The 54,155-nt window shown below is 66.5% G+C and carries 54 protein-coding genes and 12 tRNA genes (1 of these 66 running past the window's edge); 47 read left to right on the forward strand and 19 right to left on the reverse strand.

Annotated features, from left to right (window positions below; genetic code table 11):
- Positions 1-178 precede the first annotated feature (178 nt).
- The 5 genes from eno to truD all read left to right on the forward strand — a co-directional run bounded on the left by eno (position 179) and on the right by truD (position 4,191).
- Positions 179-1,492: a phosphopyruvate hydratase gene (eno, locus tag IHE47_RS11750; protein WP_192106096.1), complete on the forward strand. Its 1,314-nt coding sequence runs from the start codon at positions 179-181 to the stop codon at positions 1,490-1,492.
- An 18-nt stretch (positions 1,493-1,510) separates the two neighbouring features.
- A complete protein-coding gene (gene ftsB / locus IHE47_RS11755) occupies positions 1,511-1,864 on the forward strand; it encodes a cell division protein FtsB (RefSeq protein ID WP_192106097.1) in 354 nt (117 codons plus the stop codon).
- Positions 1,861-2,553: a 2-C-methyl-D-erythritol 4-phosphate cytidylyltransferase gene (gene ispD / locus IHE47_RS11760; RefSeq protein WP_192106098.1), complete on the forward strand. Its 693-nt coding sequence runs from the start codon at positions 1,861-1,863 to the stop codon at positions 2,551-2,553. Before ftsB ends, ispD begins: the two co-directional genes overlap by 4 nt.
- A 2-nt stretch (positions 2,554-2,555) precedes the next feature.
- Positions 2,556-3,029, forward strand: coding sequence for a 2-C-methyl-D-erythritol 2,4-cyclodiphosphate synthase (gene ispF, locus IHE47_RS11765; RefSeq protein WP_192107142.1), 474 nt, complete (start codon positions 2,556-2,558; stop codon positions 3,027-3,029).
- 142 nt (positions 3,030-3,171) lie between these two features.
- Positions 3,172-4,191, forward strand: a complete 1,020-nt coding sequence (gene truD / locus IHE47_RS11770) for a tRNA pseudouridine(13) synthase TruD (protein ID WP_192106099.1) — start codon at positions 3,172-3,174, stop codon at positions 4,189-4,191.
- Positions 4,192-4,256: 65 nt separating this feature from the next.
- Here truD and IHE47_RS11775 read toward each other — a convergent pair whose 3' ends face one another.
- A complete protein-coding gene (locus IHE47_RS11775; RefSeq protein WP_192106100.1) occupies positions 4,257-4,799 on the reverse strand; it encodes a Smr/MutS family protein in 543 nt (180 codons plus the stop codon).
- Between the two features lie 145 nt (positions 4,800-4,944).
- Here IHE47_RS11775 and surE point away from each other — a divergent pair, with 145 nt between their 5' ends.
- The 4 genes from surE to IHE47_RS11795 are packed head-to-tail and all read left to right on the forward strand — an operon-like array spanning position 4,945 to position 8,114.
- Positions 4,945-5,733: a 5'/3'-nucleotidase SurE gene (surE, locus tag IHE47_RS11780; RefSeq protein ID WP_192106101.1), complete on the forward strand. Its 789-nt coding sequence runs from the start codon at positions 4,945-4,947 to the stop codon at positions 5,731-5,733.
- Between the two features lie 3 nt (positions 5,734-5,736).
- Complete coding sequence (locus tag IHE47_RS11785) at positions 5,737-6,432, forward strand: protein-L-isoaspartate(D-aspartate) O-methyltransferase (protein WP_192106102.1); 696 nt, start codon at positions 5,737-5,739, stop codon at positions 6,430-6,432.
- Positions 6,432-7,040, forward strand: coding sequence for a DedA family protein (locus IHE47_RS11790; protein ID WP_192106103.1), 609 nt, complete (start codon positions 6,432-6,434; stop codon positions 7,038-7,040). The genes IHE47_RS11785 and IHE47_RS11790 overlap by 1 nt, the downstream gene beginning before the upstream one ends.
- A 54-nt stretch (positions 7,041-7,094) precedes the next feature.
- Positions 7,095-8,114 carry a peptidoglycan DD-metalloendopeptidase family protein gene (locus IHE47_RS11795; RefSeq protein WP_225561839.1) on the forward strand — a complete coding sequence of 340 codons (1,020 nt, stop codon included), beginning with the start codon at positions 7,095-7,097 and terminating at the stop codon, positions 8,112-8,114.
- A gap of 58 nt (positions 8,115-8,172) precedes the next feature.
- Here IHE47_RS11795 and IHE47_RS11800 read toward each other — a convergent pair whose 3' ends face one another.
- Both IHE47_RS11800 and yhbY read right to left on the reverse strand, forming a co-directional pair.
- Positions 8,173-8,553 (reverse strand): Mth938-like domain-containing protein, encoded by a 381-nt coding sequence (locus IHE47_RS11800; RefSeq protein WP_192106104.1) that lies wholly within the window; start codon positions 8,551-8,553, stop codon positions 8,173-8,175.
- Positions 8,553-8,849: a ribosome assembly RNA-binding protein YhbY gene (yhbY, locus tag IHE47_RS11805; protein ID WP_192106105.1), complete on the reverse strand. Its 297-nt coding sequence runs from the start codon at positions 8,847-8,849 to the stop codon at positions 8,553-8,555. Before yhbY ends, IHE47_RS11800 begins: the two co-directional genes overlap by 1 nt.
- Before the next feature lie 78 nt (positions 8,850-8,927).
- Here yhbY and rlmE point away from each other — a divergent pair, with 78 nt between their 5' ends.
- The 16 genes from rlmE to IHE47_RS11885 all read left to right on the forward strand — a co-directional run bounded on the left by rlmE (position 8,928) and on the right by IHE47_RS11885 (position 21,838).
- Positions 8,928-9,578, forward strand: a complete 651-nt coding sequence (gene rlmE / locus IHE47_RS11810; RefSeq protein ID WP_192106106.1) for a 23S rRNA (uridine(2552)-2'-O)-methyltransferase RlmE — start codon at positions 8,928-8,930, stop codon at positions 9,576-9,578.
- Positions 9,575-11,530, forward strand: coding sequence for an ATP-dependent zinc metalloprotease FtsH (gene ftsH, locus IHE47_RS11815; RefSeq protein WP_192106107.1), 1,956 nt, complete (start codon positions 9,575-9,577; stop codon positions 11,528-11,530). The genes rlmE and ftsH overlap by 4 nt, the downstream gene beginning before the upstream one ends.
- Before the next feature lie 266 nt (positions 11,531-11,796).
- A tRNA-Arg gene (locus IHE47_RS11820) sits at positions 11,797-11,873 on the forward strand.
- Positions 11,874-12,048: 175 nt separating this feature from the next.
- Positions 12,049-12,125 (forward strand) — tRNA-Pro (locus tag IHE47_RS11825).
- Positions 12,126-12,149: 24 nt separating this feature from the next.
- Positions 12,150-12,226: transfer RNA gene (locus tag IHE47_RS11830), tRNA-Arg, on the forward strand.
- A 15-nt stretch (positions 12,227-12,241) separates the two neighbouring features.
- Positions 12,242-12,317, forward strand: a tRNA-His gene (locus IHE47_RS11835).
- A gap of 14 nt (positions 12,318-12,331) precedes the next feature.
- Positions 12,332-12,407 (forward strand) — tRNA-Lys (locus IHE47_RS11840).
- 184 nt (positions 12,408-12,591) lie between these two features.
- Positions 12,592-12,677 (forward strand) — tRNA-Leu (locus tag IHE47_RS11845).
- Between the two features lie 84 nt (positions 12,678-12,761).
- Positions 12,762-14,054: a trigger factor gene (tig, locus tag IHE47_RS11850; RefSeq protein ID WP_192106108.1), complete on the forward strand. Its 1,293-nt coding sequence runs from the start codon at positions 12,762-12,764 to the stop codon at positions 14,052-14,054.
- An 82-nt stretch (positions 14,055-14,136) separates the two neighbouring features.
- Positions 14,137-14,760 carry an ATP-dependent Clp endopeptidase proteolytic subunit ClpP gene (gene clpP / locus IHE47_RS11855; RefSeq protein WP_192106109.1) on the forward strand — a complete coding sequence of 208 codons (624 nt, stop codon included), beginning with the start codon at positions 14,137-14,139 and terminating at the stop codon, positions 14,758-14,760.
- 177 nt (positions 14,761-14,937) lie between these two features.
- Positions 14,938-16,230, forward strand: coding sequence for an ATP-dependent Clp protease ATP-binding subunit ClpX (gene clpX, locus IHE47_RS11860; RefSeq protein WP_192106110.1), 1,293 nt, complete (start codon positions 14,938-14,940; stop codon positions 16,228-16,230).
- Positions 16,231-16,520: 290 nt separating this feature from the next.
- A complete protein-coding gene (gene lon, locus IHE47_RS11865) occupies positions 16,521-19,022 on the forward strand; it encodes an endopeptidase La (protein WP_192106111.1) in 2,502 nt (833 codons plus the stop codon).
- 333 nt (positions 19,023-19,355) lie between these two features.
- The gene (locus IHE47_RS11870; protein ID WP_192106112.1) at positions 19,356-19,628 is read left to right on the forward strand and encodes an HU family DNA-binding protein; all 273 of its coding nucleotides are present in this window, start codon (positions 19,356-19,358) and stop codon (positions 19,626-19,628) included.
- A 19-nt stretch (positions 19,629-19,647) separates the two neighbouring features.
- Positions 19,648-19,722 (forward strand) — tRNA-Val (locus IHE47_RS11875).
- Between the two features lie 9 nt (positions 19,723-19,731).
- Positions 19,732-19,808, forward strand: a tRNA-Asp gene (locus IHE47_RS11880).
- Positions 19,809-19,933: 125 nt separating this feature from the next.
- The gene (locus tag IHE47_RS11885) at positions 19,934-21,838 is read left to right on the forward strand and encodes a SurA N-terminal domain-containing protein (RefSeq protein WP_192106113.1); all 1,905 of its coding nucleotides are present in this window, start codon (positions 19,934-19,936) and stop codon (positions 21,836-21,838) included.
- A 72-nt stretch (positions 21,839-21,910) separates the two neighbouring features.
- On the opposite strand, the gene IHE47_RS11890 is transcribed toward IHE47_RS11885, so the two are convergent.
- Both IHE47_RS11890 and gloB read right to left on the reverse strand, forming a co-directional pair.
- Entirely contained in the window at positions 21,911-23,155 is a 1,245-nt protein-coding gene (locus IHE47_RS11890; RefSeq protein ID WP_343227474.1) for a LysM peptidoglycan-binding domain-containing protein, read from the reverse strand.
- Entirely contained in the window at positions 23,152-23,919 is a 768-nt protein-coding gene (gene gloB, locus IHE47_RS11895) for a hydroxyacylglutathione hydrolase (protein ID WP_192106114.1), read from the reverse strand. The genes IHE47_RS11890 and gloB overlap by 4 nt, the downstream gene beginning before the upstream one ends.
- A 228-nt stretch (positions 23,920-24,147) precedes the next feature.
- Between gloB and IHE47_RS11900 the strand changes: the two genes are divergently transcribed.
- From IHE47_RS11900 to dnaQ, 3 genes are read left to right on the forward strand one after another with little or no spacing between them, the layout of a single operon-like run.
- Positions 24,148-24,825 carry a methyltransferase domain-containing protein gene (locus tag IHE47_RS11900; RefSeq protein WP_192106115.1) on the forward strand — a complete coding sequence of 226 codons (678 nt, stop codon included), beginning with the start codon at positions 24,148-24,150 and terminating at the stop codon, positions 24,823-24,825.
- Between the two features lie 12 nt (positions 24,826-24,837).
- Positions 24,838-25,287: a ribonuclease HI gene (gene rnhA, locus IHE47_RS11905; protein ID WP_192106116.1), complete on the forward strand. Its 450-nt coding sequence runs from the start codon at positions 24,838-24,840 to the stop codon at positions 25,285-25,287.
- Complete coding sequence (dnaQ, locus tag IHE47_RS11910; RefSeq protein ID WP_192106117.1) at positions 25,284-26,018, forward strand: DNA polymerase III subunit epsilon; 735 nt, start codon at positions 25,284-25,286, stop codon at positions 26,016-26,018. Before rnhA ends, dnaQ begins: the two co-directional genes overlap by 4 nt.
- Here the strand turns inward: dnaQ and IHE47_RS11915 are convergent.
- Positions 26,010-26,711 carry a protein phosphatase 2C domain-containing protein gene (locus IHE47_RS11915; RefSeq protein WP_192106118.1) on the reverse strand — a complete coding sequence of 234 codons (702 nt, stop codon included), beginning with the start codon at positions 26,709-26,711 and terminating at the stop codon, positions 26,010-26,012. The genes dnaQ and IHE47_RS11915 overlap by 9 nt on opposite strands.
- A 750-nt stretch (positions 26,712-27,461) precedes the next feature.
- Positions 27,462-27,803, reverse strand: a complete 342-nt coding sequence (locus IHE47_RS11920; RefSeq protein ID WP_192106119.1) for a DUF4372 domain-containing protein — start codon at positions 27,801-27,803, stop codon at positions 27,462-27,464.
- Positions 27,804-28,070: 267 nt separating this feature from the next.
- Between IHE47_RS11920 and IHE47_RS11925 the strand changes: the two genes are divergently transcribed.
- The 3 genes from IHE47_RS11925 to IHE47_RS17765 are packed head-to-tail and all read left to right on the forward strand — an operon-like array spanning position 28,071 to position 29,461.
- Complete coding sequence (locus tag IHE47_RS11925) at positions 28,071-28,742, forward strand: methyltransferase domain-containing protein (RefSeq protein ID WP_192106120.1); 672 nt, start codon at positions 28,071-28,073, stop codon at positions 28,740-28,742.
- A complete protein-coding gene (locus tag IHE47_RS11930) occupies positions 28,727-29,035 on the forward strand; it encodes a YkgJ family cysteine cluster protein (RefSeq protein ID WP_192106121.1) in 309 nt (102 codons plus the stop codon). Before IHE47_RS11925 ends, IHE47_RS11930 begins: the two co-directional genes overlap by 16 nt.
- A 24-nt stretch (positions 29,036-29,059) precedes the next feature.
- Positions 29,060-29,461, forward strand: a complete 402-nt coding sequence (locus IHE47_RS17765; protein WP_225561841.1) for a hypothetical protein — start codon at positions 29,060-29,062, stop codon at positions 29,459-29,461.
- A 131-nt stretch (positions 29,462-29,592) separates the two neighbouring features.
- Here the strand turns inward: IHE47_RS17765 and IHE47_RS11940 are convergent, their stop codons facing one another.
- The 5 genes from IHE47_RS11940 to IHE47_RS11960 form a co-directional block, all read right to left on the reverse strand.
- Entirely contained in the window at positions 29,593-29,913 is a 321-nt protein-coding gene (locus IHE47_RS11940) for a fatty acid desaturase (protein ID WP_225561843.1), read from the reverse strand.
- A 163-nt stretch (positions 29,914-30,076) separates the two neighbouring features.
- Complete coding sequence (locus tag IHE47_RS11945) at positions 30,077-30,256, reverse strand: hypothetical protein (RefSeq protein ID WP_192106122.1); 180 nt, start codon at positions 30,254-30,256, stop codon at positions 30,077-30,079.
- Between the two features lie 258 nt (positions 30,257-30,514).
- Positions 30,515-30,745, reverse strand: coding sequence for a hypothetical protein (locus IHE47_RS11950; RefSeq protein WP_192106123.1), 231 nt, complete (start codon positions 30,743-30,745; stop codon positions 30,515-30,517).
- Positions 30,746-30,888: 143 nt separating this feature from the next.
- The gene (locus IHE47_RS11955) at positions 30,889-31,197 is read right to left on the reverse strand and encodes a helix-turn-helix transcriptional regulator (RefSeq protein WP_192106124.1); all 309 of its coding nucleotides are present in this window, start codon (positions 31,195-31,197) and stop codon (positions 30,889-30,891) included.
- 94 nt (positions 31,198-31,291) lie between these two features.
- The gene (locus IHE47_RS11960) at positions 31,292-32,464 is read right to left on the reverse strand and encodes a helix-turn-helix transcriptional regulator (RefSeq protein WP_192106125.1); all 1,173 of its coding nucleotides are present in this window, start codon (positions 32,462-32,464) and stop codon (positions 31,292-31,294) included.
- A gap of 234 nt (positions 32,465-32,698) precedes the next feature.
- On the opposite strand from IHE47_RS11960, the gene IHE47_RS11965 reads away from it, so the two are divergent.
- The 3 genes from IHE47_RS11965 (at position 32,699) to IHE47_RS11975 (ending at position 34,204) form a co-directional block, all read left to right on the forward strand.
- On the forward strand, positions 32,699-33,046 hold the full coding sequence (locus IHE47_RS11965) for a hypothetical protein (protein WP_192106126.1): 348 nt from the start codon (positions 32,699-32,701) through the stop codon (positions 33,044-33,046).
- A gap of 12 nt (positions 33,047-33,058) precedes the next feature.
- The gene (locus IHE47_RS11970; protein WP_192106127.1) at positions 33,059-33,754 is read left to right on the forward strand and encodes a hypothetical protein; all 696 of its coding nucleotides are present in this window, start codon (positions 33,059-33,061) and stop codon (positions 33,752-33,754) included.
- A gap of 69 nt (positions 33,755-33,823) precedes the next feature.
- A complete protein-coding gene (locus IHE47_RS11975) occupies positions 33,824-34,204 on the forward strand; it encodes a hypothetical protein (protein ID WP_192106128.1) in 381 nt (126 codons plus the stop codon).
- A gap of 129 nt (positions 34,205-34,333) precedes the next feature.
- On the opposite strand, the gene radC is transcribed toward IHE47_RS11975, so the two are convergent.
- From radC to ppsA, 3 genes are all read right to left on the reverse strand, one after another.
- Entirely contained in the window at positions 34,334-34,819 is a 486-nt protein-coding gene (gene radC, locus IHE47_RS11980) for a DNA repair protein RadC (RefSeq protein ID WP_192106129.1), read from the reverse strand.
- Between the two features lie 390 nt (positions 34,820-35,209).
- Positions 35,210-35,299: transfer RNA gene (locus tag IHE47_RS11985), tRNA-Ser, on the reverse strand.
- 97 nt (positions 35,300-35,396) lie between these two features.
- Positions 35,397-37,769 carry a phosphoenolpyruvate synthase gene (gene ppsA, locus IHE47_RS11990; RefSeq protein ID WP_192106130.1) on the reverse strand — a complete coding sequence of 791 codons (2,373 nt, stop codon included), beginning with the start codon at positions 37,767-37,769 and terminating at the stop codon, positions 35,397-35,399.
- A gap of 231 nt (positions 37,770-38,000) precedes the next feature.
- Here ppsA and IHE47_RS11995 point away from each other — a divergent pair, with 231 nt between their 5' ends.
- Positions 38,001-38,816 (forward strand): pyruvate, water dikinase regulatory protein, encoded by an 816-nt coding sequence (locus IHE47_RS11995; RefSeq protein ID WP_192106131.1) that lies wholly within the window; start codon positions 38,001-38,003, stop codon positions 38,814-38,816.
- A 26-nt stretch (positions 38,817-38,842) separates the two neighbouring features.
- Positions 38,843-39,316: a DUF1249 domain-containing protein gene (locus IHE47_RS12000; protein WP_192106132.1), complete on the forward strand. Its 474-nt coding sequence runs from the start codon at positions 38,843-38,845 to the stop codon at positions 39,314-39,316.
- 130 nt (positions 39,317-39,446) lie between these two features.
- Here IHE47_RS12000 and IHE47_RS12005 read toward each other — a convergent pair.
- The 3 genes from IHE47_RS12005 to IHE47_RS12015 form a co-directional block, all read right to left on the reverse strand.
- Positions 39,447-39,523 (reverse strand) — tRNA-Asp (locus IHE47_RS12005).
- Between the two features lie 30 nt (positions 39,524-39,553).
- Positions 39,554-39,629, reverse strand: a tRNA-Glu gene (locus tag IHE47_RS12010).
- 10 nt (positions 39,630-39,639) lie between these two features.
- Positions 39,640-39,715: transfer RNA gene (locus IHE47_RS12015), tRNA-Ala, on the reverse strand.
- Between the two features lie 172 nt (positions 39,716-39,887).
- Here IHE47_RS12015 and IHE47_RS12020 point away from each other — a divergent pair.
- The 5 genes from IHE47_RS12020 (at position 39,888) to IHE47_RS12040 (ending at position 44,999) form a co-directional block, all read left to right on the forward strand.
- Positions 39,888-41,657, forward strand: coding sequence for a cation:proton antiporter (locus IHE47_RS12020; RefSeq protein ID WP_192106133.1), 1,770 nt, complete (start codon positions 39,888-39,890; stop codon positions 41,655-41,657).
- Between the two features lie 168 nt (positions 41,658-41,825).
- Positions 41,826-42,632 (forward strand): FKBP-type peptidyl-prolyl cis-trans isomerase, encoded by an 807-nt coding sequence (locus tag IHE47_RS12025; RefSeq protein ID WP_192106134.1) that lies wholly within the window; start codon positions 41,826-41,828, stop codon positions 42,630-42,632.
- 120 nt (positions 42,633-42,752) lie between these two features.
- Positions 42,753-44,096 carry a UDP-glucose/GDP-mannose dehydrogenase family protein gene (locus tag IHE47_RS12030; RefSeq protein ID WP_192106135.1) on the forward strand — a complete coding sequence of 448 codons (1,344 nt, stop codon included), beginning with the start codon at positions 42,753-42,755 and terminating at the stop codon, positions 44,094-44,096.
- Positions 44,096-44,308 (forward strand): SlyX family protein, encoded by a 213-nt coding sequence (locus tag IHE47_RS12035; protein ID WP_192106136.1) that lies wholly within the window; start codon positions 44,096-44,098, stop codon positions 44,306-44,308. Before IHE47_RS12030 ends, IHE47_RS12035 begins: the two co-directional genes overlap by 1 nt.
- Positions 44,309-44,447: 139 nt before the next feature.
- The gene (locus IHE47_RS12040; protein WP_192106137.1) at positions 44,448-44,999 is read left to right on the forward strand and encodes a DUF2058 family protein; all 552 of its coding nucleotides are present in this window, start codon (positions 44,448-44,450) and stop codon (positions 44,997-44,999) included.
- Positions 45,000-45,063: 64 nt separating this feature from the next.
- Here IHE47_RS12040 and IHE47_RS12045 read toward each other — a convergent pair whose 3' ends face one another.
- Positions 45,064-47,127: a 3-hydroxyacyl-CoA dehydrogenase NAD-binding domain-containing protein gene (locus tag IHE47_RS12045; RefSeq protein WP_192106138.1), complete on the reverse strand. Its 2,064-nt coding sequence runs from the start codon at positions 47,125-47,127 to the stop codon at positions 45,064-45,066.
- A gap of 183 nt (positions 47,128-47,310) precedes the next feature.
- Between IHE47_RS12045 and IHE47_RS12050 the strand changes: the two genes are divergently transcribed.
- From IHE47_RS12050 to lepA, 6 genes are all read left to right on the forward strand, one after another.
- Positions 47,311-47,814 (forward strand): hypothetical protein, encoded by a 504-nt coding sequence (locus IHE47_RS12050; RefSeq protein ID WP_192106139.1) that lies wholly within the window; start codon positions 47,311-47,313, stop codon positions 47,812-47,814.
- Positions 47,811-50,024, forward strand: a complete 2,214-nt coding sequence (locus IHE47_RS12055) for a bifunctional diguanylate cyclase/phosphodiesterase (RefSeq protein WP_192106140.1) — start codon at positions 47,811-47,813, stop codon at positions 50,022-50,024. The genes IHE47_RS12050 and IHE47_RS12055 overlap by 4 nt, the downstream gene beginning before the upstream one ends.
- Before the next feature lie 132 nt (positions 50,025-50,156).
- On the forward strand, positions 50,157-50,777 hold the full coding sequence (rpoE, locus tag IHE47_RS12060) for an RNA polymerase sigma factor RpoE (RefSeq protein ID WP_192106141.1): 621 nt from the start codon (positions 50,157-50,159) through the stop codon (positions 50,775-50,777).
- Positions 50,774-51,448, forward strand: coding sequence for a sigma-E factor negative regulatory protein (locus IHE47_RS12065; protein WP_192106142.1), 675 nt, complete (start codon positions 50,774-50,776; stop codon positions 51,446-51,448). The genes rpoE and IHE47_RS12065 overlap by 4 nt, the downstream gene beginning before the upstream one ends.
- 117 nt (positions 51,449-51,565) lie before the next feature.
- Positions 51,566-53,047: a Do family serine endopeptidase gene (locus tag IHE47_RS12070; protein WP_192106143.1), complete on the forward strand. Its 1,482-nt coding sequence runs from the start codon at positions 51,566-51,568 to the stop codon at positions 53,045-53,047.
- Positions 53,048-53,172: 125 nt separating this feature from the next.
- Positions 53,173-54,155, forward strand: partial view of a translation elongation factor 4 gene (gene lepA / locus IHE47_RS12075; protein ID WP_192106144.1) — the 5' portion only. Its footprint extends 808 nt past the window's final position; the window shows 983 of its 1,791 coding nt (coding positions 1-983); the start codon lies at positions 53,173-53,175; the stop codon falls past the right edge of the window.

Genomic DNA, 54,155 nt, shown 5'->3' on the forward strand with positions numbered 1-54,155 from the left:
CGCGGCAAGTGCGCCAAGGTCGCCATCACCGCCTGTATGCGCGTCCTCCTCACCCGCCTCAACGCCATGGCGCGTGACCGCGCTGAATGGAGAACGCCGATGGCGGAGTGAAGACAGTTGCTCCTACAATGAAGCGGCAACACGAATTCATTGAACATTTCCCCGCACTGGAACCGACATGACGACACAGATCACCCGCATCCACGCCCGTGAAATCCTGGACTCGCGTGGCAATCCCACGCTGGAGGCCGAAGTCACCCTGGCGGGCGGCGGATTCGGTCGCGCCGCGGTGCCCAGCGGCGCCAGCACCGGCACGCGCGAGGCGGTGGAACTGCGCGACGGCGACAAGGCGCGTTACGGCGGCAAGGGCGTGAAGAACGCGGTGGCCAACGTCAACAACTCCATCGCCAGCGAGCTGAAGGGGTTCGACGCGGCCAACCAGGGCGGCCTGGACGCCAGGCTGATCAACCTCGACGGCACGCCGAACAAGGGCAAGCTCGGCGCCAATGCGCTGCTCGGCGTGTCGATGGCCGCCGCGCATGCGGTGGCGGCGCAGCGCAGGCAGCCGCTGTGGCAGTACCTCGCGGAAATCAACGGCACCACCGGCAAGCCCGGCGCGCTGCCGGTGCCGATGATGAACATCATCAACGGCGGCGCACATGCCGACAACAACGTCGACGTGCAGGAGTTCATGGTGCTGCCGGTGGGCGTGTCCAGCTTCGCCGAGGCGCTGCGCGCCGGCGCGGAAATCTTCCACGCATTGAAGTCGGTGCTGAAGGGCAAGGGCCTGAACACCGCGGTGGGCGACGAAGGCGGCTTCGCGCCGGACCTGCGTTCCAACATCGAGGCGCTGGACACCATTCTCGAAGCCGTGAACAAGACCGGTTACAAGGTCGGCAGCGAGATCCTGCTCGGCCTCGACGCGGCCAGCTCCGAGTTCTTCAAGGACGGCAAGTACGACCTGGAAGGCGAGGGCAAGGTGTACGCCCCCGAGCAGTGGGTGGACGTGCTGGCCAGTTGGGCCAGGCAGTACCCGATCGTCACCATCGAGGACGGCATGGCCGAGGGCGACTGGGCCGGCTGGAAGCTGCTCACCGATGCCATCGGCAAGAACGTCCAGGTGGTGGGCGACGACCTGTTCGTCACCAACCCGGCGATCTTCAAGGAAGGCATCGACAAGGGCATCGCCAACGCCATCCTGATCAAGGTCAACCAGATCGGCACGCTGTCCGAGACGCTGGAAGCCATCGCCATGGCGGATGCCGCCAAATACGCGGCGATCGTGTCGCACCGCTCGGGCGAGACAGAGGACACCACGATCTCCGACATCGCCGTGGCGACCACCGCGACCCAGATCAAGACCGGCTCGCTGTGCCGCACCGACCGCGTGGCCAAGTACAACCAGCTGCTGCGCATCGAGGAAGCGCTGGGCGCGGCGGCGGTCTATGCCGGCCGCAACGCCTTCCCGAACCTGGCCCACCTGCCGGGCTGACGGAAGCGCGCATCGTCCATGCTGCGTTGGGTCGCCCTCGTCCTGGTTCTGCTGCTGATCGGACTGCAGATGAAGCTGTGGTCCGCGCATGGCGGCGTGCACGAGGTGGATGCGCTGCGCGTGGCCATCAAGAAGCAGGCCGACGAGAACGGCCGCCTGCAGCAGCGCAACCAGGCGCTGGCTGCCGACGTGGCCGACCTGAAGAACGGCAACCAGGCCATCGAGGCGCGTGCGCGCACCGGGCTGGGCCTGATCAAGCCCGGCGAGGTGTTCTACCAGGTGGACAACCAGCCGGCGGGCGCGAGCACCACCTTGCCCTTGCCGCCGCCGGCGCGGCCCGCCGGTGCCGTCGTGGGCGGCGTTGTCAAATGAGCAGGGCGCTGTGGTGCGTGGTGCCGGCCGCCGGTCGCGGCACGCGCATGGGGAAGGATCGTCCCAAGCAATACCTGCCGCTGGCCGGCAAGCCGCTGATCGCGCATACGCTGGAGCGGCTGGCGGCGCACCCGCGCATCGCCGGCCTGCTGGTGGTGCTCGGCGCGGGGGACGAATTCTGGCCCGGCATCGGGACACTGCAAGGCAAGCCGGTGCACGTCGCCGTCGGTGGCGCCGAGCGCAGCGATTCGGTGCTGGCGGGCCTCGATGCCTTGCCTTCCGCAGTGGACGCTGCCGACTTCGTGCTGGTGCATGACGCCGCACGTCCCTGCGTGCGCGCGAACGACATCACGCAGCTGATCGAGCGTGCTTCCGATGCAGGTGGCGGCCTGCTCGGTGCACCGTTGCGCGACACGCTCAAGCGTGCCGGCGAAGGCGGCCGCAGCCTTGCCACCGAACCGCGCGACCAGCGCTGGCGCGCGTTCACGCCGCAGATGTTCCGCCGCGGCGAACTCGCCGCCGCGCTGCGCGCCGTATCGAAGGACGGCCGTGCGGTCAGCGACGAGGCGATGGCGATGGAACTGGCCGGCTTCCGGCCGCTGCTGGTCGAAGGTGCCGAGGACAACATCAAGGTCACCACGGCGGCGGACCTCGCGCTCGCCGAATTCCTGCTGGCGAGGACGGCATGAGCATGCGCATCGGCAACGGCTTCGACGTGCACGCCTTCGGCGAGGGCGACCACGTCACCCTGGGTGGCGTGCGCATCCCTCACGCGCGCGGCCTGGTCGCGCACTCCGACGGCGACGTGGTGATCCATGCGCTGTGCGACGCAATCTTCGGCGCATTGGCGCTGGGCGACATCGGCAAGCACTTCCCGCCCTCCGACGAACGCTGGCGCGACGCCGACAGCCGCCAGTTCCTGCGCCATGCCGCGGCGTTGATCGCGCAACACGGCTACGCCCTCGGCAACGCCGACGTCACCGTGATCTGCGAATCGCCCAAGGTCGGCCCGCACGCGCAGGCCATGCGCGAGAACCTTGCCGCCGACCTCGGCTGCAGGCTCGACCAGGTCAGCGTCAAGGCCACCACCACCGAAAAACTCGGCTTCACCGGCCGCGGCGAAGGCATCGCCGCACAAGCCAGCGTGCTGCTTGAAAGGCATTGAAGCCCAGGCACTCGAACCCGGGTTCCAGACCAGATCCGCAATTCCCTGACGTGGCGTGGCGCGGAAGCGTAAGGTCGCCGCTGGCGCCCACTTCTCACCCCAACCCTTTCCCCACGGGGAGAGGGAATGAATCCCCAGGCACATGACAGCCCAAGAACTTCCTTTCGCCCACGGCCCAATGCCTCCACTGACGGCCCGCCTGCGCAGCAGCCCCGAGGACTTCGTCGTCGAGGAAATCCTGGGCTACGACGCCGACGGCAGCGGCGAACACGCCCTGTTGTGGGTCGAGAAGCGCGGCGCCAACACCGACTGGCTGGCGAAGGAACTGGCGAGATTCGCCGGCGTGCCGCCGCTGGCCGTCGGCTTCGCGGGCCTGAAGGACCGCCACGCGGTCACCCGCCAGGCCTTCACCGTGCAACTTGCCGGCAAGCCCGATCCCGACTGGTCGGCCTTCCCGCACGAGAACGTGAAGGTGCTGGCCGCCACCCGCCACGGCCGCAAGCTCAAGCGCGGCGCGCTGCGCGGCAACCGCTTCGTGCTGGTGCTGCGCGAGGCGCAAGGCGATCGCGAACGCGCCGGACAGGTGCTGGCGGCCATCGCGGCGCGCGGCGTGCCCAACTATTTCGGCGAGCAGCGCTTCGGCCGCGAGGGCGGCAACCTGGAGCAGGCGCGGGCGATGTTCGCCGGGCGCCGGGTGGATCGCGACAAGCGCGGCTTCCTGCTCTCCGCCGCCCGTTCGCAGATCTTCAACAGCGTGCTCGCGACCCGCGTCGAGCGCGGCGCGTGGGATACGCCGCTGGAAGGCGAGATCTGGTCGCTGGCCGGCTCGCGCTCGTGGTTCGGGCCGGAGCCGTACGATGACGTGCTGGCCGAACGCCTGGCACGCGGCGACATCCATCCCTCCGGTCCGCTGTGGGGTCAGGGCGAACCGCCAGCTGCGGGCGCGGCTGGCGAATTGGAGCGCGGAGTCGCTGCAGCGCACGAGGACCTCGCGCAAGGCATTGCCGCCGCGCGCATGGATCAGGAGCGCCGCCCGCTGCGCCTGCTGCCGAAGGACTTGCGCTGGCGCTGGCTCGCGGACGATGCCCTGGAGTTGTCCTTCGAGTTGCCGGCAGGCGCGTACGCGACAGTGGTGGCACGCGAAATAGCGGCGACCCTGTAGGAGCACCCTGTGCGCGATGGCTCTGATGCCTGATCGGAGCAAGAGCCATCGCGCACAGGATGCGCCTACCTCAGCAGCACGACCACCGCCCCGGTGCCGCCCTGCGCCGGCCGGGCCGAGGCAAACGCGACCACGTCGTCGCGCCGTCGCAGCAGGCGGTCGGTGAGCGTCTTCAGCACCGGCCCGGCGGCTTTCGAGCGCAGTCCCTTGCCGTGGATGATGCGCACGCAATGCAGGCCTTGCAGCTTCGCCTCGGCGAGGAAGGCGGCGATGGCGGCTTGCGCGGCGGCGGCGTTCATCTGGTGCAGGTCGATCTCGTCCTGCACGCTGTACTGGCCGCGCTTCAACTGGCGCAGCAGTTTCGGCGGATAGCCGTCGCGCAGGTAGCCCAGCTCCTCGCCCACCTCGAGCACGGCCGGGTCGAAGGCCATCTCCAGCAACTCCCCCGGCACGGCGGCCTCGTCGGCTTCGAACATGCGCGGCTGCGGCGCGGGCCTGGGCGCCGATGGCGGTGCGGCTGGCGCATCGACAGGGCGAACCGCGCCGATGGCCTCGCGGAACAGGCGGGCATCGTCTTCGCTGATCGCGGTTGGCGGGCGGCGTTTCATGTCCCGATGCTAGCAAGCGCCCATTGGCGTGCAAGGCGTGCCCGTCGATCCGTGAAACCCCGGGTTCGCTCCGGTAAACTCGGGCGATTGCAGGGTGCGCACCTCGTTTCGGCGGTGCGCTGCGGTGGACACGACACGGGTCAGCATGCGAGTTCTTGTCAGCAACGACGATGGCGTGGATGCGCAGGGCATCCACGTGCTTGCCGCGCGTTTGCGCGAAGTGGGCGAGGTGACGGTGGTGGCACCCGACCGCGACCGTTCCGGCGCCAGCAATTCGCTGACCCTGGACGCGCCGCTGCGCGTGCTGCGCATGGAGGATGGCCGCTACCGCGTGGCGGGGACGCCCACCGATTGCGTGCACCTGGCGCTGTCCGGCCTGCTCGATCACGAGCCCGACATCGTGGTGTCGGGCATCAACAACTCGGCCAACCTCGGCGATGACGTGATCTATTCCGGCACCGTGTCGGCGGCGATGGAAGGGCGCTTCCTCGGCCTGCCGGCCATCGCGGTGTCGCTGGTCAGCCGCGACCATGACGGCGTGAATTACGACGCGGCCGCGAACGCGGTGCTGCTGCTGATGCGCCGCCTGCTGGTCGATCCGCTGCCGGCCGACACCATCCTCAACGTCAACGTGCCGGACCGGCCGTGGCCGGAGATCCACGGCTTCGAGGTCACCCGGCTGGGACGCCGCCACCGCGCGGCGCCGTGCATCGCGCAGACCGATCCACGCGGCCGTCCGATCTGGTGGATCGGTCCGGCGGGCGAGGTGGACGACGCCGGCCCTGGCACGGACTTCGATGCGGTGCGCCGCGGCTATGTCTCGGTCACGCCCATCCACGTCGACCTCACCCGCTACCAGGCGCTGGAGAAGGTGAGCAGTTGGGTGCAGTCGCTGGGCAACGACATGGCCGCACCCGGCCACAAGGCGGCCTGAGCGATGAACATGCACACGCTGCCGCCAGGGGCACTGAAAGGCGAGGGCATGACCTCGCAGCGCGCGCGCGACCGGCTGGCCGCGCAACTCAAGGAGAGCGGCGTCCGCGATGCGCGGGTGATCGACGTGATCCGCAACCTGCCGCGCCACCATTTCATCGACCAGGCGCTGCATTCGCGCGCCTACGAGAACACCGCCCTGCCGATCGGCCACGGCCAGACCATCTCGCAACCCTGGGTGGTGGCGCGGATGACCGAAGCGCTGCTCGAGCATTTCGACGAGCGCAAGGAAAAACCCCGCCGCGTGCTGGAGATCGGCACCGGATCCGGCTACCAGGCGGTGGTGCTGGCGGCGCTGGTGGAGCAGGTCTACACGGTGGAGCGCATCGAGGAGCTGCTGCGCCAGGCGCGTCGTCGCTTCCGCCAGCTCGGCCTCACCAACATCCGCTCGCGCCACGACGACGGCAAGCTGGGCTGGGCCGACGAAGCGCCGTTCGACGCGGTCATCCTCACCGCCGCGGGCGACAGCATCCCCAGCCGCATCCTCGAGCAGCTCAGCCCCAACGGCGTGCTGGTGGCGCCCGTGGGCTCGCCCAGCAACCAGGTGCTGATCCGCCTGCGCGGCGACGGGCAGGGCGATTTCGTGCAGGAGGAGCTCGGTGCGGTCAGCTTCGTGCCATTGCTTGGAGGCATCGGCTGATGCGTTTGTTCGGCAAGCTCTACGCCCGCGCCTTGACGTGGGCGCGCCATCCCCACGCCGTCCGTTACCTGTGTGCGCTCAGTTTCGTCGAAGCCTTCATCTTCCCGGTCATGCCGGAGGTGATGCTGGCGCCGATGATGCTGGGCAAGCGGCACAAGGCGTTCTTCTACGCGAACATCAGCCTGGCTTTCTCGCTGCTCGGCGCACTGGTCGGCTACATGCTGGGGCATTGGGCGTTCGAGGCGCTGAAACCGCTGCTGGGTGCGCTGCATCTGCTGGCGCCCATCGAGCAGGGCGTGCAGGGCCTGCGCACGCAGATGGCGCAACACCGCTGGGGGCTGTTCGGCGTGCTGATCCTCGCGGCGCTGCAGCCGGTGGTGCCGATGAAGTTCGTGACCTGGGCCTCGGGCATCGTGGGCGTGCCGGTGCTGCCCTTCCTCGGTTGCGTGGCGCTGGGGCGCGGCAAGCGCGTATGGCTGCTGGCGCTGCTGATCAGGCTGTTCGGCGAGCGTGCCGAACACCTGCTGCACAAATACATCGAATGGATCGGCTGGGCCGTGCTGGTGCTGCTGGGCCTGTTGCTGGCGTGGTGGCTCTGGCGGCATTGAGCGCACCACGCCCTGCGCATGAAAATACAGGGAGGCCTCGCTATGCTGGCGCGCATGAACCGATACCTTTTCCCTTCGCTGCTCGTTGCCGCATCGCTGCTGTTGTCCGCCTGCAGCACCGTGGTGGTGGAGCCGGCCCAGGGCCGGCAGGACTACGGCGCGCCCGTGGCGCCAGCGGCTGCCGTGGCGCACACGCCCATCCCCGGCGGCCATTACGTGGTGGTGAAGGGCGACACCATGTACTCGATCGCCTTCCGCAACGGCGTGGACTACCGCGACCTGGCGAAGTGGAACGGCATCGCCTTGCCTTACACGATCTGGCCGGGGCAACAGCTGCGCCTGTCGCCGCCGAGCGGTGGCGCACCGGCTGCCCAAGCGGCGACGATCGCCAGGCCGGCCCCGCCTCCGGTTTCCGCTGCACCGGCCGCATCGTCCGCGCCGGTATTCGAGAACGTGCAGGCGCCGGCCCAGCCACCGGCCGCATCGACGCAATCCGGCAATCACGTTGCGCCCGTGGTTGTTGCCACGGCGGGTGCGGCCGCCGCAACGGCGCACGCATCCACTGCGCCGGCAACCCCGGTGCCGAATACGGCGCCAGCCACCGCGAGCACCGTGGTGCCGGTGGCGGGAGAGCCCAAGCCCGCCGCGCCACCGCCACCGGCACCGACACCCGTGCTGGCGAGCGGCCATTCCAATTCGGCGGGCGGCGTGACCTGGCGCTGGCCAGCCGACGGCCAGGTCATCAAGCGCTTCACGCCCGGTGACGCGGTGCCCGGCGTCGAGATCGCCGGCAATGCCGGCGATCCGGTGCGCGCGGCCGCCGACGGCGTGGTGGTGTACAGCGGCAACGGCCTGGTCGGCTACGGCGAATTGGTGATCATCAAGCACAACGACAGCCTGCTCTCGGCCTACGGGCACAACAGCAAGCGCCTGGTGACGGAAGGCCAGCACGTCAGCGCCGGCCAGGTGATCGCCCAGATGGGTTCCAGCGGCGCGTCGCGCGTGGAACTGGGTTTCCAGATCCGCAAGGACGGCAATCCGGTCGACCCGCTGAGCTACCTGCCGGCGAAGTAGCTTCCTTCGTTCCCGTGAATAGTGCGGCCATGGATGGCCGCCCGTTTGGTCTTCGCGCTCAGGATGACCGCTGGAGAATGAAGGCGGCGACCACGCGTCGCCCTTCGCCGGCCAGCAGGTTGTAGGTACGCGCGGCGGCGGCGTTGTCCATCGCCTCCACGCCGATGCCCTTGCGCAGGAAGCCGGCCATGAACGCGGCGGGAGGAAACGCCTGGCGTGCGCCGGTGCCCAGCAGCACCAGTTCCGGTTGCAGGGCGAGCACGGCTTCCACGTGTTCGGCACCGAGGGTGCCGGCTTCGTGCACCGGCCAGTGTTCGACCGCGCGGTCGGGCGCAAGCAGGAAGCTGTCGGTCAGCTCGCGGTCGATCAGGGTGATGCCGTTCGCGCCGACGCGGCGCACGAACAGGTAACCCTCGGGCCGGTCGAGCGAGAGATCCATCAGCGCGGCAAGGCGATCTTCGGTTCGTCCGCATTGCGGCGGAACAGCACGGCGACATGGCCGATCTGCTGCACCGCTTCGGCGCCGGTGCCGGACAGCAGGGTGTCGAGCTGCGCCTGGCGCTCCTCCTTGTCGCCGCCGGAGAGCTTCACCTTGACCAGTTCGTGGATCTCCAGCGCCGAGCCCAGTTCCTTGACCACGGCTTCGCTGGCGCCCTTGTTGCCAAGCAGGATGACCGGGTTCAGGCCGTGGGAGAGGCTGCGCAGGTAACGGATCTGCGAGGGAGAGAGGGCCATGCGGCGGCTTCGATTCGCGGGGAGTGAGCGGCAAAGGGTATCATGCGCAACCATTCCCCTGTAGCGATGTGTCGTCCCATGAGCCGCAGCAAGAGCAGCGCCGGCTGGCTGCGCGAACATTTCAACGACGTCTACGTGAAGAAGGCGCAGGCCGACGGCGTGCGCTCGCGTGCCGTCTACAAGCTGGAAGAGCTGGTCGACCGCGACCGCCTGCTCAAGCCGGGCATGGCCGTGGTGGACCTGGGTGCCGCGCCGGGCGGCTGGTCGCAACTGGTGCGGCAGCGGCTGGGCGACAATGGCAAGGTGTTCGCGCTGGACATCCTGCCGATGCAGGGCATCGCCGGCGTGGATTTCCTGCAGGGCGACTTCCGCGAGGAAAGCGTGGTGCAGGAGCTGGAGGCGCGGCTGGAAGGGCAGAAGCTGGATCTTGTACTGTCCGACATGGCCCCCAATATGAGTGGCGTGGCCATGGCCGACCAGATCCGGGCGATGGCGCTGGCCGAACTGGCGCTGGATTTCTCCCGGCAGTGGCTGAAACCGGGAGGCGCGTTCCTGATCAAGTTGTTCCAGGGCGCGGGCTTCGACGATTACCTGCGCAGCTTGCGCGCGGACTTCTCGCGCGTGACGATGCGTAAACCAAAGGCCTCGCGCGCGCGTTCGCGCGAGGTGTACGCGCTGGCGACCGGCCGCAAGGCCGTCGCGGCGCAACCGGGCGAGAACCGCGCATGAACGAAACAGCGAAACAAGTGTTGCTCTGGGTGATCATCGCGGTGGTGTTGTTCACCGTGTTCCAGAGCTTCAACCCGCACGGTGGCGGGTCGTCCAACATGGCCTACAGCAGCTTCGTGCAGAGCGTGACCAACGGCAACGTGTCGAACGCCGTCATCAGCGCCGACCAGCCGGCCACCATCAGCGGCAAGCTGAAGGATGGCTCCAGCTACCGTACCGTGGCCCCGATACTGGGTTTCTCCACCAATGCGGTGGTGAAGCAGATGCAGGACAAGGGCGTGGAAGTGCGCCAGGACCCGGCCGAGAGCTTCTCGCTGATCGGCCTGCTGGTGAGCTGGCTGCCGGTGCTGCTGATCGTGGGCGTGTTCATCTGGTTCATGCGCCAGATGCAGTCCGGCGGCGGCGGCCGTGGTGCGATGAGCTTCGGCCGTTCGCGCGCCAAGCTGCAGGGCGAGGACCAGGTCAAGGTCAATTTCAGCGACGTGGCCGGTTGCGACGAGGCCAAGGAGGAGGTCGGCGAACTGGTCGAGTTCCTGCGCGACCCGTCCAAGTTCCAGAAGCTGGGCGGCAAGATCCCGCGCGGCGTGCTGATGGTCGGCCCGCCCGGCACCGGCAAGACCCTGCTGGCCAAGGCCATCGCGGGCGAGGCCAAGGTGCCGTTCTTCTCGATTTCCGGTTCCGACTTCGTCGAAATGTTCGTGGGCGTGGGCGCCAGCCGCGTGCGCGACATGTTCGAGCAGGCCAAGAAGCATGCGCCCTGCATCATCTTCATCGACGAGATCGATGCGGTCGGCCGCCATCGCGGCGCCGGCCTGGGCGGCGGGCACGACGAGCGCGAGCAGACGCTCAACCAGTTGCTGGTGGAGATGGATGGTTTCGAGGGCAGCGAAGGCATCATCGTGATCGCCGCCACCAACCGTCCCGACGTGCTCGATCCGGCGCTGCTGCGCCCGGGCCGCTTCGACCGCCAGGTGGTGGTCGGCCTGCCCGACGTGAAGGGCCGCGAGCAGATCCTCAAGGTGCACCTGCGCAAGGTGCCGGTGGCGGCCGACGTCGACGCGATGACCATCGCGCGCGGCACGCCGGGCTTCTCCGGCGCCGACCTCGCCAACCTGGTCAACGAGGCGGCGCTGTTCGCCGCGCGCGAGAATGCGCGCGAAGTGCGCATGAGCCACCTCGACAAGGCGCGCGACAAGATCCTGATGGGCACCGAGCGCCGCTCGATGGCGATGAGCGAGGACGAGAAGAAGCTCACCGCCTACCACGAGGCGGGCCACGCCATCGTCGGTCGCCTCGTGCCCGAGCACGACCCGGTCTACAAGGTCACCATCATCCCGCGCGGCCGCGCGCTGGGCGTGACCATGTACCTGCCGGAGGGCGACCGTTACAGCATGAACCGGGTGGCGATCGAGTCGCAACTGTGCTCGTTGTACGGCGGCCGCGTGGCCGAGGAGCTGATCTTCGGCACGGACAAGGTCACCACCGGCGCCTCCAACGACATCGAGCGCGCCACCAAGATGGCGCGCAACATGGCCACCAAGTGGGGCCTGTCCGACGAGCTTGGCCCGATCACCTACGGCGAGGACGAGGACGAGGTGTTCCTCGGCCGTTCGGTGACCCAGCACAAGAGCATCTCCAACGAAACCGCCAGCAAGATCGACGGGGTGGTGCGGGGCATCCTCGATCGCGCCTATGCGCGCAGCACGCAACTGCTGACCGACAACATCGACAAGCTGCACGCGATGGCCGAGGCGCTGCTGCAGTACGAAACCATCGACGCGCACCAGATCGACGACATCATGGCTGGTCGCCAGCCGGGGCCGCCTGCCGACTGGAACCGCAATGCCGGTGGTGGCTCCACGCCGCCGCCTCCGCCACCCAAGAGCGGTGATTCCACGCTGGGCAAGGTGGGCGACCCGGCGACGCAGAGCCGTTCCGGCCTTGATCGGTGATTGGCCGTCCAGACGTCCAAACGGTGATTGACGTTCCAGGCGAAGGGAGTGGCTCCGGCCACTCCCTTCTTTGTCCGGGCTGCGGCAAGAAAATCTCTAGCCCGACATGCATCGTCGCGAGAGGAAACGCGGCGAGGATGGGGCATCGGCAACATGCGTGAAAAAATTTCACGAAAAGTGTTGACCTTCGATGCGTGACCCTGAATAATTCCGCTCCTCGCTTCGGCGGTTCGGGAAACCGGCCAACGGAACGACAGGTTCAGTGCGCGCCCGTAGCTCAGTTGGATAGAGTACCTGGCTACGAACTAGGTGGTCGGGAGTTCGAATCTCTCCGGGCGCGCCATTTTGTACTGCAGGGCGAAGCATCCGCGCTTCGTCATGCATCCGCGGAAGAGGCCGGTGGCCTGTGCTGCGGAATGGTGGGCATGGTGTCCTGGGCGATGCTCGCGGTTTGACGGACTGTAGGGTCAACCGTAGTATTGCAAGGCTCCGTTGATGAAGGCTGTCGCGGGCTCGTTCGGGGTATAGCTCAGTCTGGTAGAGCGTTGCGTTTGGGACGCAAAAGTCGGGGGTTCGAATCCCTCTGCCCCGACCACTGCCTGTTCTGCAAACGGCGTCCGCGCCTGTAGCTCAACCGGATAGAGCATCGGCCTTCTAAGCCGACGGTTGCAGGTTCGAGTCCTGTCGGGCGCACCACTAAATGGTTCCATGGTGGACGTAGCTCAGCTGGTAGAGTCCCGGATTGTGATTCCGGTCGTCGTGGGTTCGAGTCCCATCGTTCACCCCAAAATTCAGGTTTCAGGGCCGTTAGCTCAGTTGGTAGAGCAGTTGACTCTTAATCAATTGGTCGTAAGTTCGAATCTTACACGGCCCACCAACACCGAAACGCCGATCCTCGTGGTCGGCGTTTCGCTTTGCGGAAGCAGCAAGACCGACGTGCGCAACGAGCTTGTGCTGCAGCTTGGCGCGCCCGTACAATGAACCGCTTTAGCGCAGGGTAATCATCGACTTAGGCGCTGGCTGGGCAGGTGTGTTTCCGCCTTGAAAGCCGGGCACGACAAGCGAAAGTGGCGGAACTGGTAGACGCACCAGATTTAGGTTCTGGCGGGTAACCCCCGTGCGGGTTCGAGTCCCGCCTTTCGCACCAATCGCGATGATTTCCCGGCGCAGCTTACGGTTGCCGCCATGGCGCCCCGTCGGGCGTCACAACAATCAGGTTTCAGGAGACGACATGCAGGTTTCGGTTGAAAGCATCGGCACGCTCGAGCGCAAGCTCACGGTGAAGTTTCCCGCCGAGCGCTACGAGACGCAGGTGAGTGCGCGCATCGCGGAGCTGGGTCGCACGGTGCGCCTGAAGGGTTTTCGCCCCGGCAAGGTGCCGGTGGCCGTCATCAAGCAGCGTTTCGGCGAGCAGGTGCGTGGCGAAGTGCTGTCCGACCTGATCGGCAGCACGCTGCGCGAGGCGGTGACGCAGGAGAGGCTGCAGCCGGTCGCGAATCCCGCCATCGACACCACCGGCAAGCCGGAGAACGGCGAGATCGCCTACACCGCCACCTTCGAGGTGATGCCGGAGTTCCCGCTGATCGACGTCTCCGCACTGGAGGTCAAGCGCCCGCTGGCCACGGTGAGCGACGCCGACGTCGAGAAGATGCTGGAGACGCTGCGTCAGCAGCGCCGCAGCTTCGAGCTGGTCGACCGCGCCTCGGCCGAAGGCGATTTCGTGATGTTCGAGTACGCCGCGCAGGCCGGAGACTACCGCTTCCCGGCCGAAGGTCTGGAGCGTGCGGGCAGCGTGCTGGGCTCGGGCAACCTGTTCAAGGCGCTGGACTCGGCGCTGACAGGTCGCAAGGCCGACGACAGCTATGAGGCCGAGATCGAGTTCCCGGCGGATTTCCGCAACGAGAGCCTGGCTGGCAAGACCGCCAAGGTGAGCTTCAAGGTCGTCAAGGTGCAGGAGGCCAGGCTGCCGGAGATCGACGCCGAGTTCGCCAAGCTGTTCGGCATCGCCGATGGCGACCTGGAGCACTTCCGCAAGGAAGTCCGCGCGAACCTCGAGCGCGAGCTGAAGGCCGCGCTGATGGGCCGCCTGAAGTCCGAAGTGGCCGAGAAGCTGTCCGGCACGCATGCCTCGCTGGACGTGCCGAACATGCTGGTGCAGTCCGAGGCGCGTGCGATGGCCGCGGGCAGCGTGCCGCGCGGCCAGCAGCCGCCGCCGCAGTTGATCGAGGCCGCGTTGCCGATGGCGCGCAAGCGCGTGATCGCGGGCCTGCTGATGGGCGAGATCGCCCGCAAGCAGGAGCTGAAGATCGACCGCACGCGCGTGGCGGAACAGCTCGCCGCGATTGCCTCGACCTACGAGGAGCCCGAAAAGGTCATTGAACTCTACAACGGCGACCCCCAACTGATGTCAGGGCTGCAGAACCGCGTGATGGAAGACCAGGTGGCCGAGTGGGTGGCGGAGCACGCCAACACCACCGTGCAGGACCTGAGCTTCGACGAAGTGATGCGCCCCGCGGGCACCTGATACAGGCGTCCATCCATCGGGCACGGCGCAGGCCGGGCCCGATGGCATACTCCAGGCACATCCAACAGAGAGCGCACAGACCATGGAACCGATCCAGAACCTCAACTTGGTGCCGATGGTCGTCGAGCAGACCGCCCGCGGCGAGCGCTCCTACGACATCTATTCGCGCCTGCTGAAGGAGCGCGTGATCTTCCTGGTCGGCGAAGTGAACGACCAGGTGGCGAACCTGCTGGTCGCGCAGATGCTGTTCCTCGAATCGGAGAACCCGGACAAGGACATCCACCTGTACATCAACAGCCCGGGTGGTGCGGTCACCGCGGGTCTGGCGATCTACGACACCATGCAGTACATCAAGCCCGACGTCAGCACCATGTGCATCGGCCAGGCCTGCAGCGCCGCATCGTTGCTGCTGATGGCCGGCGCCAAGGGCAAGCGTTTCTCGTTGCCGAACTCGCGCGTGATGATCCACCAGCCGTCGGGCGGCGCCCGCGGCCAGGCCACCGACATCGAGATCCAGGCGCAGGAAATCCTGTACCTGCGTCGCCGCCTGAACGACATCTACGTGCAGCACACCGGCCAGCCGCTGGAGAAGATCGAGCGGGACATGGAGCGCGACAACTTCATGAGCGCCGAGGCGGCCCGCGAGTACGGGCTGATCGATTCGGTGCTGGACCGCCGCGCCGTCGAGACGGTCAAGTCGGCCTGATCTTGGCCTTGCGATCGTCCTTGATCGCGAAGATCAAACGGGCGGCCATCCATGGCCGTACTCATCAATGATTTGTTGTGCCCATGGGGTTCCGCGTCCGCCAGCCGGTGCGGGGCCCTGTGCTATTCTCGGGCCGCAACCTGAATAACCCACAGTTTCACCAGCGGGATCGAAAGTATGAGCGACGACCGACAGGGGCGTTCCGGCGACAGCGGCAAGATTCTCTATTGCTCCTTCTGCGGCAAGAGCCAGCATGAGGTGCGCAAGCTGATCGCGGGCCCGTCCGTGTTCATCTGCGACGAATGCGTCGAGCTGTGCAACGACATCATCCGCGAGGAACTGGAAGAGAAAGCTGCTTCCGGCCGCACCCAGTTGCCCAAGCCCAAGGAAATCCGCGAGTCGCTGGACCAGTACGTGGTAGGCCAGGCGCGCGCCAAGAAGGCGCTGGCGGTGGCGGTGTACAACCACTACAAGCGCATGGAGTCGCGCCAGAAGGGCGACGACGTCGAGTTGGGCAAGTCCAACATCCTGCTGATCGGTCCCACCGGCTCGGGCAAGACCTTGCTGGCCGAGACGCTGGCGCGCCTGCTCAACGTGCCGTTCACCATCGCCGATGCCACCACGCTGACCGAAGCGGGCTACGTGGGCGAGGACGTCGAGAACATCATCCAGAAGCTGCTGCAGAAGTGCGACTACGACGTCGAGAAGGCGCAGTCGGGCATCGTCTACATCGACGAGATCGACAAGATCTCGCGCAAGAGCGAAAACCCCTCGATCACCCGCGACGTGTCGGGCGAGGGCGTGCAGCAGGCACTGCTGAAGCTGATCGAGGGCACCCTGGCCTCGGTGCCGCCGCAGGGCGGGCGCAAGCATCCGCAGCAGGAATTCCTGCAGGTGGACACCAAGAACATCCTGTTCATCTGCGGCGGCGCGTTCGCGGGGCTGGAGAAGGTGATACAGCAGCGCTCGGAGACCACCGGCATCGGCTTCGGTGCCGAGGTGCGCAGCAAGGAGCGCACGCAGAACCTCGGCAAGATGCTGGCCGACGTGGAGCCGGCCGACCTGGTGCGGTTCGGCCTGATCCCCGAGTTCGTCGGCCGCCTGCCGGTGATCGCCACGCTGGAGGAGCTGGACGAGCCGGCGCTGGTGAAGATCCTCACCGAGCCGAAAAACGCCGTCACCAAGCAGTTCAAGAAACTGTTCGAGATGGAGGACGTGGAACTGGAGTTCCGCCCCGAGGCGCTGCAGGCGATCGCCAAGAAGGCGCTCAAGCGCAAGACCGGTGCCCGTGGCCTGCGCACCATTCTCGAACAGGTGCTGCTCGACACCATGTACGAGCTGCCTTCGCTGGAGCACGTCAGCAAGGTGGTGGTGGACGACGCGGTGATCGAAGGTCAGGCCGAGCCCTACCTGATCTACCGCGGCAACCTGCAGCAGCGTGCGGCAGGCGAGGGCGGCGACGCCGCCTGATTGGATTGCCGCAGGTTGCGCAAACGGCTCCGGCGTCCGCGCCGGAGCCGTTTTGCTTTGAACGTCGAAGAGTGCAGCCATGGCCGGCTGCCCATTTGATTTTGCGGACAGGACGTTCGCAGGGGACTTTGTGTTTGCAGCTACGAATGGCTGTCCGCTTGACCTTCGGGACGAGGACGCCAGCCGGGCCTGCGGCGCTTGAGTAATCCCTGCCCAGCCTCCACTTGACGTGTCATGCGGCCCGGCGCAGTGTCGGTCCGTCCCATTGGATTCACGCGAGAAACCCCTCAATGGCCAAGAACGCCCCCAAGCCCGCCATGCTCGATGCGCTGCCCGTGCTGCCGCTGCGCGACGTGGTGGTTTATCCGCACATGGTCATCCCGTTGTTCGTGGGACGCGACAAATCCATGCGTGCGCTGGAACGTGCGATGGAAGGCGAGCGGAAGATCCTGCTGGTGGCGCAGAAGAGTCCGGACATCGACGATCCCGCGGTGGACGACCTGCATCCGATCGGCACGCTGGCTGGCGTGCTGCAATTGCTGAAACTGCCCGATGGCACGGTGAAGGTGCTGGTCGAGGGCCAGTCGCGCGTATCCATCGAAGACTGCCGTGAGGACGGCGGCATGCTGGTGGCGGGGTCTCGCGTGATCGAGCCGGTCTACGGCAGCAAGGAGCGCGAGCTGGACGTGGTGTCGCGTACGCTGGTCTCGCTGTTCGAACAGCTGGTGAAGCAGAGCCGCAAGCTGCCGCCGGAAGTCCTTGCCAGCCTGTCCGGCATCGAGGATCCCTCGCGCGTGGCCGACTCGATCGCCGCGCACCTGTCCGTGCGCATGGCCGACAAGCAGAAGGTGCTGGAAACCGCCGATGTGGGCGAGCGGCTTGAGCTGTTGATCGGCCTGGTCGATGGCGAGATGGACTTGCAGCAGGTGGAGAAGCGCATCCGCGGCCGCGTGAAGTCGCAGATGGAGAAGAGCCAGCGCGAGTACTACCTCAACGAGCAGATGAAGGCGATCCAGAAGGAGCTGGGCGAGGGCGAGGACGGCCCGAACGAGATCGAGGAACTGCAGAAGAAAATCGAGAACGCCGGCATGCCCAAGCCGGTGCTGGCCAAGGCGCGCCAGGAATTCGGCAAGCTGCGCCAGATGTCGCCGATGTCGGCCGAGGCCACGGTGGTGCGCAACTACCTGGACTGGCTGATCGGCGTGCCGTGGAAGAAGCGCAGCAAGGTGCGCAAGGACCTGGCGCTGGCGCAGGAGGTGCTGGATGCCGACCACTTCGGCCTGGAGAAGGTCAAAGAGCGCATCCTCGAATACCTCGCCGTGCAGCATCGCGTGTCGACGATGAAGGGGCCGATCCTGTGCCTGGTCGGCCCGCCCGGCGTGGGCAAGACCTCGCTGGGCCAGTCCATCGCCAAGGCCACCAATCGCAAGTTCGTCCGCATGTCGCTGGGCGGCGTGCGCGACGAGGCCGAGATCCGCGGCCACCGGCGCACCTACATCGGCTCGATGCCGGGCCGCATCGTGCAGAACCTGAACAAGACCGGCAGCAAGAACCCGCTGTTCGTGCTGGACGAGATCGACAAGATGTCGATGGATTTCCGTGGCGACCCGTCTTCGGCCTTGCTGGAAGTGCTCGATCCCGAGCAGAACCACGCCTTCAACGACCATTACCTCGAGGTTGACCTCGACCTTTCCGAGGTGATGTGGATCGCCACCGCGAACTCGCTGAACATCCCCGGCCCGCTGCTCGACCGCATGGAAGTGATCCGCATCCCGGGCTACACCGAGGACGAGAAGCTCAACATCGCGCAGAAGTACCTGCTGCCGAAGCAGCTGAAGGCGAATGGCCTGAAGCCCGAGGAACTGAGCGTGGCCGAGGAGGCCATACGTGACATCGTGCGCTACTACACGCGCGAGTCCGGCGTGCGCAGCCTCGAGCGCGAGGTGTCCAAGATCTGCCGCAAGGTGGTGAAGGAGCTCACGCTGGGCGAGGTGCGCAAGGCCAAGGGCAAGCCGAAGCCGGCCGCGGCCAAGGCGGGCAAGGGCAACGCGAAGGGCAAGGCGAAGGCCGTGGCGGCGGTGGCCGTGGATTCGGCCAACCTCGACCACTACCTCGGCGTGCGCCGCTTCGACTTCGGCCGCAAGGAGCTGCAGAACGAGGTGGGCCTGGTCACCGGTCTGGCCTGGACCCAGGTGGGCGGCGAACTGCTCAGCATCGAGGCATCGGTGGTGCCGGGCAAGGGCCAACTGGTGCATACCGGCCAGCTCGGCGACGTGATGAAGGAGTCCATCCAGGCCGCGTTGTCGGTGGTGCGCGCACGCGTCGAGCGGCTGGGCATCGATCCCGAGTTCCACAAGAAATTCGACATCCACGTGCACGTGCCCGAGGGCGCCACGCCGAAGGACGGCCCCAGCGCCGGCATCGGCATGTGCACCGCGCTGGTGTCCGCGCTGACCAAGGTGCCGGTGCGTTCGGAAGTGGCGATGACCGGCGAGATCACCCTGCGTGGCCGCGTGCTGCCCATCGGCGGCCTCAAGGAGAAGCTGCTGGCGGCGCATCGCGGCGGCATCACCACGGTGATCATCCCGGAGGACAACAAGAAGGATCTGGCCGACATGCCGGCCAACGTCACCTCCTCGCTGGAGATCCACCCGGTGCGCTGGATCGACGAGGTGCTGGACATCGCGCTGGAGCGTCCGCTGCAGCCCAGCGAGGCGAAGCCGGAAGCGCACGCCGCGCACGAGGAAAAGCCGGACGCCGAGGAGGCGGAGTCGCACATCCGCCCGCACTGAAACGGCATGCAGGCAAGGCGCCGCGGGTCGCGAAACGACCCGCGGCGCCTTGTCCGTTCACGCCTCCGGAAAATCCGCAAGTGCCGCAGGTGTTTCGTGCAAGGTCAAAGTTCCAGCCGTCTGCATGTATGGCCCGGAAACCTTGCGGCAGCTTGTATTGCGGTGTTTGGCGACGCGCTGGTATAAAGGTGGGACCGCAGTCCCGGCGCCTGCTGCATGCGTCCGCGATGCGGGGTTGCGTTACGACGCCCAGCGGCTACCAACCATCCATGGCGGTTGCGCACACCCATGCCAGGGCGCGCGCCTGCCGCAAAACGCACTAGGGAGTTTTCAATGAATAAAACCGATCTGATCAATGCCATCGCCGACAAGGCCGAACTGACCAAGGCCGACGCCGGCCGTGCGTTCGACGCGTTCGTCGAAGTCGTGCAGAAGTCGCTGAAGAAGGGCGAGGACGTGTCGGTGGTGGGCTTCGGTACCTTCACCGTGCGCAAGCGCGCCGCCCGCACCGGTCGCAACCCGCGCACCAACGAGACGATCAAGATCAAGGCTTCGAAGGTTCCCGCCTTCAAGGCTGGCAAGACGCTCAAGGACGCCCTAAACTGAGCGGCTCACGCTCGGTTTCGGGTGCTTAGCTCAGCGGTAGAGCACCGCCCTTACAAGGCGATGGTCGTAGGTTCGATCCCTACAGCACCCACCAGAAAACTGTGGAGCGGTAGTTCAGTCGGTTAGAATGCTGGCCTGTCACGCCGGAGGTCGCGGGTTCGAGTCCCGTCCGCTCCGCCACGGTTCGCAAGGGCGCCCCAGCGGCGCCCTTGTCGTTTGACGGCATCGACGGGGAAGCCGTAGCGATGAATGGTCCAGGCAACGCGCGCCGGGTGCGCCGCACAACACTCGCAGGAAGGTAGGCAATGCTGCAGGCAATTCGCAACAAGATGCACGGATGGCCCGCCGCCGTCCTCCTCGGCCTGGCCACCTTCGCGATGTCGTTCTTCGGCATCGAGGGCTACATCATGTCCCGCGCCGACACCTACGTGGCGAAGGTGGGCAAGCACGAGATCAGCCAGCAGGACTTCCAGGCCCGCATGAACCAGCTGCGCCAGCAGATGAGCGCGGAGCAGGGCGACAGCTTCGACGCGGACGCGTTCGAGAAGCCGGAGATGAAGCAGAGGGTGCTGGACGGCATGATCGACCAGCAGCTGCTGTTGAAGGCGAACGAGGACTGGGGCGTGCGCGTGCCGGACCAGGCCATACGCGATTACATCGCCGGCATCCCGGCGTTCCAGGTCAACGGCCAGTTCGACCCCAACACCTACCGCACCCTGCTTGCCGAGCAGCGCAAGACGCCGGACATGTTCCAGGACGACGTGCGCGCTTCGCTGGCCACGCAGGCGCTGCCGAACGCCGTCAACGCCAGCACCATTGTCACCGACGAGGAGATGGACCACTACCTCGACTTGCGCATGCAGCGCCGCGACATCAGCTACGCCGTGCTGCCCAAGCCGCAGCCCGCCGATGCCAGCGTCACCGATGTGCAGATCGCGGATTACTACAAGGCGCATCTCGCGGATTACATGAATCCCGAGCAGGTGTCGCTGCAATACATCGAGGTGAAGGGCAGCGAGCTCAAGCCGGACGCGCCGCCCAGCGATGCCGACCTGATGAAGCGCTACGAGAGTGAAAAGCAGCGCTTCGTGCAGCCCGAGCAGCGCGAGGTGTCGCACATCCTCGTCAACGTGCCCGCCAACGCCACGCCCGACCAGCAGAAGGCCGCGCTGGCCAAGGTCGACAAGATCGTCGCCGGGCTCACGCCGGACAACTTCGCCAAGGTCGCCGCGCAGGATTCGGACGACCTCGGCTCGAAGCGCCAGGGCGGTGACCTGGGCTGGCTGCAGAAGGGCGTGACCAACGCCGCCTTCGACACCGCGATGTTCGCGCTGACGAAGGGCGAGATCTCCAAGCCGGTGCTGACCCCCGACGGCTACGACATCCTCTGGCTGCGCGACATCCGCAGCGGCGATGCCAAATCCTTCGCCGAAGTGCGCGACCAGTTGCTGGCCGAGGCGACCAGCGGCGAGAAGGACCGCAAGTACAACGAGGTGGCCGGCAAGCTGTCGGACAACACCTATCAGAACCCGTCCTCGCTGGACCCGGCCGCCCAGGCGCTCGGCCTGCCGATCAAGACCACGCCGCTGTTCCCGCGCCAGGGCGGCGAGGGCATCACCGCGGATCCCAAGGTCATCAAGGCGGCCTTCGGCAATGACGTGCTGGCGCAGGGCAACAACTCCAGCCTGATCGAGCTGGGCAACGACGACGCGGTGGTGATCCGCGTGGCGCAGCACGTGGCCGCCGCAGCCAAACCGCTGGCCGAAGTGCACGACGCGATCGGCAAGACCATCCTCGACCAGCGCATCACCACCGCCGCGAAGCAGCAGGCCGACGCGTTGCTGGCGCGCCTGCGCAAGGGCGAGACGCTGGCGGCCGTGGCCGCCTCCGACGGCGCCAGCGTGAAGAGCGTGGCCGACGTGGTGCGTATCCAGCCCGACGTGCCCGCGGTGTTGCGCGACCAGGCCTTCCTGCTGCCGCACCCGGCGGATGGCAAGCCGCAGTACGCAGCGGTGGACATGCAGGACGGCAGCTACGCACTGCTGGCCGTGGACAAGGTGCAGGGCGCGGACCTCTCCAAGGTCACGCCCGACCAGCGCAATGCACTGCGCCAGCAGATGATCCAGGCTTACGGTGCCGTGGCGACCGAGGAGTTGATCAAGGCGCTGCGCGCGGGTACCGAGATCAAGATCGCCAAGGATCGGATGTAAGAGCCTGTCCATGCGAAGAAGGCGGCCCATTGGCCGCCTTCTTCGCATCCGCATCCGCCAAGACATCGGCCGCTATTGCGACGAGCTGATCTTGAGCAACTGGCCGGGATGGATGGCTTGCCCCTGCAGGTGGTTCAAGCGCTGCAGGTCGCCCACGCTTATCGAGTAGCGGTGCGCCAGCTGCCACAGGGTTTCACCCTGCGCGACCCGATGGGTAAGTGAGTGCGTGGCCCGTTCCGGCTTCGCCACATCGGGCGATGGAAGCGGGTCGGCCTCGTTGGCGGCCGCGTGGTCCGCGAAGCCACCGTCGGTGGTTTCGCCGGCCATGGCCGGGTCGAGCAGCGCATCGTTGAACTGCTGGGCGTGGCTCGCCGGCATCATCAGGTAGGAGGCCACGCTGGTATCCGCGATGTCGTTGCGGAAGGCGGCGTTGAGTTCCTTCAGCGTGCCCAGTGGCATGCCGGCCTTGTCGGCGGCGCGTGCCAGCGGCATCGAATGCGGCAGCTGCACCTTGACGAGGTGCTGGCTGGGCGCCAGCACGGGCAGGCTGACGTTGAAGCGTTCGGGTTGGCGCACCACGCAGGCCATGGCCAGCAACTTGGTGAGGTGTTCGCGAGTGACGTTGTGCACCGGCCAGTGCGGGATCACCGGCGTCGCCGGCGGCAGGCCGTGGCCCTGCACCAACTGGCGCGCCTTGTACTCGCCCGCGTTGTACGCGTAGTCGGCGACGCGCCAATCGTGGAATTCGTCGTAGTAGCGGCTCAGCAGCTTCATCACCGCGTCGGCGGTGGATTGCACGTCGAGGCGGCCGTCGTAGCGGCCATTCACGCGAAGGCCCATCGCGGCCGCGGTAGCCGGCATGATCTGCCACATGCCGGCGGGGCGGCCGCTGCGGCCGGGAATCGGCCGGTAGCCGCTTTCGATCCACGGCAGGAAGGCGAACTCCCCGGCCACGCCGTGCTCGCTGGCCACCTGTTCCACATAGATCAGCTTGGGCAATGCATCCTGCACCTGTTGCTCGAAATGCTGCGGGTCGCGCGTGTAGCGCTGCGCCCAGGACAGCACTGCGGGATCGCCGTCGCAATCGGCCATCTGGAAGCTGCCGCGCAGCCGGTCCCAGACGTTGCTGTCGTCCGTTGGCGCCGACGCGGCCTCTGCAGGGGAAGATGCCACTGCGGCAGGCGCAACCGCGGCCACCGGTTGCACGGGATGCGAGGTCGTTGTCGCAGGACGCGGTGCCGGCACGGTGGTGCAGGCGGTAAGCAGGGCCGAGACGAACAGCGGCAACAGCCGCCTGGGGTGAAGGTGTTCGCTCATGCGCGGAACCCGTCCTTGGCGGTGCGGACGGTGGCGAAGCGCGCCGTGCGGTCCGCGGCCTGGCCGGCCTGCCGTGCGCACCAGGCGATCACGGCCGGCTCGTCGATGCGCAGGAAGGGGTTGGTCGCCAGTTCGCTGGCCATGGCCACCGGCAGGCTGGGGTACTGCTGTTCGCGCAGTGCGGCCACTTCCTGTCGACGTGCCGACAATGCGGCGTTGTCCGGTTCGACCGTGCCGGCGAAGCTGCCGTTGGCGCCGGTGTATTCGTGGCCGCAACAGAGCAGGGTCGCGGGCGGCAAGGCGGCGAGGCGATCCAGTGAAGCCAGCATCTGCGCGGGCGAGCCCTCGAACAGCCGGCCGCAGCCCATGCTGAAAAGCGTGTCGCCGGCCAGCAGCACGCCTTCGCCGTGGTAGGCCACATGGCTCAGCGTGTGGCCGGGCACGGCGATCACCGCGAAGCTGGATTGCGGCTCTGCCAGCACGATGCGCTCGCCGTCATGCACGCGCGCGGTGGCCACTTCGATGCGCGCGTCCTCGGGGGCGTACACCGGCGCGTCATGCCGCTGTTGCAGCACCGCCGCGCCGCCGATGTGGTCGGCATGGTGGTGCGTGAGCAGGATCGCGCGCAGCCGCAGCCCGCGCGCAGCCAATGCCTGCTCCACCGGCGCATCGTCGCCGGGATCGACGGCGATGGCGTTGCCCGCGTCGTCGTGCAGCAACCAGATGTAATTGTCGGCCAGTGCCGGTAGCGGTACGAGATGCACGGCATGCTCCGCTGCGTTGGTCGAACGTGCAGACGCAGCCGTCCCGGCATGCGCGATCCGCTCGACTATAAACAGCCTGTCGCGCCGGCTCGTTAGCTTGTCGTTAACGCGGGCGTCGGCCGTTCAGTGATGTGCGCCCGGTCCGCAACGCATGGCGGCACGGCAAGTCTCTCCAAACGCTACACTGCGGGCTGGATTCCAACGACGACCGTGCGCCGGATCGAGTGCATGCCGCTTCAACGCGACGACGACATTCAGGCCAGCCCGCCCCTGCGGCGGTTGCGCAGCGGGCAATGGCGCAGCATGGCACCCTTGCTGCAACGCGAGACGGGGCGGCGCGCGCTGCGCATCGGCGTGGCCGACGACGATGCGGTGCCGCCGCTGCCCGGCATGACGTGGACGCGGCTGTGGCTGGCGCGCGACGGCTACCACGGCGACTTGCGTGGACATGCCGACGAACCGTTGCCCTTCGTCGACGAAGCCTTCGATTTCGTCTGGCTGCAGCATGCGCTGGAACCCGCGCCGCAAACGGCCGCGCTGCTGGCCGAGGCCTGCCGTGTATTGGTGCCTGGCGGCATGCTGGCGATCACCGCGGTGCATCCGCTGGGTGGCTGGGCGCCCTGGTTCTGCTGGCGCGCACGCGGGCAGCGGCAGTCGCTGCAGTGGCCCTGGCGGCTGCGCCGGCAATTGCAGCGCGACGGGTTGGAGATCGAGAACCAGCGCCGGCTGGGCGCGCAGCGGCCGGGTGCCAGGCTGGTCGGCGACAACCGCTGGGGCGGTGCCTACCTGATGCTGGCGCGCAAGCAACGACGCATTGCCATTCCCCTGAAACTGCGGCCGCTGCCGGCACATGCGCCGGTGAACGCGCGCCTGTCGCCGGGTACCCGGCGGCATTCCGTATCCTGACTGGAAAACCGTGTGACGACCGACGAAGTACAAGCCTTCACCGACGGCGCCTGCCTCGGCAACCCCGGGCCCGGCGGCTGGGCGGCCCTGCTGCGCGCCAGGGGGCATGAGCGCCTGCTGGCAGGCGGCGAGGCCGATACCACCAACAATCGCATGGAGCTGATGGCGGCGATCGGGGCGCTGGAGGCCTTGACCCGCCCCTGTGCCGTGCTGCTCACCACCGACTCGCGCTACGTGATGCAGGGCATCGAGCAATGGCTGCCGAAGTGGCGCGCGAACGGCTGGCGCACCGCCGACAAGAAGCCGGTGAAGAACCAGGATTTGTGGGAGCGTCTTTCCGCCGCCACCGGCAACCATCGCGTGCGCTGGCAGTGGGTGAAGGGGCACAACGGCCACGCCGAGAACGAGCGCGTGGACCAGGCCGCTCGCGAGCAGGCGGAACAGCGCAGGAGCCAGGCATGAGGCAGGTGGTGCTGGATACGGAAACCACCGGCCTCGAGGTACGCCAGGGGCACCGGCTGGTGGAGATCGCCTGCGTGGAAATGCTGGAGCGCCGCCTCACCGGACGCCACTGGCAGACCTACCTCAACCCCCAGCGCGCGATGGACGAAGGCGCCAGCCAGGTCACCGGCATCCGCGACGACTTCCTCGTGGACAAGCCGCTCTTCGCCGACAGAGTGGAGGAGTTCCTGGCCTTCATCGACGGCGCCGAACTGATCATCCACAACGCCAGTTTCGACGTGGGCTTCCTCAATGCGGAACTGGCGCGGCTGGGCGATGCCTTCGGCAGCATCGGCGATCGCTGCAGCGTGCTCGACACGCTGGCGATGGCACGCGAACGCTATCCCGGCCAGCGCAACAGCCTGGATGCCTTGTGCAAGCGCCTGGGCGTGGACAACTCGCGGCGCGACCTGCACGGCGGCCTGATCGATGCCCAACTGCTGGCCGACGTCTATCTCGCGATGACGTCCGGCCAGGTGGCGCTGGACCTGGCCTTCGAGCAGCCGCAGGAATCGGCGGCGGCCATTGCGGTCGCCGCGCCGCTGGTCCTGCGCGGGCGGCCGCGCGTGTTGCGCGCTTCCGCCGAAGAAGCCGTCATGCACGAGCAACGGCTCGATGCACTGGACAAGAGCGCAGGTGGCGTCAGCGTGTGGCGCAAGCTGGAGGCGCCTGCGGAAGCCGCCTCAGCTTGAGCGCACCAGGATCGCGGTGATGTTGTCCTTGCCGCCGCGATCCAGCGCGTTCAGCAGCAGCTGATCCACGCACTCCTGCGCGGCGAGGTCGGTGCGCGCCACCGTGCGGGCGATCGACGCCGCGTCGAGGTCCTCGGTCAACCCGTCGCTGCACAGCAGGAAGCCCATGCCCGGCGCGAGGCGGCCATGCGCCATGCCCACGTGCAATTGCGCGGCCGCGGTGATGCCCAGCGCCTGCGTCAGCACGTTGCGGTTCGGATGGCGTGCGGTGTGCGCCGGATCCAGCTTGCCTGCCGCGACCAGGGCCTGCACCAGCGAATGATCGTGGCTGATCTGGCGCAGCTCGCGACCCGTGGCGTAGATGCGGCTGTCGCCCACCCATGCCGCCTCGTAGCCGTCGTCGCCCAGGCGCAAGGCCGCGATGGTGCTGCCCATCGGCAAGGCGTTGCCGTGGTCGTGCGCCTGCGCCTTCAGGTGTTCGTTGGCGCCGTGGATGGCCTCGGCCAAGCCATGTCCGCGACCCACCAGTTCCACCACGCAGTCGCGCACTAGTGCCGACGCCACTTCGCCGTGCAGGTGGCCGCCCATGCCGTCGGCCACCAGGAACAGGCCGAGCGAAGCGTCGGCGTAATAGGTGTCCTCGTTGCGCGTGCGGCGCAGGCCGACGTGGGTTCCGTGTCCGAATTCGATCATGGGGCTGTGGCGGAAGGCTGGGCTCGGAGCATGGCGGATGTTGGGGCGTGGTGCAAAGTGGGTGTCAGGATGATCGCTTGTCGGCCGCCGGGAGCATGTTGCCAGGGCGGAGAGTGCCGGCCCTTTCGCTGATCCGCAATGCTAGGTTCCCTGGGCAAGGTCCGCTTCCGCCCGGAAGCGGATTGTTTGCATTGATGGGCGAAATCGCTTTTTGGCCGGATCGAACCACACACGGAGTGAACGTGGAGACCATCTGTCAGGCTTGTGCTTATCAACGGAAATCGACTGATCAAGCGCCTGATTGGGAATGCCCGGCATGTGGCAAGGCGTACTCGAAAACATCACCGGGTTCGCCCGATCACTCCCGGGCAATGCACGGAACTCTCCGTCCGAGCCAGGTGAACCTGCCGCAGGCGAGGGCGCCTGCGCGAATTATCTGGCGGCACACTATGGATTACCGCAGACATACCGGGAAGGTTTCCTGCGACGTGTGGCGATTCCGGTGCTTGCGATGATAGCCATGCTCACCCTGATCGCTCTGCTCACGGCCATGCTCCTGGGGTCAAGCAGGCAGGGATCAGCGCTTGACTGGTCGATCTTCCCCGTGGCCGGCCTCATGTTGCTGGCGGTGTGCTACGTGGCCAGCAATATGAGGCGGGGCATGACCATTCGCGCCAATTCGATCGAGATCGCGCAAGCATTTTCCACACGGGTCATACGCGCCGGAAACGTACTCGGCTATGCAACCGATTATGTGCGAGTCAACCATCCTGTGTCGCCGGCAGATCGCTGTGCGAACCCGGCATAGATGCGCCAGTCGCGCTGCTCGTTGGCGTCGGCCAAGGTGCTGCGTGCAATGTGTCCGCGGATACCCAGGTGATAGAAGCTTGGCTTGATGGGCACGCAGGCTGATCGCGATGCCGCGCAGGCTCTCGCGTCGGCGAGCCGGGCGAAGGCCATGCACAGGAACTGGTCGAGGCAGGTGAATCGCTTCACGTAGCGGTTGCCATGGAACTCGGCGACAGCCCACCGAAACGCGTGCAGCGGCAGGTGTTGCATGAGCTGCGCGAGAACAAGGCGGCCTTCGTGCATGACGGCGTCCTCCGGGGATGACGCCGCGTGGAATGTCGCCCGCGTCGAGATTCCATGAGGCATCGGCCCACTATGGCGAGTTGTACGGGCGCTGTGGTTGTCGCCTGCGACGATTCATCCTCGTTCGACTGCGATGATGTACTATCGAACGGCAAGCATCTCCCTCATTTCGTGCGCTACGCACGGTCGCCTCCGCGGCCGCCCGCCTCGCTCCCCCATCCATGCGTGACCCATCCTGCTCACGGGGTGGTGCTTCCGGGAGCGCACATGGCAGGTTATTCCACCCGCAACGAAAAAGTGCTCATCGGCGGGCACAGCTATCGCCTGCGCGTGCTCAGCGACAAGCAGCAGTTCTCCGATCCCGATGGCCATGGAGCACGGCTGGGCATTTCTTCTGCGCAATGGAGCCAGTTTGGCCAGGTGTGGCCATCTGGACGGCTGCTTGCGCAGGCCATGCACCGCTACAGGATCGCCAACAAGCGTATCCTCGAGCTTGGGTGCGGCATTGGATTGGCCAGCCTCGTCCTGCAGCGCCGGGGCGCCGATGTCACCGCTTCAGACATGCATCCCCTGGCCGGAGCTTTCCTGGCCTACAACGCCGAACTCAACGCCCTGCCAGCCGTCCATTACCACCGCCTGCGCTGGCATGTACCCCAGCCCGCGCTCGGACATTTCGAGTTGATTATCGCCAGCGACGTGCTTTATGAGCGCGATCAACCCCTTCTGCTCGCTGGCGTGATCGAGCGACATGCTTCCCCGGTTGCTGAAGTGATGGTCACCGATCCCGGTCGTGGTCATCGCGCGCAGTTCAGTAGCCTGTTGGCCGACCAGGGATTCGACCTGACTGAAAAACGCTGCCCCATGGATGACCAGGACGCCCCTCCGTACCGGGGCCGCCTGCTGCATTACATCCGTGCAAAACGATGTGCCTCAGCTTGAAGCCGTCAAGCAGCCATGCTGCGGGAAAGGCCCATTGCTCGAGGTGCGAAGCGTTGTGCTGCCGCCTGATGGTTGTCCTCCAGCCCGAGGAAAAGATCCCGGTTCACCTGACCACCCGCCTGGACAATGGGCTCCACGTCATGGCGCGTGATGACGCGGGCTGGTGCGTGGCGGTCGACGGCATGCACATGCGTTGCGGAATCTACGAGAGCCGCCCCCAGGTATGCCGCCGGTTCGTCATGAACGGCCCGTACTGCCGCTTCGTTCGCGCGGAATCTTCGGAACCGCCATGAGTCAACGGATGCCGGACGGCACCCATGGCATCCGGCGATGGCCTCTCGACCGATGGGAAGCTTCCTCATACGGGGCTCTTCGCGCCGGTTCGGAATTCGTTTCGTCACATCGACGTCGCCTGGCACGTTCCCTCCGCAGCCGATGCATCCGCTTCCTGTCCAGCAAGGCGGCATGCTGGAACCTCCCTCAAAGGTGCCTCTGTCATGGCAAACGTATCCGGCAAGACAACGAACGGCTTCACGTACGAAGGCGACTATGAAAATGCCGATCCGGACCGGGTGATCTGGACCGCCACGTACCGGCGCAGTGGCGTCTTCTTCGGCATGCGGCACGGACGCATCAATGGAGTCCATGACATTCCCGTCAGCGAAATCGACGATGTGGTGAAGGACGACATCGAATCGACGTGGGTCCGATCCAGCTAGGAAGCGACCCCGGTCCGGATCGAAAGATCGGGCGCGCGAGCAACGCCATTGTCAGGCCGGAACAGACGAATCCCCAGGTTTGCTGGATGCGGCTTTGGACGGGATGGATGACCCGGGCTCGGGCCGGCCCTTCAACCGCATATGCCTGCTGCCACCGGTGCAGCAAGGATGGGTTTGCCAAGTTGCCTCAACCAACGATAGTGCGAGGCGATGCCTGCGGCAAACGTGCGATGCTCAAGATAGGCAACACCGAACTCGTGGCATGCATCTTTCACCACGCGCGAGACAGCCGGATAGTGCACATGCGAGATGTGCGGAAACAGGTGGTGCTCGACCTGAAAATTCAGGCCGCCGATCAACCAGGTGAGCACACGATTGCCTCGCGCAAAATCCACGGTGGTTTCCAGCTGATGAATCGCCCACGGCTTGTCGATCCGGAGGCTTCCCTTCATGCGGGACCGGGAAGGAAGCCGCTTCCACCACATGGGCCATCTGGAACACCAGCGCCAGCAGCACGCCTGCGACAGCGGCCGTCCATGCATCTCCTTGGGCACACTGGCAATGATGTTCTCGAAGGACGTAGGTGCTTCAGTTTTTCTCGGCTCATGGCGCACCTCACCAGGCTGCGCCGGACGGCACGGCAAGGCCGCTGTCGCGGATCAGTTCAAAACCCAACCATCGAGTAGCCAGCAGCGTCGTGCTGTTCGTGGAGAACATGCTCGCCAACTGCTGCGCACCGCTGGTCGGATCGCTGGCCGGTTGCAGCGCGGCGTTCTCGCTGGCGTCCACCGCCACCGTGTCGCCTACGATGCCGCACGAAATTCGTACGCCAGTCGTACACAGCGAAAAACCGGTCTGGCGCTAGGCAAGAAAAAAAGGCTACGCTTTTCGGCGTAACCCTTTGATTTCATTGGCGGAGGGGGCTTCCCCGCGCCGCCAAGCCAGTCCCAGCCTTGCTTGGCGCCTCCGGCCGGGTTGACCCTCGAAGTTGACCAAGGGCGCGAACGGTATCAGGGAGCGGTCTGGCTGCCAAGTCTCAGGCAACCAGGAGCATCAGCTTCGCTTCTTGAACACGCGATGGATATAGGCGAGCACCAGCATCAGGATCAGCGCATGAGACGCACCCGGCGCGTTGGGATGCGGAAAGATCAGGGTGCCCACTTCCAGAGCAAGCCAGCCAAAGATGGCCGACAAACCCCAGGACAACTCTTGTTCGATCTTGCCCAGCAACCTCCCACGGTGCTTGTGGGGCAGGTTATCGGTGGGGCGATGGATGATGGACATATGGAGTGCCTCTCTGTGGTGGATGAGAGGCCAGGCTAACCCCGACAAAGTGCAGGGCAGTGCCGTCAAACTGCCATTCAACGCCCCCTCGGCGGCCCAAATCACACGGTGAGTGCCGCACGGGATGCTTTGGGACGTTACGCCTATTTCTGGGGCTTGGTTCGACCCTTCGCCGGTGTCCCCAAGGCCTGCTCGATTTCCTTGGCCCAGCGCACCAGGTCACCGCCACACGCATGGATCCAGTCGTGGATCTGCAAACCATCCAGCCGAACGGTGCCTCGTTCTGCCGAGGTGATGAATGATTGGGGACGCTGCAACAAGGCCGCCAGTTCGTCCTGGGTCAGATTGGCCCTTTCCCGGAAGGCACGGAGTGTGGCCAGGAATATGGGGTTCTCGGCACGGTAGACCGACTTGATCCCCAACTGCTTGGCAGATTTTCGCGCAAGCGCCATGGTCGTCCCCAAACTTGTCGGGGATCAACCATATACGCCAACTTACGATACGCAGTTACATGAAGTTTAGATGAAAGCGATGATGGGCAAAGCCTCAACGACTGGCTTTGGGCAGGCTGGCCAGCAGCACCACCAGGGCGCGCAGATTGACGGCTCCGGTCTTGGCCAACAGCGCCCGGATCTGGGTGCGAACGGTGGCGATGCTGACCCGCGCCCGCTCGGCGTAGGCCTGGGGGCTGTGACCCTGCGCCAGCGCATCCGCCAACCGGGCCTCGGCGGCCGTGAGGCCGAAGGCTTGTTGATACAGGCGGCTGCCGGTGGCCTGGGCGTCCATCTGGGCCCGAACCAGCACCAGCACGGAAGCATTCCCGCCCGGAAGCATCGCTTCCTCCTGTCCAGTGCCGCCCGCCTTGGCTCGGGTGGCCGCTTCCAATCCCTTGGGCATCGTGAATCCGATCCCTTGCTCCCGCGGCAAGGGAAGCAACGAGAACAGGAGCGAGACCGCGCGCCCACCCACCGTGTGCACCACGGTCGTGGAACGGGCCTGACGGTCGGCTGTGACCTGTTTGAACAAGTCCCGCAGCGTGGCTCCGTAACCCCACGAGCGCCGGAAGCCCTGGGCAGTGAGCACGTCCCCCAACAACTGGTTCACGGCCTGATTGGCAAAAAGCACGTGTTGCCGATCATCCAAGATCAGGATGCCCTGGCCCAGGGTCTCCAAAGCAAAGAAGCCGGCCGCGGCGGCCCCGCGAACCTCGTCGGCCATGAACAACTGGCTGGCCCATCGGGACAGGTGATACATGAACCCTGAAACGGCGGCCCGCTTCTCGTCTGAGAACTGAGGGCGACCGATCAGATGATTGATGGCCACGTGGATGTTCTTGCCACCCCTTCGGTAAACGTTGCCGCCGATGACGTAACGAGGTCCATGCGGGATGAGGAAGTCCTGATAGAACTCGGATCCGCTGACAAATCGGTCATCGAGGAAGTCATGGCATGCCACGACCACCCCGGTGGGGCTGGCCAAGCCGATGGCCAGCCGGGGATCAATGCGGAAGTAGTGCGCCAGGTAGTCCCGTTCTGCACCGGAAATCTGGGAACCCACGGCAACGCTGGCAAACACGGACCCGGCCTCTTCGTCCTTGCCGACCAGGTGAAGCCCGTCGCAATCCAGTTGCTGGTTGATGCGATCCAGCACGTCCGGGATCTGATCCGGGCGAAGCACGCTTTCGTAAAGATCTGCGATCAAAACATCCTTCGACGACACCTTCTTCCCCTTGCCTCCCGAGGTCACCCCACGATGCTCGGGGGCCGCGCTCCGGCTTGCATCATCACTTTTGTGGATGCCAATGCCAAGTTCGGTTGCTTAACTTCACTTCACCATGCGACCATCAATGTAATACATCATCTTTGTGTATTCATTTGAGTCGCGGGCACCCGGCTTGTCGAGAAATCTGACATGCCGGGTCAACCATCAACTTCGCGGACAGGGAACCCAAAAATGAAAGGCATGTTGAAAGGAACCATGATGCTGGGATTGCTGCTTGGACTGGCTGGCTGCGCCACCACCATCGGCAAAGACTTCAACCAAAGTGCAGTCCAAGGGTTCGTCCCGCATCAAACGACCATGGACCAGGTCATCGCCGCCTTGGGGCAGCCGCAAGAACGGGAAACCGAAAGCGACGGCACCACGCGCCTCCACTATCAGGTCATCGTCAGCAAGTCGTCCGTGGGCGATTACGTGCCCTTTGCCCCGGTCAAAGCGAACACGAGCGACAAGGACAGCTATTTGTATTTCGACCGCAACGGGAAATACCTGCGGGCTGAAAACATCCAGTCAAACCAGTGAGGGAGGGATCCCATGAAGCGCACCTTTGCCTTGTTCTTGGCCGTTGTTCTTGCCGCCTGCTCGAAGTCTCCCGGCGGCGTGTCCGCCGTCCCCGGTGCCGCCTCGAATCTGCCGACCGCAGATCTGAGCACGCCGGACAGCGCTTACGTCCCGGTCACCCAGGCCCGTCAGGTCTGGGTGATGTATGACGCGCTTTCCGGGGACAAACCCTCCGACATGATGCTCTGGGCCATTGACCCCTCGCTCATGGGGGCCGATCCCTTTGAGAAGAAAGACAAAGTGGCCCAGCTCCTTCCGCAACTCCATGCAGAGATGGCGACGGCCAAGGATCACCGCTACATCGTGTGGGTAGACCACAGCGGACGCCTGGCCCCATACAACTTCGACCACCACGCGTTTGGTTTCGCTTCGGCCCTGATGAACCCGCCCGCCATGGTGACGCACGGGCAAATCGCCGGGGTCAGCCTCATCGATGTTGCTCCCACGAACACGGCGGCGTTCGAGTGGCTGCGCGTGCCGGACGAAACCCAGGCCAGAGCCATCCAGGCCAGGCTTTCGGCGGGATGGATCCCGCAGGTGAAGGTCTGGGCCTATGTCCAAGGGGCCACCAAGGTCAAAGGCATCACGCAGGCCCTGCTGGTTCAGATTACGAAGGTGCAAGTGCTCGACCCGCAAGGCCAGGTCGTGCTGGAACAAACCCAGAAGTAAAGAAGCAAACCGGCACGCCGATGGCATGCCCATTTCGTCCAAGGCCCAAGGGCCAGAGAGGAGTTCATCATGTCTGACACGATCCAGCTTTCTCCCATGCAGTGGGCCGCGTTGCCCGACATCACCGACGTGCCGCGGTTGGTCGCCGAGGATCACGCCGTGCTCGATGCCATCCGCGACGTTCTCATCCGCCACGGAGCCTTAGGCAAGTTCGGGGTTCATCTGCTGCACAAGCACTTCGACTTGGCGGAAGACGAAGTCTTGGTCGAATACACGAACGTCGAAGCCCGCACGCAAGAATGCCGCGTGGAGAAGCGGGTGTCGGATCGCGTCGAACCGCACGACCGGATCGAAACCATGTGGTCGTTCACGCGCCCAGGTGCGTTGCGGGTCTGTGACCAGCAGTGCGTCGTCAACTGGGGCCATGCCAACCGGCATTACCAGCGCTGACCGCGCATCAAGACGCATGGATATTGCAAGGCTGGGGTGACACGGAAAGTCAGGCGCGCTCGCCGATGCACCGCGAACCTGAGGGCCGCTTCCGATGGAAGCGGCCTTTTCTTTGTCTGGAAACGCGGGCTACATGAGCCCGCGTGCCGCCATGCTGACCGCTTCGCCGGCGGTGACCACCAGGTGATCCAAGACCCGCACGCCGATCAGCCGCAGCGCGGCGATGAGCTCCTGGGTGATGCTCCGATCCGCTTGGCTGGGTTCGGCCACTCCGCTCGGGTGGTTGTGCGCCAGGATGGCGGCACTGGCATTGAGGATCAGCGCGGCGCGCACGACCTCCCGAGGATGGACACTGGCGCCGTCCACCGTGCCAATGAAGAGCCGTTGGCAATCAAGGATCTGGTGGCGGTTGTCGAGCCAGAGGATGTGGAACTCTTCGTGGAGCAATGCACCCAGGCGCATGCGGAGGAAATCGCTGGCGTCTCGCGGGTTGCCGATGCTGCCCTGGCGTTCGAGCTTGGCTCGTAAGAGGGTTTCGGCGGCGAACAGCACGTCATGGTCGGTGATGGGGCCACGGCGTCGGTAGTGGCCATTGCGGTCTTGGATGAGGCCCATGATCTTCTCCCCCGACGCGGGATTGCGCCGTGGGCCCCGGTCAGCGGAGCGAGAAAAGGCGGGCAGCACCGGAACACCGCCGCCGTGCGGCGATGGGGAGGCGGGAGCAGCGTGAACGAGGGCTTGCCCTTGCGCCCACCGATCGCGCAGCCAACCTGGCCCACGAACAGGTGCAAGCACGTGGAGAGGGAGGCTTTGGGTGCTGCCTAGATGGTGGTCACCTTCTTGGCGTGATCCATGCCCACTTTCGGCCACGCGGTTCCATGCTGGTGGTCAGTTCGTTCAAGCACAGCGGCCAACTTCGGCAAGCGCGGACATGCCGACTGGATTGACCAACCGGTTGACCAAGCAGGCAAAAGAAAAGGCCCTGAAAACAGGGCCTTTGTGTCTTGGCGGAGAGGGTGGGATTCGAACCCACGGTACGCTTACACGTACGCCTGATTTCGAGTCAGGTACATTCGACCACTCTGCCACCTCTCCGAAAAGTGTCGCGTGGTCTGCGCGAGCCGGCGATTTTACGTGGTGTGCGGGGCCGTGACAAGCGCGGGCGAGCCGGCTTGCCACGGCGGCGGCCGGATCAGCCGGCCTTCTTCTTCGCCAGCCGCAGCCAGGTGTCGACCACGGTGTCGGGGTTGAGCGACACGGACTCGATGCCCTGGTCCATCAGCCACTCGGCGAGATCCGGATGGTCGCTGGGGCCCTGGCCGCAGATGCCCACGTACTTGCCCTTGGCGCGGGCCGTCTTGATCGCCATGGACAGCAGCTTCTTCACCGCGGGGTCGCGCTCGTCGAACAGGCTGGCGACGATGGAGGAGTCGCGGTCCAGGCCGAGGGTGAGCTGGGTGAGGTCGTTGGAGCCGATCGAGAAGCCGTCGAAGATCTCCAGGAATTCCTCGGCGAGCAGGGCATTGGAAGGCACTTCGCACATCATGATGACCTTGAGGTCGTGCTCGCCCTGTTTGAGGCCGTTCTTCGCCAGCACCTCGACCACCTTGCGGCCTTCGCCCAGCGTGCGCACGAACGGGATCATCACCCACACGTTGTCCAGGCTCATCGCTTCGCGCACGCGCTTGACCGCCTTGCATTCCAGCCCGAACGCCTCGGCGAAGCTGGGATCGACGTAGCGGCTGGCGCCGCGGAAGCCGATCATCGGATTTTCCTCGTGCGGCTCGTAGCGCGAACCGCCGAGCAGGTTGGCGTATTCGTTGGACTTGAAGTCGCTCATGCGCACGATCACCGGCTTCGGGTACACCGAGGCGGCGATGGTGGCGATGCCTTCCGCGAGGCGGTCCACGTAGAATTCGACCGGGCCGGGGTAGCCGGCGATGCGCTGGTCGATCTTCGCCTTCGTCTCGGCGTCCTGCTTGCCGTATTCCAGCAGCGCCTTGGGGTGCACGCCGATGTGGCTGGCGATGATCATCTCGAGGCGGGCCAGGCCGATGCCGGCGTTCGGCAGCATGCCGAAGTCGAAGGCGCGCTCGGGGTTGGCCACGTTCATCATGATCTTCAGCGGCGCTTCGGGCATCGCGCCGAGGTCGGCGGTGACGCGTTCGAACTTCAGCTGGCCCGCGTAGATCGTGCCGGTGTCGCCCTCGGCGCAGGACACGGTGACGTCGGTGCCATCGGGGATGGTGTCCAGCGCGTTGTGCGTGCCCACTACGGCCGGCACGCCCAGTTCGCGCGCGATGATCGCCGCGTGGCAGGTGCGGCCTCCGCGGTTGGTGACGATGGCGCTGGCGCGCTTCATCACCGGCTCCCAGTCGGGGTCGGTCATGTCGGCCACCAGCACGTCGCCGGGTTGCACCTTGTTCATGTCGGCCAGCGAGCGGATCACGCGCGCCTTGCCGGCGCCGATCTTCTGGCCGATCGCGCGGCCCTCGGCCAGCACCTTGCCTTTCTCGCTGAGGTGGAAGCGCTCGAGCTGGGTGGCGTGCGCACGCGACTTCACCGTTTCCGGGCGCGCCTGCACGATGTACAGCTTGCCGGTGTTGCCGTCCTTCGCCCACTCGACGTCCATCGGGCGGCCGTAGTGCTGCTCGATGATCAGCGCCTGTTTCGCCAGTGATTCCACGTCGGCATCGCTGATGCAGAAGCGGTTGCGCAGCTCGGCCGGGGTGTCCTCGGTCTTCACGCGCTCGCCGGGCTGGTTCGAATAGACCATGCGCAGCTGCTTGGCACCGAGATTGCGGCGAAGCACGGCGGGCTTGCCGGCCTTCAGCGTGGGCTTGAACACATAGAACTCGTCGGGGTTCACCGCGCCCTGCACGACCATCTCGCCGAGGCCGTAGCTGCCGGTGACGAACACCACGTCGCGGAAGCCCGACTCGGTGTCCAGCGTGAACAGCACGCCGGAGGCGCCCACGTCCGAGCGCACCATCAGCTGCACGCCGGCGGAGAGGAACACGTTCTCGTGGGCGAAGCCCTGGTGCACGCGGTAGGCGATGGCGCGGTCGTTGTACAGCGAGGCGAAGACTTCCTTCACCTTGTGCAACACGTCGTCGATGCCGACCACGTTGAGGAAGGTTTCCTGCTGGCCGGCGAAGCTGGCGTCGGGCAGGTCTTCCGCGGTGGCGGAGGAGCGCACGGCCACGGCGATGTCGTCGGCACCGGCGTCCTTGCACAGCTTGGTGTAGGCGTCGCGGATGGCCTGGTCGAGTTCGGCCGGCAGCGGGGTCTCGGTGACCCATTCGCGGATTTCCTTGCCCGCCTTGGTGAGCGCGTCGACATCGTCCACATCGAGGCTGGCCAGGCGCTCGGCGATGCGCTTGGCCACGCCGCTCTTTTCCAGGTACTGCTGGAACGCGTCGGCGGTGGTGGCGAAGCCGCCCGGCACGGACACGCCGAGCTTGGCGAGGTTGCCGATCATTTCGCCGAGCGACGCGTTCTTGCCGCCGACCTTGGCAAGGTCGGTCATGCGCAGTTGGTCGAGCCAAAGCACCAGGTGGTTCAAGGCAATCTCCTAGGGGAAGTGCAAAAAAGAGTGGAATGCACGCGCAGCGAAGGCCCGAAGCGGGCTGCAAAGGATTGGTATTGTCCGCTGTCGATGGTGCGTGGCACAAGAAGACCAATGCCAGCCGGCGTCGCGCCAACTGCATACCACTCAGGTGGCGGTCAAGCGGCGACAGTGTTTTGGCCTTGAGCTAATGTGCATCCAGGCAGGCCTACCGACATCGGACTTCCCATGCAGCGCACGGTTTTCTTCATTTCCGATTCCACCGGCATCACGGCGGAGACGATAGGCAACAGCATCCTCGCGCAGTTCGAGGGGGTGAACTTCGACAAGCACCGCTTGCCCTTCATCGATGATGCGACCAAGGCCGAGGCGGCCGCACTGCGCATCAAGACGCACTACGCGAAGACCGGCGAGAAGCCCATCGTGGTCAACACCATGGCGGACCGCGCGCTGTGCGACATCGTGGCCGCCAGCGGCGCGCTGATGCTGGACGTGTTCGCGCCCTTCATCGGGCCGCTGGAGACGGAGCTGGGCACCAAGCGTTCCGGTGCAGTGAACCGTTCGCATGGCCTGGTCGATTTCGACAAGTACGAGGCGCGCATCAACGCCACCAACTACGCGTTGTCGCACGACGACGGCATGGACGTGGACTACGCCCAGGCCGACCTGATCCTGGTCGGCGTGTCGCGCTCGGGCAAGACGCCGACCTGCCTGTACATGGCCTTGCATTACGGCGTCAGCGCCGCCAATTACCCGCTCACGGACGAGGATCTGGAAAAACTGGAGCTGCCGGCGCGCCTGCGGCCGTACCGCGACCGCCTGTTCGGCCTCACCATCGAGCCGGAACGGCTGGCGCAGATCCGCGAGCAGCGCCGTGCCGGCAGCCGCTACGCCACGCTCAAGCAGTGCAAGTGGGAGCTGGAGCAGGCGGACCGGCTGATGCGCCAGTCCGGCATCCCGTTCCTCAACACCACGCATGTGTCGATCGAGGAGATCGCGAGCAAGATCTTCGAGAAGCTCGGCATCGAGCGCACCATGTACTGAAACCGCAACGGAGCAAGCCGACCATCATGAGTGCCGTACTCGACGACCGCCAGAGCCTGTTGCCGGGACGCTTCGAGTTCCTGATGGGCCTGTATGCGGAGAACTACCACCGGCTGGCGCGGCTGTTCGCGCCGCAACAGCTGTCGCCCGGGCGCTATGTCTCCGATGTGGACGACGGACTCGACGTGCACCTGCACGTGCAGGAATGCCATCCGTACACGCTGGAGCTCGAGCTGACCTATGGCTTCGTCGATGCGCATACCGGCCAGCGCGCGCCATCCGCGCAATTGCGCATGTATACCGACGCGCACGTGGCCGAGGCGCTGCACTGCCATCCAGGGCGGCATTTGTGGCAGGTGCTGGGCCCGTTCGCGGCGGCACATACGGTGTTCCAGCATCGCCTGCAGATGAACGGCTTTCTCGCACGCTGGCTGGAATACCTGGCGGAGCAGGGACACTCCACGGGAACGTTGCTGCGGGACGCCGCCGGGCATTTGTAGGAGCACCCTGTGCGCGATGGCTCTGGCGCTTGATCGAAGCCCGGAGCCATCGCGCACAGGGTGCGCTCCTGCAGGCGTTTTCCCCGCACCAACAAAAAAGCCACCCGAGGGTGGCTTTCTTGCTTGATCGTGGCGGAGCGGACGGGACTCGAACCCGCGACCTCCGGCGTGACAGGCCAGCATTCTAACCGACTGAACTACCGCTCCACTTTGTTTACCAGCGTTGCGAGCCAACCTTGGCGTCCCCACGGGGATTCGAACCCCGGTCGCCACCGTGAAAGGGTGATGTCCTAGGCCTCTAGACGATGGGGACGTATTTAGGTTGGTGGAGCCAGGCGGGATCGAACCGCCGACCTCCTGCATGCCATGCAGGCGCTCTCCCAGCTGAGCTATGGCCCCGCCGCTGGAAGCCGCAAAGAATAGGCAGGGTTCGCATTTCCGTCAAGCTTTTTTTCAAGAAATTTTCACGGGAACGACGAAGCGTGGATTGCACGCACCACGCGGCGTGGGGCGCGCCGCGCGGAACGCATCGCGATTAAGCTTCGGGCACGGATGTTACGCAGAGGACGACATGCACGAGATCGGCTTCATTCGCGACCTCGCCCTGGTGATGCTCGTTGCCGGCGCCACCACGATCCTGTTCCAGCGCCTGCGCCAGCCGGTGCTGCTGGGTTACATCCTGGCGGGCGTGCTGATCGGTCCGCATACGCCGGGCATGTTGGTGGCCGACGCGCAGGCCATCGACGACATCTCCAACCTTGGCGTGGTGCTGCTGATGTTCACGCTGGGCCTGGAGTTCAGCGTGCGCAAGTTGCGCGGAGTCGGCATCGGTGTGCTCGTGGTGGCGGTGCTGGAAGTCGGCCTGATGCTGTGGATCGGCACGGGCCTGGGCCGCTCGTTCGGCTGGAAGGGCGTCGACGCCCTGTTCCTCGGGGCGATCATCGCGCTGTCCTCGACCATGGTGGCCACGCGCACGCTGAAAGAGGGCGGCAGGCAGGCGCAACCGTTCGCGAAGCTGGTGATCGGATTGCTGGTGGCGGAGGACGTGCTTGCCATCGTGATGCTGACCCTGCTCACCGCGGTGGCGATGGGCGGCAACGTGCAGGCCGGTACCGCGCTTGCGCTGATCGGCCATCTCGGCCTGTTCGTGGTGGTCGGCATGATCCTGGGCCTGCTGTTGTTGCCGCGGCTGGTGGACTACGTGGCCGGCTTCGGTCGCGACGAAACCCTGCTGGTGAGCGTGCTCGGCGTCTGCTTCGGTGCCAGCCTGCTTGCCGTGCAGCTGGGTTTCAGCGTCGCACTGGGCGCTTTCCTCGCCGGAGCGGTGGTGGCCGAGGCGCGCAGCGTGGGGCGCGTGCTGCACCTGGTGGAGCCGTTGCGCGACATGTTCGCGGCGCTGTTCTTCGTGGCGATCGGCCTGAAGATCGACCCGGCCATGCTGTGGCAATACGCGTTGCCGGCGCTGCTGATCGCCGGCGTGGTAGTGGTGGGCAAGACCCTGGCCTGCAGTGTCGGCATCCTCGCGCTGGGGCACGATGCGCGCACGGCGCTGCGGTCGGGGCTGGGCATGGCGCAGATCGGCGAGTTCTCGTTCGTGATCGCCACGCTGGGCCTGTCGCTGCATGCGACCAGCGATTTCCTCTATCCCATCGCGGTGGCCGTGTCGGTGCTGTGCATGGCGGCCTCGCCTTACCTCAATCGTTCGTCGGACCGCCTGGCCAACGGCCTGGCGCGCATCACGCCGCGGCCGCTGCGCGTGTTGTCGGACAGCTACAGCGGCTGGCTGGAAAACCTCAAGCCGGTGGACGAGAACGCCGTGCTGGCGGCGATGCTGCGCCGCCTGCTGTGGCACATCGCGGTCAACGTGCTGCTGGTGGTCACCCTGTTCGTGATCGGTGCCTACGTGAATGCGCATGGCTGGGACTGGTTTTCGCGGTTCGGCATCCAGCGCGACCTGCGCCACGCGCTGATCTGGGCCTGTGCGCTGTTCCTGTCGTTGCCGATGCTGATCGCGGTGTACCGCAAGGCCGAGGCGCTGGGCATGCTGCTGGCCGAACTGGGCATACGCGAGCGCCATACCGGCGCGTACACGCAGGCGATCCGCAAGGTGCTGGCGCGGATGATTCCGCTGGCCACGCTGTTCGTGCTGGCGCTGCTGGTCAGTGCGCTGGGTTCGGCGATCCTGCCGCCGCGCGGGGTGGTGCTGTCGCTGCTGGTGGCGGGCGTGGTGCTGGCGGTGGTGCTGTGGCGCACGCTGGTGAAGCTGCACGCGCGCCTGCAGGCGGCCTTGAAGGAGACGCTGGACAAGCCGGAGCCTCCGGGGCACGGGCGTTCCTCCTGAGGGAGTAAACAGACTCTGGAGACGGCTGAACCTTTCCGTGGCTTGACTGTCGCAACTGGACCCGATTGCAAGCCCGGCACGGGAACCCCACAATGGGCGACCATGCCCCTGCCGTAGGGGCCCGGCCGGCGGTACCGGCATATCCATATAGACACGAGGGAGTTCCGAATGAAGCATTTTCTGCGTCCCACGCTGACGGCGGTGGCGATGACCGCGGCGCTGGGCCTGTCGGCGGGCGCGCTCGCCGCCCAGACGACCGCCAAGGCTGCCCCCAAGGCCGCCAGCGGCACCACCGGCACGGTCGACAAGACCAAGGCCAGCTACGTGGTGGGCTGGGAGATTGCTTCCCAGGTGCCGCCGATCATGCGTGACGAGCTGGACCCGACCACCGTGGCGAATGCGGTGAAGGCCGCGCTCTCCGGCCAGAAGCCGACCATGAGCGAGGAAGAGGCCAAGCAGGTGCACGACGCCTTCATGGCCAAGATCAAGGCCAAGTACGAAACCGAGATGGCGCAGGAAGCCGCCAAGAACAAGACCGAGGGTGACGCCTTCCTCGCCAAGAACAAGACCCAGCCGGGCGTGAAGGTCACCGCCTCGGGCCTGCAGTACCAGGTCATCAGCCAGGGCACCGGCGCCCGCCCGGGTCCGAGCGACACGGTGAAGATCGACTACACCGGCACCCTCATCGACGGCACCGTGTTCGACGCCTCGTCCAAGCACCCCCATCCGGGCCCGACCGACATCCCGTTGGCCAACGTGATCCCGGGCTTCCGCGAAGGCCTGCAGCTGATGCAGGTGGGCGGCCACTACAAGTTGTTCATCCCATCGAGCCTTGCCTACGGTACGAATGGGCAGATGCCGGCGATTCCGCCGAACGCCACGCTGATCTTCGACGTGACGCTGGTCAGCACCAAGGCGACGCCTGCCGCTTCCGCCGGCAACGGCGGTCCGGGTGGCGGCGACAGCGGCCAGTAAGCACGGCCGCAGTAGCTGCAGCGAAAGGGCGCGAAGCGATTCGCGCCCTTTCGTTTTCCCGTCGCTGCAATCTTCGCGCGCTAGAATGCGCGTTCGCGTTTCAGGGAATCGGCACCACAGATGAAAGTCACGATCTTCGGCACCGGCTATGTCGGCCTGGTCACCGGTGCCTGTCTTGCCGAGATGGGCAACCACGTGGTTTGCGTCGATATCGACGCGGGCAAGGTCGAACGCCTGGCGCGCGGCGAGATCCCGATCTACGAGCCCGGCCTCGAACCCATCGTCAGGCGCAACCACGCCGACGGCCAGCTCGGTTTCACCACGGACGCCGCGGCCGGCATCGCGCATGGCGACGTGCTCTTCATCGCGGTGGGCACGCCGCCGGACGAGGATGGCAGCGCCGACCTCAAGTACGTGCTGGGCGTGGCCAGGACCATCGGCCAGCGACTGGCGCGGCATGCCGTGGTGGTGAACAAGTCCACCGTGCCGGTGGGTACCGCCGACCGCGTGCGCGAGGCGATCGCGGCGGAACTGGCCGCGCGCGGCGTCGAGGTCGGGTTCGACGTGGTCTCCAACCCCGAATTCCTCAAGGAAGGGGATGCGGTGGAGGACTGCCTGCGTCCCGACCGCATCGTGATCGGCAGTTCCAGCCCGCGCGCGGTGGCCGCGCTGCGCAAGCTGTACGCGCCGTTCAACCGCAACCACGAGCGCATCGTGGTGATGGACGAGCGTTCCGCCGAGCTGACCAAGTACGCCGCCAACGCGATGCTGGCGACCAAGATCAGCTTCATGAACGAGATCGCCAACATCGCCGAGCGCGTGGGCGCCGACGTGGAGCAGGTGCGCCAGGGCATCGGCGCCGACCCGCGCATCGGCTACCACTTCATCTACCCGGGGGCCGGCTACGGCGGCTCGTGTTTCCCCAAGGACGTGCAGGCGCTGGAGCGCACCGCACGCGGGGCGGGTTACGAGGCGCGCCTGCTCGGCGCGGTCGAGGCGGTGAACCACGACCAGAAGGCCAAGCTGTTCGAGCTGATCTCGCACCATTTCGAGGGTGAGCTGCGCGGCAAGACCGTCGCGTTGTGGGGCCTGGCCTTCAAGCCGAACACCGACGACATGCGCGAGGCTTCCAGCCGCCGGCTGATGGAGGCGCTGTGGTCCGCCGGCGCGCGCGTGCAGGCCTTCGATCCCGAGGCACGCGGGGAAACCCGGCGCATCTACGGCGAGCGCGCCGACCTCGTCCTGTGCGAGCACGCATGGGATGCCTTGCAAGGTGCCGACGTGCTGGCCATCGTCACCGAATGGAAGGCTTTCCGCAGCCCGGACTTCGCGCGCATCCGCAGCGTGCTGAAGACGCCGGCGATTTTCGACGGCCGCAACCTTTACGACCCCGCGACGGTGGAAGAGGCCGGCCTGGCGTATTACGGCATCGGCCGTGGCCGCAGCTTGCGGGTGGCGGGCTGATGGACGCGATCGAACGGCGCCTGGCCGACCTGGAAGTGCGGCTGACCTTCATCGACGACACCGTGCAGGCGCTGGCCGCGGCCGACGCCGAGCAGGCGATGCGCATCGTCGAGCTGGAGCGGCTGCTGCACCTGTTGCGACAGGAGCTGCAGAGCGCGCGCCTCGGCGTGGTATCCGATCCGCACAGCGAACCGCCACCGCCGCATTATTAAGAGTGCGGCCATGGATGGATGCCCATTTGATCTTCGCGATCAAGGATGATCGCAAAGGATTGGAAATGTGCGGCCAAGGATGGCCGCCCGTTTGATCTTCGCGATCAAGGATGATCGCAAAAGTAAAGGTACTGCACGCATGAGTGAATCCCTGCGCGACCAACTGTTGAAAGCTGGTTTCGTCAAGCAAATCCGCGATGAAAAGCGCGGCAGCGAAGGCAAGGGCAGGCCGTCCGGCAAGCCGCACGCCCATGCCGGCAAGCCACCGGCACCGCGCCGCAGCCAGGAGGAGATCGATCTCGCCAAGGCCTATGCGATCCGCGCTCAGACCGAGGCGAACGAGCGCAAGCGCGCCCAGCAGGCGGCCGAGGAAGAGGCGCGCCTGCGTCGCGAGCGCAAGCAGAAGATCCAGCAACTGCTGGACGGCAAGGCCTTGAACAAGGCCGAAACCGAGCTGGTGCGCAACTTCGAGTACGGCGGCAAGATCCGCCGCATCCACGTCGATGCCACCCAACTGGCGGCGCTCAACGCCGGCGAGCTGGGCGTGGTGCAGCAGGCGGGGCGCTACCTGCTGGTCACGCGCGACATCGCCGAGCAGGTGCGCGCGATCGACGGGCACCTGCTGGCCCTGCTGGTCGATCCGCATGCGGCCACCGCCGACGATGGCGTGCCGGACGATCTGGTCTGGTAGACCCTCGCCAACGCAAGACGCCCGGCCATGAGCCGGGCGTCTTGCATCGGACGGGAGCCTGGCTTCAGGCGGGGTCGGTGCCCGTCGCCAGGGCCGGATGATCCCAGCCCTCCTTGGGCATGAAGCGGGCACCGTGGCGCTGCGCCAGTTGTTCCAGCTTCGCCTTCACCTTGTCCGCGCCTTCGCTGCGCACGTACTGGATCGGGCCGCCGCGGAACGGCGCGAAGCCGGTGCCGAAGATCACGCCGGCGTCGAGCAGGTCGGCATCGTCCACCACGCCGTCGGCGAGGCAGGCCACGGCCTCGTTCACCATGGCGAGGATCATGCGATCCGTGAGGTCGGGCGCGGGCTGGTAGTCGGGATCGACCTCCGGCTTGACCGGCTTGCCGTCCTGCCACACGTACAGGCCCTGGCCGTCCTTCTTGCCGCGCTTGCCGGCGTCGAGTTTTTCCTCCAGGCCGGGCGGCAGTTCCAGGCCCAGGAAGGGCGAGAGTTCCTTGCCCACCGAGGCGCACACGTCCAGGCCCACGGTGTCGGCCAGTTCGATGGGGCCCATCGGCATGCCGAATTTCTTCGCCTCCTTGTCCAGCACCGGGCCGGGCACGCCTTCGTTGTACAGGCGCAGCGCCTCCAGCAGGTAGGGCACCAGGATGCGGTTGACCAGGAAGCCGGGCGTGCCCTTCACCGCCACCGGCAGCTTGCCGATGGCCTTGCAGAAGGCCAGTGCGCGTTTCTCGATGGCCGGATCCAGCGCGTCGTGGCGCACCACTTCCACCAGTGGCATCTGCGCCACCGGGTTGAAGAAGTGCAGGCCGAGGAAGCGTTGCGGTGCCTTGAGATTCCTGCGCAACTCGTCCAGCGGGATGCTGGACGTATTGCTGGCGAGGATTTCATCGCCCTGGAACTGCGGCTCGATGGCGGCGTACAGCGCCTCCTTGGCCGCGGCGTTTTCGTAGATTGCCTCGATCGCGAGGTCGGCGCTTTCCACGCCCGCACCTTCCACGTCGGCGCGCAGGCGGCGCGCGGCGGCCTCGATCTTCGCCGGCGCCTTCAGTTTCTTCTCGTACAGCTTGCGGGCGCGCTCCAGCGCGGGCTGCACGAATTTCATCTCGCGATCCTGCAGCGTCACCTCGAAGCCCTTGAGCGCGGCCCATGCGGCGATGTCGCCGCCCATCACACCGGCGCCCACCACGTGCACGTGGGCGATGCCGTGCTCGGTGCCGGCGCCCTGGTTCTTCAGCCGCTCCTGCAGGAAGAAGATCCGTATCAGGTTCTGCGCCGTGGAGGTCTGCGCCAGCTTCGCCACCGAGCGCGCCTCCAGTTTCAGCCGCTGCCTGATGTCGCCGCCGCCACGCTGCCACACCGCTATCAGCGCGAACGGTGCGGGGTAATGCTCCTTGCGCACCTTGGCGGCGGTCTGCTTCACCACCATGGGGGCGAGGATCTGCCGCGCCGGCCACGAGTTGGTGAGCCATGCCTTGGCGCGTCGCGCGAACGGCTGCGTCTGCGGTCGGCGCAGCAGGGCGCGCGCCTCGGCCAGCAGCTCATCGCGCGGCGCCACGCGATCGACCACGCCCAGCGCCAGCGCGCGCTTCGCCGACAGCGACCTGCCGGTGAGCATCAGCGGCAACGCCTCGGGCGCGCCGATCAGCCGGGGCAGGCGAGCGGTGCCGCCCCAGCCGGGATGGATGCCGAGCATCACTTCGGGCAGGGCGATCTTCGTCCCGTCGTCGTCGGCGGCGATGCGCTGGCGGCAGGCCAGCGCCAGTTCGGTGCCGCCACCCATGCAGGCGCCATGGATCGCGGCCACCGTGGGGCAGGGCAGTCGGGCCAGCGCCTCGAACACGCGCTGGCCGTTCTCGATGTTCTCCAGCACGCTGCCCTGCCTGGCGTACTCCACGAATTCCTTGATGTCCGCGCCCACCGCGAAGCCGCTGGGCTTGGCGGAATGCACGATCACGCCGGCCGGTTCCTCGATGGCCAGCCGCTCGACGATCTGGCCCAGTTCGTCCAGCACGCCGCGGCTGATCGCATTGACGCTGCTGCCGGCGCGGTCGAGACTGAGCGTGACGATGCCGCGCTCGTCGAGACTCGTTTTCCAGTGGTTGAAGCGCAGTCCTTCGAACATGGCGGGGGCGGGTGGTGGCGGGAACCCGAACCATACCGTTCCGTGTGGTGGAATGCGAGATGCGCCCTCCGAATGTGAAGCGGTTCGCCATTCGCGGTGCCGACCAGTGCCCAGAATGGATGCAAACCGTGGAGAATGCATGGCGGCGCCGGTTGCCGGCGCCGAATGACCCAGGGAGCCGCGATGACTTCGTTGATGCGCATGCCCATGCCGTCTTCCGGACATGACGTATTCGAGCGCATCCTGGCCGCGCCGGCCGGGGTGGTGGCCGTGCGCAGCCGGGATGGCGCGGCCTTGCTGGAACAGTTCCGCGGCATCGCCCGGCACAGCGGGCAGGCAGTGTACCTGTGGCAGCCCGGGCAAGGCCTGTCGAGCCTGCGCGACGCCTATGCGCGCGTACCCGACGCACAACGCCTCGGCCAGGCCCTGCGCTACATGCAGCAGAGCATGCATTTCGGCATCTACCTGCTGCAGGAGCTGGAGTTGCCGCTGGCCGCGACCGACCTCACCCTGTTGCGGCAACTGGCGCGCGCCACCACCGGGCACCTGCGCCGCGTGGTGCTGCTCAACGCGCCGAAGGCCCTGGTCGAGCAGTTGGGCGGCCAGATCGCGTGCATCGACGGCGAGCCCGAGGCGCCGCCGCGCCTGCGCCTGCGCGATGGCCGCTGGGTGAGTGGACTGACATGAGCGAGGGCATCCTCGTCCTTGCCGGGCGGCGCGACTTGCGCCGCCGCCTGTTCGACGTGTTCGACCAGGCCGGCTGCCGGCACATCCACAGCGCACGCGATGCGCAGCATGCAGCGATCGTGCTGGAGGGGCGCCAGCCACTCGACCTGATGGTGGCCGTGCTCGGCGACGACGCGGTGCAGGCGCGCCAGTGCTGCGAGCAACTGCGCACCCTGAAAGCCTGCGAGGGGGCGCCCTTGCTGGTCGTGCTGGACGAGAGCGCATCGTTGCAGCCGGCGCAGTTGCCCGACGACGTCGCCGGTTGGCTGCATGCCGCGCAGATCGAAACGGAGCTGTTGATGCGCTGGAAGCAACAGCCGCCCGCGGCACCGGCGGCGCGTCCCGCGCCCGCCCCCGGGGCGGCGGAGAAGGCGCTGGCCCTGTTGGCGCGCATCTTCGCCACCAGTGGCGGCGGCGCCACCCGCGACGCCACCGCGCGGCTGCTGTTCGACGAGATGGCGCTGGACTACTTCGCGGTGTGGCCGCTGCGCAACGACGGCGGCGAGTTCCTGGCGCCGCTGCTGCAGCTGTGGAACGGTACCGAGCCGGCCTGGCCGGCGGCCGAGTCGCAGGCGTTGCTGCAACACGTGCTGGCCGGCGAGCCGGTGTTTTGCCGCAGCGATGCGCAACAGCGGGTGCCGGACGATCCGCTGCTGCCGCTGCTTGAGCTGTCCGGCTTCGTGGGCATCCCGTTGCAGGACGAGCGCCGCGTGGTGCTGGGCGCGATGCTGGCCGGCACCCGGCGCGGCTTCGGCGACATGGCCATCGTCGAGCCGTTGCTGCGCTGCGCGGCCGCGCGTTTCGCGCAGGGGCTGGAGCTGGGCCTGACCCGCGAGCAGGGGCGTGCCGAAGGCCTGATCGACGCGCTCACCGGCCTGCCGAACCGGCTGCTGTTCGGCGACCGGCTGGAGTCCATCCTGCGCGAGGCGGTGCGCAACGGCGAATGCTTCGCCGTGCTGTTCGTGGACCTCGACCACTTCAAGGTGGTCAACGACACCCACGGCCACGCCGCCGGCGACCAGGTGCTGCAGGAAGTCACCCGCCGCCTGCGCGGCAGCGTGCGCGCCTCCGACACGGTGGCGCGCTATGCCGGCGACGAGTTCACCATCGTGGTGCGCCACATCGTGAAGAGCGACGACGTGCAGCGCATCGCCGAGAAGATCCTGCAGACGGTCGCCGAGCCGCTGCAACTGGAGAATGGCGTGTACCTGCAGGTCGCGGTGTCGATCGGCGTGAGCTTCTTCCCCGACGACGCGCCCGACGCGGAAACCCTGCTCAAGCACGCCGACGAGGCGATGTACGCGGCCAAGCACCAGGGGCGCAACGCCTACCGCATCTACGAGGTGAGCCCGGAGTACGCGCGCGAACACGGCATGGCGCTGCGCTCGCGCCTGCGCCATGCCCTGGGCAACGGCGAGCTGCGCCTGGTCTACCAGCCGCAGGTGGACACCGGCAGCGAAGACATCGTGGGGATGGAGGCGCTGCTGCGCTGGGAGCATCCCGAGCTGGGGCCGATCAGTCCCGCGGTGTTCGTGCCGCTGGCCGAGGAGACCGGGCTGATCGTGCCCATCGGCGAATGGGTGCTGCGCACGGCCTGCCGCCAGGCCCAGGAGTGGGAGCAGCGCTATGGCCTGCGCCTGCGCCTGGGCGTGAACCTGTCCGCGCTGCAGCTGATGGAGCCCAAGCTGCCGGCCACGGTGTTCCGCGCGCTGCAGGAAACCGGCCTCGATCCCACCCTGCTGGAGCTGGAGGTCACCGAAAGCATCAGCATCAAGGCCGCGCCGAACCTGGTGGAGAACCTGCAGGCGCTGCACCGCATGGGCTGCGGCATCGCCATCGACGACTTCGGCACCGGCGCCGCCTCGCTGGACTACCTGCGCAAGCTGCCGGCCGACCGCATCAAGGTGGACCAGAGCTTCGTGCGCAACATCGGCGTGGATCCCGACGACGAGGCCATCGTGCGCGCCACCATCGAGATGGCGCACCGGCTCAAGCGCACCGTGGTCGCCGAGGGCGTGGAAACCGAGGCGCACCTCGCCTTCCTGCGCGAGCAGGGTTGCGACGAACTGCAGGGCTACTTGTTCTGCCGGCCGCTGCCGGTGGTGTCCTTCGAACGCCTGCTGGCCGAGCGTCAGCAGCAACTGGGCCTGCCGGTCGCCGTGCCGGCTTGAGCGGGCCGCCTGCCGTCCCCATGCTAGCCAGGCGTCAGAATGGAACCGCTAGACTTCGCGCTGACGCTGAACTTGCGCGCTTGATTCCTGTCTGACTGCGCGCTCGATCTGGCACAGGCTCCGCGGCGGGACATGGCATTGACGACGGAAACGGCCCGCACGGGCGAAAACGAACTGGACCGGGCACTGGTCGAACGCGTCCAGGGTGGCGACAAGCGCGCCTTCGACCTGCTGGTGCGCAAGTACCAGCACAAGGTGGTGGGACTGGTGTCGCGCTACGTGAAAAGCCACGCCGAGAGCGAGGACATTGCGCAGGAGACCTTCATCCGCGCCTGGCGTGCGATCGGTTCGTTCCGCGGCGACAGCGCGTTCTACACCTGGCTCTACAAGATCGCGGTGAACACCGCCAAGAACCACCTGGTGGCGATGGGACGACGCCCGCCCACCGACGACATCGACGTCGAGGACGCCGTGTTCCTGAGCGGCGCCGAGCGCATGCACGACAGCGCCACCCCCGAACGCGAATTGATGCGTCAGGAAATTGAACATTCGGTGTTTTCCACTGTCCAAGCCCTGCCCGAGGAACTCCGGGTGGCCATCACGCTGCGCGAGGTGGATGGCCTGAGTTACGAGGAAATCGCCGAGCAGATGGGCTGTCCCATTGGTACGGTGCGTTCGCGCATCTTCCGGGCCCGCGAGGCGATCGACGAGAAATTGCGCCCGTTGCTGACGGGACGCGAGGAACCGACATGAACCAGCCTGACCAGCACGCACGTGAACACCTCTCGGCCGGCATCGATGGCGAGTTGGCGCACGAGGAACTGCGCTTCCTGCTGCGGCGGCTCGACCATGACGTCGAGCTGCAACGCACCTGGGTGAGCTACCACCTGGCCCGCGATGGCTTGCGCCGGCAGTTGCCGCCACTGGCGGGATCCGGTTTCTCGGCGCGGGTGATGCTGGCCATCGAGCAGGAGACCGTGAGTGTCGCGGTCGCCGCGCCACGCCACCATCGCTGGTTGCGCTGGTCGACCGGTGGCGCCATCGCCGCCAGCGTGGCCGCCGCGGCGCTGATGGTTTCCCAGCCCACCGGCAATGCCGGGCGGCATGCTGCCGCGCAGACGGCGCAGGCCACGACGGGCGTACCGGTACGCAATGCACCCAGCGTGGCACCGCAGGCCGAAGTGGCGGCGGTGCCGCAATGGCTGAGCGGCAAGGCGCCGGGCCTGCTCAGCCAGCAGGCTTCGGCGACCCTGGGTGCGCCGGCCAATGCCGATTTCTCGGCCTATGGCCGCGGTGCTTCGCCGTTCCAGGTACAGCGTTACCGTACGCTGGACAACCACGATGGCAGCTACCTGATCCTGCTCGACCCGGCGCAGCAGCCAGTGCCGGATGCTCCGCGCAGGGACGCCACCAGCAACCGGTAGGCAGGGCCGCGTGTACGCCCCGCGGTCCCCCGTTTCCCTCCATCCCGCCCGCATCCGGCCCTCCCGGGCCGGGGCGGAGCGTGTCCGTTCCCTCGCTTGGCCATACAAGGAGACGTCATGAATTCGTCCATTGTGCGCAACGCGCGCCTGGGTCTGCTGGTGTGTTGCGCCTTGGCCGGTACGGCTCTTGCCGTACCCGGCGTGCAGGCGCAGTCCGTGCCTGCCGCGGCCTCGCTGCCGGACTTCACCGGCATCGTGCAGAAGAACGCGCCCGCCGTGGTGCAGGTGGAGGCGAAGTACGACGGTCACGACAAGCCCGGCCTGCGTGGCCGGCAGGGGCAGGGCGGCATGCCGGACGATCCGCAGGCCGAGATCTTTCGCCGTTTCTTCGGCATGCCGATGATGCCGTCGCCGGCGGAGCAGGCGCATACCTCGCTGGGGTCGGGCTTCATCATTTCCGGCGACGGCTACATCCTCACCAACAATCACGTGGTTGCCGATGCGGACAAGGTGGTCGTGCGCCTGCAGGACCGGCGCATCCTCGACGCCAAGGTGGTGGGCACCGACGCCACTTACGATATCGCCCTGCTCAAGGTCAGTGCGGGCGGCAGCCTGCCCACGGTGAGCATCGGTGATTCGCGCAGCCTCAAGCCCGGCCAGTGGGTACTGGCGATCGGTTCGCCGTTCGGCTTCGACTACACCGTGACCCAGGGCATCGTCAGCGCGGTGGGCCGCAACCTGGGCAAGGACGATCAGCCCTATACCTCGTTCATCCAGACCGACGTGCCGATCAACCGCGGCAATTCCGGCGGCCCGCTGTTCAACCTGCAGGGCCAGGTGGTGGGCATCAACTCGCAGATCTATTCCGGCACCGGCGGTTACCAGGGCGTGGCGTTCTCCATCCCCATCGACGTGGCGATGAACGCGGTGGACCAGCTCAAGACCAAGGGATACGTGACGCGCGGCCAGCTCGGCGTGCAGGTATCGGCGGTGAGCGACGACATGGAGAAGGCCTACAAGTTGCCGGATGCCTCCGGTGCGGCGGTGGCGGACGTCACGCCCGGCAGCGCCGCCGAGAAGGCCGGCATCCAGAACGGCGACATCATCCTCGGCTACGACGGCCATGCCATCCACGATCCTGCCGATCTGCCGCCCTTGGTCGCCACGACCAAGCCGGGCACGCAGGTGCCGCTGGAGATCCTGCGCAATGGCAGCAGGAAGACCGTGCAGGTTGCCGTCGGCGCGATGGCGCGCGACAAGGATTCGGTGGACAGTGTGGGCGCCGCGCCAGGCCAGGCCAGCAGCGGTTCCAGCATGCTGGGCATCACCGTGCAGCCGCTGGACGATGCCACGCGCAAGCAGGCCGGCCTGAAGCCCGGGCAGGGCGTGTCGGTGGGCGATGTCACCGGCGACCTGGCAGCGCAGGCCGGGCTGCAGCCGGGCGACGTGATCCTGATGGTGAACCAGCAGCCGGTGGGCAGCGTGGAGGCGTTCCGTGCCGCCACCAGGGGCGTGAAGGCCGGTTCCACGGTGCTGTTGCTGGTGCGCCGCAATGGCCAGAACGGCTTCATCGGCCTGACCGTGCCGGGCGACAAGTGACGGGGGCGGGCGCGGCAGCCTGATTGGCTGCCGCGCCTCGCGCCGCCGCGGTTCCATGCGACAATACGGGGTTCATGTCGCCACACCGGCGGCATCCCCAAGGCAAGGCTGGCTGTCCGCGTTCCATGGAACTGATCCGCAACTTCTCCATCATCGCCCACATCGACCACGGCAAGTCCACGCTGGCCGACCGCATCATCCAGATCTGCGGTGGCCTTGCCGACCGCGAGATGGAAGCGCAGGTACTGGACAACAACCCGATCGAGCGCGAGCGCGGCATCACCATCAAGGCGCAGTCGGTGTCGCTGCCGTACAAGGCGCGCGACGGCAAGACCTACCAGCTCAACTTCATCGACACCCCCGGCCACGTGGACTTCAGCTACGAGGTAAGCCGTTCGCTGGCCGCTTGCGAAGGCGCGTTGCTGGTGGTTGACGCCGCGCAGGGCGTGGAGGCGCAGTCCGTCGCCAACTGCTACACCGCGGTGGAGATGGGTCTGGAAGTGGTGCCCGTGCTCAACAAGATTGACCTGCCCACCGCCGACATCGACAAGGTGAAGGGCGAGATCGAGGCGGTGATCGGCATCGATGCCACCGACGCGGTGGCGATCAGCGCCAAGACCGGCCTCAACGTGGTCGAGGTGCTGGAGGCCATCGTGGCGCGCATCCCGCCACCGAAGCCGCGCGACACCGACAAGCTGCAGGCGCTGATCATCGACTCGTGGTTCGACAACTACCTCGGCGTGGTGTCGCTGGTGCGCGTGATGCAGGGCGAGATCAAGCCCGGCGACAAGCTGCTGGTGATGTCCACCGGCCGCGTGCACGAGGTGGACGACGTGGGCGTGTTCACGCCCAAGCGCAAGAAGCTGGAAAAACTCTCGGCGGGCGAGGTGGGCTGGATCAACGCCTCGATCAAGGACGTGCACGGCGCACCGGTGGGCGACACGCTGACCCATGCCGGCAAGCCGGCTGCCGAGCCGCTGCCCGGTTTCCAGACCATGCAGCCGCGCGTGTTCGCCGGCCTGTTCCCGGTGTCCGCCGACGACTTCCCGGCGATGCGCGAGGCGCTGGACAAGCTGCGCCTCAACGACGCCGCGCTGTTCTTCGAGCC

It is taken from the genome of Rhodanobacter sp. DHB23 (assembly GCF_014842975.1).
Lineage (GTDB): Bacteria > Pseudomonadota > Gammaproteobacteria > Xanthomonadales > Rhodanobacteraceae > Rhodanobacter_A.

What these genes read in the sequence shown, in the direction of transcription:
- IHE47_RS11950 (WP_192106123.1), bottom strand. Translation starts at nt 30,745, where the DNA reads ATGTCCATCATCCATCGCCCCACCGATAACCTGCCCCACAAGCACCGT.
- IHE47_RS11775 (WP_192106100.1), bottom strand. Translation starts at nt 4,799, where the DNA reads ATGAAACGCCGCCCGCCAACCGCGATCAGCGAAGACGATGCCCGCCTG.
- IHE47_RS12020 (WP_192106133.1), top strand. Translation starts at nt 39,888, where the DNA reads ATGCACGAGATCGGCTTCATTCGCGACCTCGCCCTGGTGATGCTCGTT.
- truD (WP_192106099.1), top strand. Translation starts at nt 3,172, where the DNA reads ATGACAGCCCAAGAACTTCCTTTCGCCCACGGCCCAATGCCTCCACTG.
- IHE47_RS11870 (WP_192106112.1), top strand. Translation starts at nt 19,356, where the DNA reads ATGAATAAAACCGATCTGATCAATGCCATCGCCGACAAGGCCGAACTG.
- eno (WP_192106096.1), top strand. Translation starts at nt 179, where the DNA reads ATGACGACACAGATCACCCGCATCCACGCCCGTGAAATCCTGGACTCG.
- IHE47_RS12025 (WP_192106134.1), top strand. Translation starts at nt 41,826, where the DNA reads ATGAAGCATTTTCTGCGTCCCACGCTGACGGCGGTGGCGATGACCGCG.
- dnaQ (WP_192106117.1), top strand. Translation starts at nt 25,284, where the DNA reads ATGAGGCAGGTGGTGCTGGATACGGAAACCACCGGCCTCGAGGTACGC.
- surE (WP_192106101.1), top strand. Translation starts at nt 4,945, where the DNA reads ATGCGAGTTCTTGTCAGCAACGACGATGGCGTGGATGCGCAGGGCATC.
- IHE47_RS11970 (WP_192106127.1), top strand. Translation starts at nt 33,059, where the DNA reads ATGAAGCGCACCTTTGCCTTGTTCTTGGCCGTTGTTCTTGCCGCCTGC.
- yhbY (WP_192106105.1), bottom strand. Translation starts at nt 8,849, where the DNA reads ATGGCCCTCTCTCCCTCGCAGATCCGTTACCTGCGCAGCCTCTCCCAC.
- IHE47_RS11885 (WP_192106113.1), top strand. Translation starts at nt 19,934, where the DNA reads ATGCTGCAGGCAATTCGCAACAAGATGCACGGATGGCCCGCCGCCGTC.
- IHE47_RS12000 (WP_192106132.1), top strand. Translation starts at nt 38,843, where the DNA reads ATGAGTGCCGTACTCGACGACCGCCAGAGCCTGTTGCCGGGACGCTTC.
- IHE47_RS11800 (WP_192106104.1), bottom strand. Translation starts at nt 8,553, where the DNA reads ATGGATCTCTCGCTCGACCGGCCCGAGGGTTACCTGTTCGTGCGCCGC.
- IHE47_RS11920 (WP_192106119.1), bottom strand. Translation starts at nt 27,803, where the DNA reads ATGCACGAAGGCCGCCTTGTTCTCGCGCAGCTCATGCAACACCTGCCG.
- IHE47_RS11975 (WP_192106128.1), top strand. Translation starts at nt 33,824, where the DNA reads ATGTCTGACACGATCCAGCTTTCTCCCATGCAGTGGGCCGCGTTGCCC.
- IHE47_RS11955 (WP_192106124.1), bottom strand. Translation starts at nt 31,197, where the DNA reads ATGGCGCTTGCGCGAAAATCTGCCAAGCAGTTGGGGATCAAGTCGGTC.
- radC (WP_192106129.1), bottom strand. Translation starts at nt 34,819, where the DNA reads ATGGGCCTCATCCAAGACCGCAATGGCCACTACCGACGCCGTGGCCCC.
- ftsH (WP_192106107.1), top strand. Translation starts at nt 9,575, where the DNA reads ATGAACGAAACAGCGAAACAAGTGTTGCTCTGGGTGATCATCGCGGTG.
- lon (WP_192106111.1), top strand. Translation starts at nt 16,521, where the DNA reads ATGGCCAAGAACGCCCCCAAGCCCGCCATGCTCGATGCGCTGCCCGTG.
- IHE47_RS12055 (WP_192106140.1), top strand. Translation starts at nt 47,811, where the DNA reads ATGAGCGAGGGCATCCTCGTCCTTGCCGGGCGGCGCGACTTGCGCCGC.
- ftsB (WP_192106097.1), top strand. Translation starts at nt 1,511, where the DNA reads ATGCTGCGTTGGGTCGCCCTCGTCCTGGTTCTGCTGCTGATCGGACTG.
- ispF (WP_192107142.1), top strand. Translation starts at nt 2,556, where the DNA reads ATGCGCATCGGCAACGGCTTCGACGTGCACGCCTTCGGCGAGGGCGAC.
- IHE47_RS12065 (WP_192106142.1), top strand. Translation starts at nt 50,774, where the DNA reads ATGAACCAGCCTGACCAGCACGCACGTGAACACCTCTCGGCCGGCATC.
- IHE47_RS11915 (WP_192106118.1), bottom strand. Translation starts at nt 26,711, where the DNA reads ATGATCGAATTCGGACACGGAACCCACGTCGGCCTGCGCCGCACGCGC.
- IHE47_RS12035 (WP_192106136.1), top strand. Translation starts at nt 44,096, where the DNA reads ATGGACGCGATCGAACGGCGCCTGGCCGACCTGGAAGTGCGGCTGACC.
- rpoE (WP_192106141.1), top strand. Translation starts at nt 50,157, where the DNA reads ATGGCATTGACGACGGAAACGGCCCGCACGGGCGAAAACGAACTGGAC.
- IHE47_RS11790 (WP_192106103.1), top strand. Translation starts at nt 6,432, where the DNA reads ATGCGTTTGTTCGGCAAGCTCTACGCCCGCGCCTTGACGTGGGCGCGC.
- IHE47_RS11890 (WP_343227474.1), bottom strand. Translation starts at nt 23,155, where the DNA reads ATGAGCGAACACCTTCACCCCAGGCGGCTGTTGCCGCTGTTCGTCTCG.
- IHE47_RS12030 (WP_192106135.1), top strand. Translation starts at nt 42,753, where the DNA reads ATGAAAGTCACGATCTTCGGCACCGGCTATGTCGGCCTGGTCACCGGT.
- clpX (WP_192106110.1), top strand. Translation starts at nt 14,938, where the DNA reads ATGAGCGACGACCGACAGGGGCGTTCCGGCGACAGCGGCAAGATTCTC.
- IHE47_RS12070 (WP_192106143.1), top strand. Translation starts at nt 51,566, where the DNA reads ATGAATTCGTCCATTGTGCGCAACGCGCGCCTGGGTCTGCTGGTGTGT.
- IHE47_RS11900 (WP_192106115.1), top strand. Translation starts at nt 24,148, where the DNA reads ATGCCGCTTCAACGCGACGACGACATTCAGGCCAGCCCGCCCCTGCGG.
- IHE47_RS12045 (WP_192106138.1), bottom strand. Translation starts at nt 47,127, where the DNA reads ATGTTCGAAGGACTGCGCTTCAACCACTGGAAAACGAGTCTCGACGAG.
- IHE47_RS11940 (WP_225561843.1), bottom strand. Translation starts at nt 29,913, where the DNA reads ATGAAGGGAAGCCTCCGGATCGACAAGCCGTGGGCGATTCATCAGCTG.
- tig (WP_192106108.1), top strand. Translation starts at nt 12,762, where the DNA reads ATGCAGGTTTCGGTTGAAAGCATCGGCACGCTCGAGCGCAAGCTCACG.
- IHE47_RS11795 (WP_225561839.1), top strand. Translation starts at nt 7,095, where the DNA reads ATGAACCGATACCTTTTCCCTTCGCTGCTCGTTGCCGCATCGCTGCTG.
- IHE47_RS11965 (WP_192106126.1), top strand. Translation starts at nt 32,699, where the DNA reads ATGAAAGGCATGTTGAAAGGAACCATGATGCTGGGATTGCTGCTTGGA.
- IHE47_RS12050 (WP_192106139.1), top strand. Translation starts at nt 47,311, where the DNA reads ATGACTTCGTTGATGCGCATGCCCATGCCGTCTTCCGGACATGACGTA.
- IHE47_RS12040 (WP_192106137.1), top strand. Translation starts at nt 44,448, where the DNA reads ATGAGTGAATCCCTGCGCGACCAACTGTTGAAAGCTGGTTTCGTCAAG.
- ispD (WP_192106098.1), top strand. Translation starts at nt 1,861, where the DNA reads ATGAGCAGGGCGCTGTGGTGCGTGGTGCCGGCCGCCGGTCGCGGCACG.
- IHE47_RS11995 (WP_192106131.1), top strand. Translation starts at nt 38,001, where the DNA reads ATGCAGCGCACGGTTTTCTTCATTTCCGATTCCACCGGCATCACGGCG.
- IHE47_RS11785 (WP_192106102.1), top strand. Translation starts at nt 5,737, where the DNA reads ATGAACATGCACACGCTGCCGCCAGGGGCACTGAAAGGCGAGGGCATG.
- IHE47_RS11925 (WP_192106120.1), top strand. Translation starts at nt 28,071, where the DNA reads ATGGCAGGTTATTCCACCCGCAACGAAAAAGTGCTCATCGGCGGGCAC.
- clpP (WP_192106109.1), top strand. Translation starts at nt 14,137, where the DNA reads ATGGAACCGATCCAGAACCTCAACTTGGTGCCGATGGTCGTCGAGCAG.
- IHE47_RS11930 (WP_192106121.1), top strand. Translation starts at nt 28,727, where the DNA reads ATGTGCCTCAGCTTGAAGCCGTCAAGCAGCCATGCTGCGGGAAAGGCC.
- IHE47_RS17765 (WP_225561841.1), top strand. Translation starts at nt 29,060, where the DNA reads ATGGCATCCGGCGATGGCCTCTCGACCGATGGGAAGCTTCCTCATACG.
- rlmE (WP_192106106.1), top strand. Translation starts at nt 8,928, where the DNA reads ATGAGCCGCAGCAAGAGCAGCGCCGGCTGGCTGCGCGAACATTTCAAC.